The organism is Pseudomonas sp. CFBP13508, from assembly GCF_005233515.1.
GTDB classification, from domain to species: domain Bacteria; phylum Pseudomonadota; class Gammaproteobacteria; order Pseudomonadales; family Pseudomonadaceae; genus Aquipseudomonas; species Aquipseudomonas mercuritolerans.
This window is the reverse complement of record NZ_QFZZ01000001.1, coordinates 393,630-450,142: the sequence shown is the minus strand read 5'-3', so window position 1 is coordinate 450,142 and position 56,513 is coordinate 393,630. Positions and strand designations below refer to the sequence as shown.

Genomic DNA, 56,513 nt, shown 5'->3' with positions numbered 1-56,513 from the left:
CATTCGCCAGCATCTCCTTGAGCTCCACCCGGATTATCTTCGATGGCGCGCACAAAGAGGCGAATGTCACCGTGCGCAACGGCGGACAAACCATTCTGGCGCAATCGTGGCTGGATGCCGGCGACACGGCTGGCAGCGCACCGCCTTTCGCAGTTACTCCACCACTGGCCAAACTTGAGCCCAATCAACAGCAATTACTGAGGATTCTTTATGAAGGCCGCGGCATGCCTGCGGACAAGGAGTCGGTGGTATGGCTGAACGTGCAGGAAATCCCCCAGGCCAGTGCTGCCGATGTCAACACGCTGCAATTGGCGGTACGTCAGCGTATCAAGGTCTTCTTCCGCCCGGACGGACTCACCGGTGATGCCGCAAAGGCACCGGAGCAACTTGCATGGCAATTGGTCACTCAGGCTGGCAAGTCGGTGCTGAAAGTAAAAAACCAAAGCAACTACCACGTGTCGCTGGCGGATCTGAAAGTCGTTGCAGGGAAAAAAGCGGAATTGGTAATTGATTCGACAATGATCGTTCCAGGGGAAGTTCGCTCATTCAATCTGAAAGATCTGCCAGCTGGCACTTCGCATTTGAGTTTTTCAGCAATTAACGATTACGGCGCACAACAACGATTCGATGCACCACTAAGCGTTGCCGAAAGCCATGCCGAGCGCGTGAAAGATGCCTCCGCCCAGTAAATCCCCCGCCCCACCCTGCCAGCTTACAAGCTATTCAAAAGTTCCGGACTCCGGTTGAAGCAACACGGACTGATAAGGCAAATTGCATGTTTTCCTCCCAACACCACACATCTGAAAGTTGTGTTATGCATCATGTTGCGCGCCAGAAAAACAAAGCGGCGTTGGGCTGCCTGCATCCATTGTGCTTTGCTATCAACATGGCCATTTGCGGATTCGCCGTGGGCGCCGAAGCCCCGGCCGCAGTGGCGAGTGAATCTTTCAATACGCTGTTCCTTGAAGGTTCATCGGCGGTCGATCTGCAACCGTTGCTGAATGCCAACAGCGTCTTGCCAGGCCAATACCGCGTCGACGTGTTCAGCAACGGCACGCTGGTCGGGCGTCGCGATATCGATTTCGCGGCCAACCCGGTCAACGGCAAAGTCGAGCCACGCATCACCCTGGAACTGTTGCAGCAGCTGGGTGTGGACATGCGCAAACTGCGTGAGCAGGGTCTTGTTGACGAGCAACACCCTGCCGATCACTACGACCTGCCTGCAATGATCGAGCAAGCGAGTCTCAATTTCGATGCCAACCGCCTGCGCCTCAATATCAGCGTGCCGCAGGTCGCCATGGCGCGTGGCATGCGCGGCTATGTAGATCCAGAGCTTTGGGACCAAGGTGTGGCCGCCGGTTTCATCAACTACCAGCTGAGCAGCACCCGCAGCAAAACCGATTACACCACGCAAATCTCCAATAACCTGGGGCTGCGCAACGGCATCAACTTTGGTGCCTGGCGTCTGCGCAACGAATCCAACCTGAGCAGCTCCACCGGCCGGCCCAACCGTTTTGTCAGCAACCGCACGTTCATCCAGCGCGACCTCACGGCGATCAAGGGGCAACTGAGCGCGGGTGAAATCTTTTCCGACTCGGATCTGTTCGACAGCGTGCGCTACCAAGGCGTCAAGATCGCTTCTGATGAAGGCATGCGTGCGGACAGTGAGCGCGGTTATGCACCGATCATTCGTGGCGTGGCGGAAACCAATGCGAAGATCGAGGTCCGCCAGGACAACTACATTCTCTACACCACCAATGTACCGCCGGGTCCGTTCGAGATCAGTGATATCTACCCATCGGGCTCCAACGGTGACCTGGAGATCACCATTGTCGAAGCGGATGGTCGGCGCAAGGTAACCCGGCAGGCGTTCTCCGCCCTGCCGACGATGGTGCGTGAGGGGCAACTGAAGTACAGCCTGTCGAGCGGCAAGTTCAACAACAACAGCGAGGGCTATGACAAACCGGCTTTCCTTGGGGGCACTTTCGCCTACGGCTTGACCAGCAATCTGACGGGCATTGCCGGCATTCAGGCGAGCAACGGCTTCAAGGCGCTGTCCATCGGTGCGGCGAAGAACACCTCGATTGGCGCGATGTCCCTGGACGTTACGCAATCGTCCAGCAAGGCATTCGGCAAAACTACCCAGGGCAGCAGTGTCCGCGCGCTCTATGCAAAGACCTTCACCGGTACCGATACCAGCTTCACTCTCGCCGCCTATCGTTATTCGACCGAGGGTTACCGCACGCTGACCGACCATGTGCAGGACACCAGCGCTGGCGCTACGCGGCGCGCGGGCAATGCCAAAACCCGTACAGATCTCACGGTCAACCAGACCCTTGGCGAAGCGCGCCAGTTCGGCTCGCTTTATTTGAATGCCAGTGACCAGCGCTATTGGGATCGCGGTGGCTCGCGCAGCTTTTCCGCCGGCTACAACAACAATTGGCGCGACCTGAACTACAACATCAGCCTGAGCAAAACCCAGGAATTCGGCGCACGCGGTGACACCAGCAACGATACGCAATTAAGCGTTTCAATATCGTTCCCGCTCGGATCGACACCACGCGCACCGCGTGCCTACGTTTCCAGTAACCATCAGAACGCCGGTACCAGCACGCAAGCCGGGATCAATGGTTATCTGACCGAGGACAGCGACACCTACTATTCCGTGCAGACCGGGCGCAGCGTCCAGGGCGAGCGCTCTGGCTCGCTCAGTCTGAGTACCCGTACGTCGATGGGCGATATGGGCTTTGGCTACAGCCGAGGCAGCGGCTATGAGTCGCAGAACCTGAGTGCGGCCGGATCGATCGTGGCTCATGCCGGCGGCATCAATATGGGCCAGACCGTCGGTGAAACGTTCGGCCTGGTGGAAGTCCCCGGCATGTCGGGCGTCGAAGTCAGCAGCTATTCGGGTGTGAAAACCGGCCTGAACGGCTATGCGGTTCTGCCTAACGCGCAACCGTATCGCGTCAACTGGGTAACGCTGGACACGCGCAACCTGGGCGGTGAGATCGAGCTGGACAATGCCACCCAGCAACTGGTGCCAAGACGAGGTTCGGTGGTTCTTGCACGCTTCGAAGGCAGCAAAGGCAGACGCGTCCAGTTTGAACTGTACGATGCCAATGGCCAGCCGATTCCATTCGGCGCGGTGCTGTTGGATAGCGACGGCAAACAACTGGCATTGTCAGATCCGACAGGCAAGGCCCTGGCGCTGGTGACCAAAGATCACGGTGTCATCACCATCAAGTGGCAGGGCAAAAGCTGCCCCGTGCCATACAAGCTGCCGGAAAAGGTCGAGGGTTTGAACTACGAGCAATATCGGTTGGCTTGCTCTTCGAGCGCGAAGTAGACCGACCGCGAACTTGTCACTCTGCGCCCCCTCAGCCAGAACTCAGCCCTGATGATTCAGGGCTTTTCAATGCGCACAGTTTGGACATTGCCGTCATCAATAACATCGGAGTTTGCAAAACAGCTGCAATGACCAGGCAATCACTCCCAAGGCGCCGGTGACCACGCTTCCACCAGCCTGTCGATAAACAGCCGAATCTTCGGCGACAGGTGTCGCTTGCTCGGGTAAATCACCCGGATCGGCTCGGCAGCCTCGGCGTACTCTGCGAGCAACTGCACAAGCTTGCCACTGCGCAGGTCATCGTTGACCACATAGGATGGCAACGTCGCGATACCGAGGCCCGCCGCAGTCGCCTGATGCAAGGCTTCGGCGCTGTCCATTTGCAGCCGTCCGGCATGAATGACCGGCACAGGCTGACCATTGACGCGAAAATTCCACGCCAGCAATCGGCCGCCGCTGACGAAGTGCAGGCACGCATGCCCGGCGAGATCTTCGGGTGTCTGCGGTGCCGGATGTTCATTCAGATAATCGGGCGAGGCACAGGTGATCATTTGCTGGTAAGCCACCGTGCGCGTGAGTAGCCCGGAGTCTTCCTTGGGCGGACCGATGCGAATCGCCAGATCGAAACCCTCGTCGATCAGGTCGACCAGCCGATCGGAAAACGTCGCGTCGATGGCGAGCGACGGCCAGTCTCTCAGACAGCGCTCGATGTGCTGCACAACGTGCAGCCGGCCCAGTGCTACCGGCAGGCTCATGCGCAAGCGGCCGCTGGGCGTCGAACGGCGGAACGCCAAAGCCTCTTCGACCTCGTCCAGATCCTGCAAGATGCCCACACATCGCTCATACAGCACCCGACCATCGTCGGTCAGGCTCAGGCTGCGGGTGGTGCGGTTGAGCAGACGGACCTGCAGACGCGATTCGAGCCGCACGATCGATTTACCGACGGCCGAGCGGGTCAGCCCGAGTTGCCTGGCCGCCGCCGTAAAACTTCCAGTATCCACCGAGGCGACGAAGGCGGCGATGTCGTTCAGGTTATGCAGTTCCATGTGGCCTCCGGGTTTGGCATTCAGGCGGCTTGGCACCGGTTATGGGGAAACCTATTCCCCAATCATGAGCATACCATTTCGATTAGTTAAGCCATCACTAACGTCTGATCGAGGTCATATGAACATTGAAGTAAAAGCAGCTGTACAAACCTGGGCCAACAGCCTCAGCGATCTGGTGCCCGTGCTGAAGGGTATCGATACCACCACTAAGATGAGCGACATCCGCGATGCCTACGCAAAAATGCTAGGGCAGAATCAACCACCGGCTGGCGTGAGGTTTGAAGCAGTCGACATGGGCGGCGTGCCCGCTACGCTGGTGACTCCGGATGAACTCAAGACCGACGCGGTGCTGATGTACATCCACGGCGGTGCCTACATCGTCGGTCGACCTGACGGCTACCACGGCATCGGCGGCAACTACGCAAAAATGCTCGGCGCGCGGGTGTACATGCCGGATTACCGCCTCGCACCCGAGCATCAGTTCCCCGCCCCCATCGATGACACTTTGCGCGCCTATGAGTGGTTGCTTGAGCAGAACATCGCCGCCAGCAAGATTGCCTTCGCAGGCGAGTCGGCGGGTGGCGCGATGGTGGTCAGCGTGATGGTCGCGGCAAAATCCAAAGGCTTGCCCTTGCCCGCAGTGGGTTCGTCCATCTCGCCATGGGCCAACCTCGAACACACCGGCGTCTCCATGAGCAATCGTGAAGGCCTTGATCCGCTGAACTCCAAGCCCGTGCTGGATATCCTCGCGCGAGCCTTTCTCGGCGACACCTTGGCCAACCATCCGCTGGCGTCGCCGGTGTTCGCCGACGTCACCGGACTGCCACCGATTCTGGTACAGATCGGCGAAAACGAACTGATGCTCAGTGACGCCATGCGTCTGGCCAATCACCTGGCGGAAAACCGCGTCCGGGTCAATCTCGAAGTGTGGCCCGGCATGTTTCACGCCTGGCATTTCTACGCAGGCATGCTGGCCGAGGGGCAGCAGGCGCTGGAGAGTTCGGTGCGGTTTATCGAGGCGGGGTTGATTGGGGCGGCTTGCTGATCAGACAGCATTCGCTGCTGATCGGCGACACTTCTGGCTGTATAGCTCGGCGCCTTGGCGGTATGGTGGTTTGCCGACCGCCGAGGAACCCTTAATGCCGAAAAAACCACCACCCCCTGACAGCAACCCCAGCGCAGCCGACATCGAACGCGCCATTCTGGCCTTGAACAAAATGGCCGAACGCCTCTGGGGCGATGAGCGTGAAGCCGAGGCCAAGGCGCTGCTCGATGCACTGGACGCGCTGAACCGCGCCCTCGACCGGATCCGCATCGGGGAAAGTCGCAGGGCCGTCACCCTGCACTGAATCAGACCTGGTAAAACTCGCGATACCACTGCACGAACGCTTGCACGCCCTGCTCGATCGGCACCTGCGGGCTGAAGTCAATGCAGCGTGCCAGCGCCGATACGTCGGCCCAGGTCTTCAGCACGTCGCCCTCCTGCATCGGCAAATAACGGCGCTGAGCCTTGATGCCCAGTGCCTGCTCCAGACATTCGACGAAGCTCATCAGCGCCACCGGACTGCCGCGACCGATATTGAACAGGCGATTGGTGCCGCGCTCGGCGCTGATTGCGGGCGGTTTGTCGAGCAGTCGGAAAATCGCTTCGACGATGTCGTCGATAAAGGTGAAGTCCCGCGCCATTTCGCCTTGGTTGTAGAGGTCGATGGCGCGCCCGTTGAGCATCGCTTCGGTGAATTTGAACAGCGCCATGTCCGGTCGCCCCCACGGGCCGTACACGGTAAAGAAGCGCAGGCCGGTGGCCTGCAAGCCGTAGAGATGGCAGTAACTGTGCGCGAGCAGTTCGTTGGCGCGTTTGCTCGCGGCGTACAACGAGACCGGTTGATCGACCGGATCGTCTTCTGCAAACGGCATCTTGGTATTGGCGCCATACACCGAACTGCTCGATGCATAGATCAAGTGCTCTGGAGGGTGACGACGGCACGCTTCCAGAACGTTGAGAAACCCGACCAGATTCGACTGCGCATAGGCATCAGGATTGTCCAGCGAGTAGCGCACTCCGGCCTGCGCAGCGAGGTGAATGACCTGTTTGTAGTGGCCGTGTTCGAACAACGCGGTCAAAGCGCTCTGATCGACAATGTCCAGCCGCTGGAACGTGAAATTGGCCAGCGTCTGCAATCTCTGCAAACGCGCCTGTTTGAGTTTGACGTCGTAATAAGGACTGAGATTGTCGACCGCCACAACCTCTAGCCCTTCGCGACATAAACGCATGACCGTGTGATAACCGATAAAACCTGCGGCACCCGTTACCAGAACACTCATGATTGCCTCGGCTCACCGGTTTGACTTCAAGAAATATGCAGCCCGAACATTTACCTGCGAACGACCGTAACTATTCATAGACGACCTTAGTTACTCGGGCCAGCAGCATCCGACGCGAGGCATCTAAAATCAAAACTTCTTACGAACCGAAACATGTAAGATTGAAACTAATTTGCTATCACGCGCGCCATCTAACCCGCGTGACTTCAACAACTTCGAAAAGTTTAAAAAACCCGACGAATAAAATCCGCCTTGACCAAACAATGACTTACGTGAGATGGCCATCATCAGCGGATGAAAGGTAATGTTTTTGACTGTTAGCAATTGACAGCTTGCAAAGACTGGCCGATAACTAATCACTGCCCGATGAGCTCGCGCCGACGCACACTTTTTGCTCTCAGGCTACTTATGTAATTGGATCCTGAAGGTCGCAACTGCGAACCGTGCGGTAGCTTTGCTTGAACAAAAGCGCGGACTCGTTATAGCCAAGACGGCCACGGATATAACAATAACCCAGCCAAGTTGATTCATTTTTGAAACACTTCTTCTGCCAATAAACATTGATGCATCTGGCTCGGCACTTTGCCTTGATCAGCCTACTACCTACTAGCAAGCATGACGGCTCGTCCCACGCTATCGGCCGCCCTGCTTAAACGATCGCTATGTATGGAGTACTCCAGCATGCTAACGGTTTGCCGCAACGGTTCTAACTGGTATTTATTGCAGTGCAAGCCCCGCCAGGATGAACGGGCACAACTCAATCTGCAGCAACAGAACTATTCGACCTTTCGGCCGCAACTGATGAGCGAGCGCAGTATTCGTGGCAAACGCCAACGAACCCTGGAATCGCTGTTCCCCGGCTACGTGTTCATTCAACTGAGCCGCGACGATAACTGGGCACCGATTCGCTCGACCCGTGGTGTCAGCCGCATCGTCGAATTCAACCATGTGCCCGCCCGCGTCGATGAAGACGTGATCGCGCAATTGCGTGAGCGCAGCCAGGAGTCGCTCGGCTTTCCTGCCGATCCGCAGCTCAAACCCGGCGAACCTCTGCAAATCGTCCAAGGCCCACTCTCCCCGCTTGAAGGCGTTTTTCTGTCGATGCAGGGCGACGAGCGGGTGATGATGCTGCTCAATTTCCTCAACCGCCAACAGCACGTCAGCGTCCCGCTGAGTTACCTCGAACGCCAGCGACAATAGTCCGGATCTGCTTCGCCCTGACCCCGACCCCCTTAATCAGGAGCGTGATCCATGGCTCTGAAGCCTCGCTGTTCCCTGGTTTTAGTCGTCGCCTGCTGTGCCCCCGAAGCTGCCTGGAGCGTTGAGCCGCAAGCGATCAATGTCTACGGCTTCGATTTCACCCCGACCTTTGCTTTGTCAGAAAGCTACGACGACAACTTTCGCGAAGTCGAACACGATGTCGAATCGACCATGGTCACCCGTTTGGCGCCGGCCTTCGAGCTCAAGGCCGAGGATCGCAACAGCGCCACGCGGGTTATCTGGGAGCCGACCCGCTACATCTATCACAGCGCTTCGGACGCTTCGAACACCGCCCAGCGGCTGCGCGCCGACAGCATCATGGAATTCACCGATCGGCACCGGCTGAAGTTTGAAGCCGAGGCGCGTAAATACGAGCGCACCACCTCGACCGCCGTCGACGGCATCAACGACAAGATCGAGAGCCAGCGCGTCGGCGGCGTCTACACCTTCGGCGCGCGCAGTGCGCTGAACCAGATCGACCTCGGCGCCAGCTACGCACAGCTGCGCTACGACAACTCCGATGGCATCAACGATGACAAGGAGCGCAACACCAGCAATCTGACCAGCACCTGGTATCACCGCCTCGGCAGCAAAACCCGTGGCTTGCTCGAATACGACCACACCCGCTTCGACTACCTGCAATCGAACAGCCCGCGGAGCAGCCGCTCCGACGCAGTGCTGGCTGGGGCCGAGTGGGACATGACAGCGAAAACCACCGGCAAATTGCGCGTCGGTTACGAGCGCAAGAATTTCGACCAGAGCGGTTCCGACGACCTGAGCAACCCTACCTGGCAAGTGGATCTGGCGTGGAAACCGCGCACCTACTCGACCTTCACCTTTCTCGCCCGCCAGGCCATGGCCGAAGGCGACGACGGGTCCGACGCGGTGAAAGCCACCTTCACCCAGATCGGTTGGCGTCACGGCTGGACCGAGCGCATCACCACCGTCGCCGAAGCCGGCATGGGCCATTACGTCTACGAAGGCCAGGACCGCAGCGACGACCTGCAGGATTACAAACTCGGCGTGAATTACGAAATGCGCCGCTGGCTGGACGTCGAAGTCGCCTACCGCCACCGCGATAACGACTCCGATGCCGACAACGAAAGCTTCACCCGCAATGTTTTCCAGATCACGTTCGACGTCAGTCTGTAGGAGGGTTGGGCCATGCACACGCGCCTGATTTTATTGTTGTTGCTGCTCTGGACAGTGCCCACAGTCGAGGCGGCGGACACCGACACCAATTACCGCCTGGCCGCTGGCGATGTCTTGCGCATCATCGTGTTCGGCGAGCCGGAACTGAGTTTCAAGAAGATCCGCCTCAACGACGCCGGCACCTTCTCCTACCCGTTTCTCGGCGAAATCGTTGCCAAGGGCCTGACGCCCAATCAGGTCGAACAGAAGATCGTCGACGGCCTCAAGCAAGGCTATCTGGTCGATCCGAAAGTCAGCCTCAGTCAGATCGAATACCGCCCGTTCTACATCAACGGCGAAGTGCAGAAACCCGGCAGTTATCCGTTTCAGCCCGGCCTGACCCTGGAAAAAGCCATCGCCCTGGGTGGCGGCCTGACCGAACGCGCCTCAATGAAACGAGTGACGATTCTGCGCGGCAGTGGTGGCCCGCCGGTCACCGAGAACATCTCGCGCACCACCGTCATCGCCCCCGGCGACACCATTTCCATTGCACAAGGCTTTTTCTGATCATGGACAACAGCCCAAGCACCTACCTCGAACGTCCGCTCCAGGGCCACTTGCCAACGCAAGCCGCCGATGAGTCGGACACCCTTGATCTGCTGCACCTGTGGCGCGTGGTCTGGTCGGCGAAGTGGAACATTGCCTGGCTGGTGCTGCTCAGTTGCGCGCTGGCCGTCGCGGTGTTGTCGTTCATCACGCCGCAGTACGTCGGCAGTGCCACGTTGCTGATCAAGGACAAGACGCCGCCGGTGTTGAGTTTTCAGCAAGCCGCCGAATCCGGCGGCGCCACCACCACTGATTATTTGCAGACCCAGCAGGCGTTGCTGCAATCGCGGGAACTGGCCGAGCGCGCCGTGCGCAAACTTGGCCTGACTACCAATCCGATCACCGATCCCCGCCAGCAGGCGCAGAGCTGGTTCACTCCGCGCCAATGGCTGGCCGACCTCAATCGTGACCAGTGGCTGCCATGGCTGGATCTGCTGCCGCCGCCGAAGCCGCCAGCGACCGAAGAACAGGTGTTCAACGACGTCACGCAAAACCTGATGCTGCACACCAGCGTCAAGTTTGTCGGCAAGAGTCAGTTGCTGGAAATCGACGTCGAACTGCCTGACCCGGCCCTCGCTGCGGCGGTGGCCAACGCCCTCGCCCAAGGCTTTATCGACAGCCAGCAGGACACCAGCCTCAAGTCTTCGCAAAACAACACCAGTTGGATGAACACCCGCCTGGTCGAGTTGCGCGACAACCTGCGCGTTGCCGAAAACAAGTTGCAGGCCTATCGCGAAGAACAGGGTCTGGTCGATGTCGACGGCGTCGCCACCATCAGTGCCAACGAACTGCAGATGACCGGTAACCGCATGATCGATGCGCGCCGCGACCGTGCTGAAGCGGAGAGCCAGTTCCGTCAGGCGCAATCCTTGAGCAACGGCGACATCAGCCGTTTGTCCAGCGTGCCGGCAGTGTTGAGCAATCCGCTGATTCAGCAGTTCCAGGCTGATCTCGCCAAGGCTCAGGCCAAAGTCGAAGAGTTGTCGGGCCGCTACGGGCCGAAGCACCCGGCGCTGATTTCCGCCCGCTCCGAACAACGTACGGCGGCCAACAGCCTGCGCCTGCAAGTGCAGCAAGTGGTTGCCGGTATCGAGCGCCAGTATCAACTGGCAGTAGCCAGCGAAGACGCGTTGCGCAAATCCTTCAACAGCAACAAGGCGCAGATTCAGGACATTTCGCGCAAGGAATTCCAGCTGCGCGAATTTCAGCGTGAAGTCGACAGCACCCGGGCGCTGTACGAAACCTTCGTCACCCGCCTCAAGGAAACCGCCGCCACTTCGGACATGGATTCGGCCAAGGCGCGCATCGTCGACCCGGCGATCGCGCCGCTGGAAGCGAGCAAACCGCGCAAGAATCTGATCCTCGCCATCGTCGCGCTGGTGGCTGCGGTGGTCGGCGTCGCCCTCGCCTTCCTCTTCGATACGTTGAGCAACACGTTCAAGACCGACGACACCGTCGAGAGCCTGCTCAATGTGCCGCTGCTCAGCGTCGTGCCGTTGGTGATGAAAAAGAGCCGGCGGCAGTTGGCGCGTTTGTTCGAGGACAACGACCACCCGCGTTTCTGCGAAACCATCCGCAACCTGCGCACCTGGCTGATGCTGCAAAACAACGAACGCCCGACGCAGGTGGTGCTGGTCACGTCTTCGGTGTCCGGCGAAGGCAAGAGCACCATCGCCAACAACCTCGCCTCGTCGTTGGCGCCGCTGGAGCGAGTGCTGCTGATCGATGCTGACATGCGACAGCCGACGCTGTCGCTGAACTTCGATTTCCCGCCCCAAAGCCCCGGCCTCGCCAACCTCATGGCCGGCACCGCGCGGCTGGAAGACTGCATCCGCAGTGTCGGCAATCTCGACATGCTCCCGGCCGGCTGTCTCACGCCCTCGATGCTGGACCCGTTCGACGCACCACGACTGAAATCCTCGAGCAATTCCAGCAGCGCCGTGGCCCCCGCCCAGGATCTGCTCAGTTCGCCGCGCCTCGGTCGGCTGTTGCAGATTCTCAAGTCGCGCTACCGGCACATCATCATCGATTCACCGCCGGCAGAAATCGTCAGCGACGCACTGTTGCTGGCCCAGCATTCCGATGCGGTGATCTACGTGGTCAAAGCGCAGAGCACGCCGGTCGGCCAGGTGCGCAAAAGCATCGCCGTGTTGCAGCAGAGCCAGGCGCCGGTATTCGGCGTGGTACTCAATCAGGTCGATCTGCGCAAGGCGCGCAAGTACGGCCATGGCCATTCCCGTTCTTTCTACGACTACGACTTCGCCCCGCGCTGATCCTTCGGGCCGTGCCGCCCGGCAACAGCAAATCCTTCCCTGTTCGACGAATCGGAGATCGCGCCGATGACCTCGCAATATTCCGCGCAAATGGCACACCGTCGCGGCCTCACCTTCTGGGTGCAATGGCTGTGCGCAATGACCCTGGTCAACCTGTTGCTGATTGTGCTGGTGCACTGGCGCATCGGCGAGTTGCCCAGTGAATATCGGCTGCTGATCATCCTCACCGTGCTTGGCTCGATGCCGGTCTACGGCCTGGTGCAGGTCTACCACAAGCGCCATGGTCTGCTGGTCGGGCTCGGACGTTTGCTCGCCGGCTGGCTGATTCTGCTCGGGCTGCTGATGAGCATCGCCTTCGTCACCCAGACCAGCGCTTTGTTCTCCCGGCAGGTGGTGATTGTCTGGGCGGTGGTGGGTTTTCTCGCCCAGGCGGCGACGTTTCTGCCGCTGCATCTGTTCGTGCGCATGTACACCAAGATGATCTGCAACGAGCGCCGCGCGGTGATCATCGGCACCTGCCCGACCGCCCATGAGCTGGCGCGCAAACTGCTCGACCCGGATCGCGCGCTGCTGCTCGGGTTTGTCGCGGCGAAAGCCGACAGCGGCCCGGCGCCGAGCATCCTGCCGCTGCTCGGTGAGGTCGAGGACATTCGCGAAATCATTACGCGGTTGCAGGCGCGGCGCGTGTACATCGTGCTGCCGATGGCCGAGGCAGCGACCATCGAAGCGCTGTACATCAACCTGCTCGACATGAACGTCGACGTGGTGTGGATTCCGGATCTGGGCAGCATGGTCCTGCTCAATCATTCGATCTCCGAGATCGAGCGGATGCCGGCGATCTATCTCAACGAAAGCCTGCTCACTTCGCACCCCGGCAGCCTGTTCTGCAAGGACCTGTTCGAACGCAGCGTCGCTGCGGTGGCGCTGATTCTGCTCAGCCCGCTGCTGCTAGGCGTGGCCATCGCGATCAAGCTGACGTCGCCGGGGCCGGTGCTGTTCAAGCAGAACCGCCATGGCTGCGACGGCGAAGTGATCCGCGTGTGGAAGTTTCGCTCAATGCGCGTGCACGACGATCAGCAAGTGCGTCAGGCCACCCGCGACGACGACCGCGTCACACCGCTGGGACGCTTTCTGCGACGCAGCTCGATCGATGAGTTGCCGCAACTGTTCAACGTGCTGTTCGGCCACATGGCGCTGGTCGGCCCGCGCCCCCACGCGGTGACCCACAACATCTATTACACCGGCAAGGTGCGCGCCTACATGGCGCGGCATCGGCTCAAGCCTGGCATCACCGGGCTGGCACAGATCACCGGGCATCGCGGCGAAACCGAGACCGTGGAGAAGATGCAGCGCCGGGTCGCTCAAGACCTCAATTACATCAATCAATGGTCGCTGTGGCTGGACATCAAGATCCTGCTGAAGACGCCCTTCACCCTGTTCTCGAAAAACATCTACTGACAGCGGCCAGCGCTCTGGCCCACCCCGCCACGCATGAGGTTTTCCCATGAATGTGAGTGTATTCGGTATCGGTTATGTCGGACTGGTCCAGGGCGCCGCGCTGGCCGAGGTTGGCCACAACGTGCTGTGTGTGGATGTCGACGCGGCCAAGGTGCAGGCCTTGAATGACGGCAGCCTGCCCATCTACGAACCCGGGCTGAAAAGCCTGGTGCGGGACAATCATCACAGCGGCCGCCTGCAATTCGGCAGCGATCTGGCCGCTGCGGTAAAACACGGCGATGTGTTGCTGATCGCGGTCGGCACGCCGCCGGATGAGGACGGCTCGGCCGATCTCAAGCATGTGCTCAGCGTCGCCCGCACCATCGGCGAGCACCTGCGCGGCGAGCAGATCATCGTCGACAAATCCACGGTGCCGGTGGGCACGGCGGATCGGGTGCGCGAATGCATCAATGCAATCCTCGGCGAAAGCGGCCGCGCTGCGCTGACCTTCGATGTGGTTTCCAACCCGGAATTTCTCAAGGAAGGTTGCGCGGTCGACGACTGCATGCGCCCCGACCGGATCATCATCGGCACCGACAGCCCGCGTGCCGAAGCGCTGATGCGCGAGCTGTACGAACCGTTCAATCGCAACCGCGAAAAAATCATCGTCATGGATGTGCGCAGCGCCGAGCTGACCAAGTACGCGGCCAACTGCATGCTCGCGACGAAGATCAGCTTCATGAACGAAATGGCCGGGCTCGCCGAAAAGCTTGGCGCCGACATCGAAATGGTCCGCCATGGCATCGGCTCGGATCCACGCATCGGCTACCAGTTCATCTATCCCGGCATCGGTTATGGCGGTTCGTGTTTCCCCAAGGATGTGCGGGCGTTGATCCATGCCGCCCACGGCGTCGACATCGATGCGCGCCTGCTCCGCGCGGTGGAGTCACGCAACAACGAGCAGAAAAGCACGCTGTTTCACAAGATCGCCGAGCACTTCAACGGCGCGCTGGAAGGCAAAACCTTCGCGCTGTGGGGCCTGAGCTTCAAGCCCAACACCGACGACATGCGCGAGGCCCCCAGCCGCGTGTTGATGGAAGCGTTGTGGCGAGCCGGCGCCAGCGTGCAGGCATTCGACCCGAAAGCCATGGAACAGGCGCAGCAGCTTTACGGCCCGCGCGACGACCTGACGCTTGCCGGGACCAAAGAGGCGGCGCTGAAAAATGCCGACGCGCTGGTGATCGTCACCGAATGGCAATCGTTTCGCGCGCCGGACTTCGAACTGCTCGCGCGGCAACTGAAAAATCCGCTGATCTTCGATGGCCGCAACCTCTTCGATCCGCAACGCCTCAGTGCACGCGGCTTCACCTACATCAGCGTTGGTCGGCCGACCTGCGCCGCCGAAGCACAGGATCTTGCATCATGATCCGCCTCGAGCTGCTCGACCGTTATTCGCCGGCCCTGCTGGAATCCAACCGGGCGTTTTCCTTTCTCAACTTCGCCTCGATCGGCAGTTTCATCCGCCAGCCGCCGTCGTCGCTGGCGTATTTCTGCGACGGCATGCTGATGTCCGGTTTCATGTCGCGCATCACCGGGCGCGCGGTGCAGCGGGTCAGTTTCGATTTCACCTCGATTGCCGACCCGGTGCTGCGCGAGTCCGAGCAGCGCGGCAAGCGCGTGTATGTGGTCGGCGCGCAGCAGGCGGAGCTTGATCGTTTCGTCGACAAGCTCGGCACGCAGTACCCGCGCCTGCAATTGGTCGGCGCGCGCAACGGTTACTTCGACGCCGAACAAGGTGCGGCAATCCAAGCTGACATCTGCCGGCAGCGGACCAATCTGCTACTGGTCGGCCTTGGCGCCGGTCTGCAAGAGCGCTTTATCCTCGAAGCACTGCGCGGTGGTTTCAGCGGCGTGGCGTTCACCTGCGGCGGTTTCATCCGTCAGGAGGCCAATGCCAGCGAGCGTTACTACCCCGACGCGATCAATCGCCTGCACCTGCGCGCCTTTTACCGCATGTATCGCGAGCCGCACACGATCAAGCGTTACCTGCTCGACTACCCGAGCAATGCCCTACGCCTGACCGAACTGATTCTGCGCCAGCAAGTGGCAATCAATGTCACTGCCCCATGAGGATTGTGCCGATGCATATTCTGTTCACGCTCAAGGATTACCAGACTGGCGGCGGCGTCGAGTGCGTGCAGCAACGCCTCGCCGAGCAGTTTCTGGCGGACGGACGGCGGGTGAGTTTTTTCGTCATGAACGGCGACTCGCCCAACGTTGACGGTGCGCCGAGCATGGCCGGTGGCGGTGGCGGCCTCGCTGGCTGGCTGAAGTCGATCGTGCTGTTGCGCCGGCTGATTCGCCGCGAAAGCGTGACGCACCTGATTGGCGCCAAGGAGCAGGCCAACCTCTGCACCTGGTTCGCCACTCTGGGCAGTGCCTGCAAAGTCATCTACACCCGCCATGCCGCGCTGGATTGTGCCGAGCAGAACACCGGGCGCGCCAGCCTGCGGCTGTTGTACGCGCTGTATCTGTGCGGCAGCGGCAAGGTGGTCGCGGTGTCCCAGGGATTGCGCCAGTCGCTTGCCGGGTTGATGCCTTGGGGCCAACCGCGCATCCGTTATTGCCCGAACGCGGTCATCACCGAGCAACTACTGCGCGCGGCACAAGCGCCGCTGCCCGGTGGCGTGCCCCATCATTACTGGTTGGGGGTCGGCCGGCTGGTGGAAACCAAAGGCTTCGATTTGCTGCTGGAGGCGTACGCGCTGGCGGCGCAACAACGCACGCTGCCCTATCTGGTAATTGCCGGCGACGGCCCTTTGCGCGCGCAGCTTGAAGCGCAGGCACAACGGCTGGGCATCGAACGCTTGGTGCATTTCACCGGGCATCTGCGCAATCCCTATCCGCTGATCCGCCATGCGCAGCTATTGGTGCTCAGCTCATTGCACGAAGGCTTGCCGACGGTACTGGTCGAGGCGCTGGCGCTGGGCACGCCGGTGATTTCCACCGATTGCGGCAGCGGGCCGCGCGAGTTGCTCGACGACGGACGCCTCGGGCGCCTGGTCAACGTTAATGATGCGCAGGCGTTGGCCGAGGCGCTGCTCGACAGCCTGGCCAGCCGCGAATCCGCGCCACCGCCGCGACGCTCAGTCAGCGAAGCGATCCAGCCCTATACCAGCCAGTACGCCGCGCAGGCTTATTACCAGGTGTGGAACCGATGAAAAAGCTGCTGATCATCCTCCAGGACCTCGGCGCCGGTGGCGCGGAGAAAATGATGGTGCGCCTCGCCGGTGCCTTGGTCGAGGCCGGTAATGAAGTGACATTGCTGATGCTCACCGGTGCCGGCATCAATCAACCGGCGCTCGATCCTCGGGTCAGGCAAGTGTTGCTCGACAGCCCGCGCAGCGCCGCCGCCGTGCCGGCGCTGATGCGCTTTTTGCGCAGCAACCGCTACGACGCGCAACTGGCGGTGCTCACTCATGTCAACGTCGTCGCGATTGCCGCCGCCGCGTTGTCCGGTACCTTGGCGCGGCTGCATGTCAGCGAGCGCAATGCCTTTTCGCGGGACAAGCACGTCAACCCGGCGCTGTCGGTAAAGCTCGCCTACTGGCTGGCGCCATGGCTGTACCGGCTGATTCCCAACCCGGTGATCTGCGTGTCGCAAGGCGTCGCCGAGGATCTGGTCGACACCACCATCGCCCGCCCGCGCGATGTGACCACCGCTGACAACCCGGTGCTCGACAACGATTTTCGCGACAAGCCTGCCGCCGCGCCCAGCCATCCCTGGCTGAAGAACAAAACCACCCCGGTGATCGTCGCCGTGGGTCGCCTGGCGCAGCAAAAGGGCTTCGACACTCTGATCGACGCCTTCGCCCGCCTGCCACAAGGCGATGCGCGGCTGATCATCTTCGGCGACGGCGCCTTGCGCGGCGAACTGCTGGCCCAGGCGGCAGCGCTCGGCGTCGCAGAGCGTTGTGATCTGCCGGGGTACGCCAGTGACCCTATCGCCGAGATTGCCCGAGCGGACTGTTTCGTCTTGTCGTCGCGTTTCGAGGGCAGCCCCAATGCCTTGGTCGAAGCCTTGTCGACCGGCACGCCGGTCGTGGCGACCCGCTGCCCGTACGGCCCGCAGGAAATCCTCGCCGATGGCGCCGTGGCGCCCTTGGTCGAGGTTGACGATCCGGCCGCCCTCGCCGCCGCGATCAGTGCACAAATGGCCACGCCGCGAGCCGTGCATCGCCAGCGCCGTATCGAGGCCGCCGCGCGCTTTGTCAACGCTCGCGCGGTGCAGACCTACCTCAAGGCGTTACTCGGGAGGCGCTGAGATGAACCGCCTGCAAGTGCGTTATTCGACGCTGGCCGACGCCTTCACCCTGTTTGGCGTGCTGTTCTATACGCAAGTGATCGGCTTCTTCCTGCGCCTGGGCAATGTCAGCACGCTGGACGATGCCCAGCAGGATCTGGAAGGCAATCTGGCCAATCAGGTCTGCGGCTTGCTGACTTTGCTGGTGCCGCTGTTCTTCTTCATCCGCCACAAGGTTTTCCTTAGCAAGACCTTCTACCGGCAGAATCTGTTTTTGCTGCTGTTTCTGGGCTGCGTGGCGGCGTCGATCAGTTGGTCGAGCGAGCCGATGCTCAGCTTCAAGCGTTTCGTTGCGCTGCTCAGCGTAGTGTTCTTTGCCGGTTTCATCGCCTGGCGCTACAGCATCGAACGGATCGCGTTTCTGTTCGGCTGCGTGATCGGCGCGGCGGCGTTGGTCGGCTTGATCTTCGCTTTGATTCGCCCGGATATCGCCTTTATTTCCGGCGGCATCCGTGACGGTGCCTTTCGCGGGGTGTTCGCGGAAAAGAACGCTGGCGCACGCCTGAACGCGATTGCGATCCTGTTGCTGCTGCCGATGATCCGCCAGCGCAATCCGATGGCCATGCTCTACGGACTGTTCGCGCTGATTGCCATTGGCCTGGCGCAGTCGGCCACGGCGATTACGCTGATCGTCGCCGGCACCGCCAGTTACGCCTACTTCATCACGCTGATCCGCTTGCGCATCAACCGTTCACTGTTGGCGTTCACGGCGGCAACGATTGTGTTCTTCCTTCTGTGTGGTGTGCTCTACGCCAACTACGCGATGCTGCTGGAACTCGTCGGCCGTGATCCGTCGCTGACCGACCGCACGCTGATCTGGGAACTGTTGCAGCCGCTGATTGACGATCAGTTCCTCAAGGGCTACGGCTTCGGTGCGTTCTGGGCGAGTGCCGATGCCGATGCGTTCATTACCCGCTGGGGCTACATCGGCAATGCCCACAGTGGCTACGTCGAAACCCTGCTCAATGGCGGCCTGATTCAGTTGATCGCCCTGCTGCTGATGTTTGCCCAGACCCTGAGCAAGCGCTACCGGGCAATCACCGCCGACCAGTCGGCGCGCTATCAGGCCTGTGCGCTGGTGATCATCGGCCTGTTCGTGGTGACCAATTACGTCGCCTACGTGATCCCCAACTATCGCTCGGGCGAGTTCCTGATTTTCTGCGTGCTCAGCCTGACCTTCCGCCATCACCTCATCGCCCGTCCGCAGCCGCTGCCAGCGGCGAATGCTCGGCCAATGCGCGGCACTTTCCGGGAGCAACGCCCGTGCTGAATGATCCCTCCGCCGTCACCGTGTGCGTGGTGATTCCGCTGTACAACGCCGCCGCCAGCATCCAACGCACACTCGACTCGGTGTGCGCACAGACCCGCCTGCCGGACAAAGTGATTGTCGTCGATGACGGCTCCAGTGATGCCGGGCCGCAGATCGTCAGGCAATACGCCGCGCCCTTCCCCATCGTGCTGTTGCAGCAGCCCAATCAAGGCCCGGCCAGTGCGCGCAATCGCGGCGTGTTCAGCGCCGAAGAAACCTTTATCGCTTTCCTCGATGCCGACGACCGCTGGCATCCGGAAAAACTGCAAAAGCAACTGGCGCTGCACGCCGAACTGAGCCAACAGGGACGCAAAGTCGGTTTGATCGATTGCTTTCAGATGAGTGAATTCAGTGATGGCAAACGTCAATTGGAAGATCGCTGCAAACACGGCGAGCACTTTGCCGATTTCATGCGCGAGAACATCATCAACGGCACCTCCGGCGTACTCGCCCTGCGCGAGATCATCGTCGCCATTGGCGGCTTCGATCAGAGCCTGCGTTTTGCTGAGGATCGCCTGCTGTGGACGCGCATCGCGGAAATCAGCGAGATCCACAGCGTGCCGCAGATTCTGCACTGGCGCGCCGTCAACGCCGCCAACATCACCGCGCAACCGCACAAGTATTACCCGCACAAGCTGCGCTTCATCCAGCTGTACCTGGCGCGTTACGGCACGCGGCTGAACAAACAGCAACGGATCTATTTCGTCCTCGCCAACCACGTGGAATTTCTCAATGCCTTTTCCCGGCGCGGCGATCATCGCCGGGTCATCGAGGTGTTCCAGCAGATGCTCGGGCATTCGTGGCAGACGCTGTTGTTCTCCCGGGGCAAACCGACCCTGCGCTACCTCTACGCCTGCTTTAAAAGCCTGGGCAACAGCCGCTGAATTTCAGGGATCGCGCCATGGCCAACCGTCGCCTGATGACCCTCGTATGGATTTTCACCGAGAAGTTCGGCCTGATCTTTCTGTCGATGATTACCTTTGTCGTCTACGCGCATCTGCTGACGCCGACGGAGCTGGGCATCGGCACGCTGATCATCGCCGTGGTCGAAGTGGTCGGCATTCTGTTCTCGTCGATGCTGGAAGATCCGCTGGTGCGCCTGCAACGTGTGGAAGACAAACACATCAGCAGCGTGTTCTGGTTTTCCGTGCTGGTCAGTCTGTTGTCGATTGCGTTGATTACGCTGGCGGTGGTGCTGTATACGCCGTCCACCGCGCTGCGCTGGATGACCGCCGTGGCCTCGGTGAAAATCCTTTTCACCCTGATGGCGCGGGTGTATGTGGCGCAGATGCGCCGCAGCGGCAATTTCAAGTTGCTGGCCTCGCGCACGTTGCTCGGCAAAGTCGCTGGCGGGGTCGGCGGCGTGGCCGTGGCGCTGTTGGGTTTCGGCCCGTGGGCGGTGGTCGCGCAGGCGCTGATCATGGACGGTATTTCCACGCTGGTGTTGATGCGCAGCGAGCGTCGGCGCATTGCTTTTTTGATCGACCGCCAGGTGCTGGGCGAAGTGCTGCGCGCCGGCCTGCCAGTCTGCGTCAACGCCATGAGTTCGCAGACCCTGCAACGTGGCGTCAACCTGATTCTCGGTCTCACCGCTGGCGCCCATGCGGTGGGCATGTTCAACCTGGCCATGCGCATCATCGACCTGCCACGCTCGGCAATCTACAACGGCTTGATGAGTTATGCCTTGCCGGTGTTCGCCCGGCGCAGTGCCGAACCGGCGCGACTGATCGGCGTGATTGGTGATTCCACGGCGATCAGCGGCTTCGTGCTCACGCCGCTGTTTTTCGGCATCGCCCTGACCGCCAAAGACATCATCCTGCTGATCTTCGGTGCGAAATGGGCCGAAGCGATTCCCTTGCTGCAAGTGCTCGCCTGCACGGCGGCGCTGGGCAATCTGGCGCTGTATGCGACCACCGCGCTGGTGGCGGTCAATCGCACGCACTTGACCCTCAAGGCGGAAGTCGCCACCACCTTGCTCGCGCTGGCGCTGGTGTATCTGCTCGGGGCGACCTACGGCGGCATGGCGGCGGCGCTGGCATTGCTGCTGCGCATGCTGCTGATTACGCCGTTGCAGGTACGCGGCCTGCACGCCGCGATTGGTTATGACTGGCGCTGCTTCTTTCAGTCCAGTTACCGCAGCCTGTTCGCCTCGCTGCTGATGGTCGTCGTGGTGATGTGGGCGTCGCGCCAAACCGGCCTGTCCGGCTACGCGCACCTGGCCAGCGACATTGCCATCGGCACGCTGACCTACGCCTTGGCCTATAGCCTGCTGCACCCGCGCTGGCCGCAAGAATTCAAGCTGGTATTCACCGCCCGCTGAGCCGGATTTCCTCGCAATGGAGCACGTCGTCATGCGCAAAACCACGTTGATCACGGGCGGTGCCGGCTACATCGGTTCGCACACGGCATTGCAACTGATCGAGTCGGGCCGCTCGGTGCTGATCCTCGACAATCTGTGCAACAGCAGCCGTGAGGCCATCGCACGGCTGGAACTGTTGAGTCATTCGCACATCGACTTCATCGAAGGCGATATACGCGACGCAGCTCTGCTGGAGGAGATTTTCAGCACCTACGCGATCGACGCGGTGCTGCATTTCGCCGGGCTCAAAGCGGTTGCGCAAAGCGTGCGCCGCCCCATGGATTACTACGCCAACAATGTGGTCGGCACGCTGAACCTGTGTCAGGCGATGGCCCGCGCGCAGGTGTTCAATCTGGTGTTCAGTTCCTCGGCGACGGTGTACGGCGAGCCCGCCCGCATGCCCATCATCGAAGACCACGGCACCGGCAAACCGGCCAATCCGTACGGGCGCTCGAAGCTGGTGATCGAAGAACTGCTCAGCGACCTCGCCCTTGCCGACTCGCGCTGGAGCATCGCAGTGCTGCGCTACTTCAACCCGATCGGCGCACACGAGAGCGGCCTGATCGGCGAAGCGCCCAATGGTCGACCGAACAACCTGCTGCCGTGCCTGACGGAAGTTGCCAGCGGCCAGCGCGCGGCGTTGACCGTTTATGGCAACGACTATCCAACGGTCGACGGCACCTGTATCCGCGATTACATCCATGTGCTGGATCTGGCCGAAGGTCATCTCAAGGCACTGCAGGTTTTGCAAGGCACTGAGCATGGCCTGCACGTATGGAACCTCGGCACTGGCACCGGCTACAGCGTGTTGCAGATCATCAGCGCCTTCGAAGATGTCAGCGGCCTGCGCATTCCCTATCGCTTCGCCCCGCGCCGCGCCGGTGATATCGCCGAGTGCCGCGCCGACGCGAGCAAGGCCGGGCGCGAATTGGGCTGGCGGGCGCAACGCGAACTGACGCAAATGCTCGTCGACAGCTGGCGCTGGCAGACCAACAACCCATGGGGCTACCGCCCGCAACCGGCGCTGCTGCTGGCGGTGGGCACTTGAACCGGGGCAAATCCACGTTAGGGACGACTCATGAACAGATCACGTTGCTTGCTGTTTGTCTTGCTGCTGCTGAGCGCTGGCGCCAGCGCCAATATTCCAGGACCGGTCACGAATGGACTGGTGTTGTGGCTGGACGGCAATGATCCGGCCTCGATGACACTGGAGGGGCAAAACCAGGTCGTGCGCTGGCTGGATAAATCCGGCAAGGGCAACGACGTAGTCGTCGACAATCGCGCGGCGACGACTTTGCCGACGCGGGTCGACAACGCGCTCAACGGCCACGGCGTGGTGCGTTTCAGCGGCACGGCGGCGTTCATGGGCCAGGCGATCCGCACGAGCAAAGGCCCGGTGACGGTGTTCGTTGTCTCGCGGCGCTTGCCGGAGCAGGCCGGCGGCAAGGCCTGGCAACGACTGTTCAGCTCGCGGCCGCAACTGGCGGATAACGATAACGTCGCACCGAACTTCGGCATCAGCGTGCAGCAAACCACCGCGTACGAACCGGCGCTGGCGTTGCTGGAAACCAGTGACGTGCCGATCGGCCCGTTCGCGGTGGCGCGCAATGTGGTTGGCACCTCGGAGATCCTGCGTGGCGACATCGCCGAAGTGCTGGTTTATGACCGCCCATTCAGCAACCAGGACGAACGCCGTAACGTGTTCGACTACCTCGCGCAAAAATGGGCGGTCACCGTTCCGCAACAGGCCGATGCGTGGACCCGCGTCGGCCCATTAGGCCCGACCCCGACTCACGTTACCCCCGACCTGCCGTTGTCGGATCAGGCCAATGCCGGCGGCTGGAAGCTCGATACGCGTCTGTCCGACGAATTCAACGGCAGCGCGCTCGATGCCCAACGCTGGCACGTCAACAACGCCACCGGCACTGATTCCCTCGGGCGCAAACCGGCGCTGTTTTTGCCGGAGAATGCCAAGGTCGGCAGCGGCAATCTGAACATCACTTTCCGCAAGCAGACTCTGCCGGAGAAATACGTCGCCTTGGGCTACAAGGACTACAGCTCGGCGATGGTGCGCACCAACGAGCGCGGGATGTACGGCTATTACGAAGCGCGGGCGAAACCGATGAATTCCGCCGGTTCCAGTGCGTTCTGGCTGGCGTGGACCGGGCTGCCGGACAACGCCACGGAAATCGACATCTTTGAAATCGGCGGCAAGACCCGCAACGAAGCCTTTGATCGCCTGTACAACATGAACGCGCATGTCTGGGCCAGACCGCAGAATGATCAACACCTGAGTTCCGGCAGTACCTGGATTGCACCGTGGCGGCTGGCCAATACCTTTCATGTCTACGGCTTTGACTGGCAACCCGAGACCTTGCGCTGGTACGTCGACGGCGTGCTGGTCCGGGAGGCGAAGAACAACTACTGGCACTTCCCCATGCAAATCGTCTTCGACAGCGAAGCGATGTGGGACTGGTTCGGCGTGGTCGACGATGCTGACCTGCCGTCGGTGTTCCGCATTGATTACGTCAGGGTCTGGACCCGCTCAGCGCAATAGCAGCGCCTTCAACGGTTGTGCACCATCGCCTGCATCTGCCACAGCGTGCGGAATCGCCCTTGGCTTTCGCGCAGTTCTTCGGGAGTGCCGTCCTGGACGATCTCACCGTCCTCGAGCACCAGCACCCGATCAAAATTGGCGATGGTCGAGAGGCGGTGGGCCACGGCGAGTACCGTGCGGCCGCGCATCAGGTTGCTCAGTGCGCGCTGGATGATCGCTTCGGAATCGGAATCCAGTGCCGAGGTCGCCTCGTCGAGAATCAGGATCGGTGCGTCCTTCAAAAATGCCCGCGCCAGCCCGAGACGCTGGCGCTGCCCACCGGACAAGGTCACCCCGCGCTCACCGACCGGCGTGTGATAACCCTGCGGCAGCGCCTGGACGAACTCGTCGCAAAACGCTTGGTGCGCCGCATCGATGATCTGCTGCTCGGTGGCGTGCGGTTGGCCGTAGCCGATGTTTTCCAAAATGCTGCGATTGAACAGCGTTGGCTCCTGCGGCACTACCGCGATCTGCCGGCGCAGGCTGTCCTGGCTGACGGAGCGGATGTCGCGGTCGTCGATCAGGATCACCCCGCTGCGCACATCATCCAGACGTTGCAGCAAACCGAGCAAGGTCGATTTTCCCGAGCCCGAGGTGCCGGCAATGCCGACGCTTTGCCCGGCCGGAATATCGAGAAAGAAATGCTCGAAGACCTTGCGCCCATCCGGGTAGGCGTAACTGACGTCGAGCATCTTGATATGCCCACGGGTCGGTGCCAGTTCCTCCAAGGCGTCGCTGAGCTCGTGGGGCTGGGCGACGATGCCCAGGGTTTCGCTGATGACGCCCATCTGCTGGCTGGTTTCCACCAGGGCCAGCGCCAGTTCGCGCGATCCGTGCAGGATGCGGAAGGTCAATGCGCTGACCATCACCACATCCCCCGCCGTCACCTGTCCCGCTCGCCAGAGCAGAATCGCCCAGCCGAGCATGCCGCCGGCCATAACGGTCAGGCAGATGTCGTGCAGTACCCGGGCTTTTTCCATGTACATCCAGCTGCTGCGGTGCGAATCGGCCTCGATGCCGATCTCGCGCTCCAGGCGCAGGCGCTCGCGTTCACGCCCGGAAAAAGCCTTGATCGTCCATACGTTGGAAACCAGATCGACAATCTCGCCACCGACCCGCGCCGACTGCGAAGCGAAAGCGATGTGGCGGCTGCGGCCGCGCACGCCGAATAGGGTAATCAGCGCGGCGACAACGATCACGCAACCGACCAACGCCAGCGCCATCGCACCGTGCACCGCCAACAGCAAGGCCACGGCACCGATGAAATCCACGCATGGCGGCACGATACGCCAGGTCAGCCCGCCATACACTTTGTCGGCAGCGGCACCGATCGCCGAGACGCGATTGGCCAGCGAACCGGAGAAATGCCGCCGGAAATAACGCATCGGGTGGCCAGTCAGGTGATGGAACAGGTCGACGCGCAGATCCGCACAACTGCCCACGATGGTGTGGCAACCGACCCAACCGCCGAGGCGCCACAACAGGTTTTCCATTACGATCAACGCCATGAACAGGCCGAACGCGTGCCAGACCTGTTCCGCCGCCGACCCGGCGGCCATGGCATCGATCAGCAGTTTCATGCCGTATTGCACCACTACCGCACAGCAAGCCGCGCCGATCACCAGTGCGACCATGGCGACGAAGTGCGCCGGGCGAATTCTTATGTAGCGCCATAGAAACGCGGCGGCTGACGCCGGCAACGGTTCATCACGCATGCGCTGGAAGTTCATCTCCCTTGCCCCTCAGCGCGCCGGCCATTGACCCGGCGCAGACACGCGTCAATCCGCTCGGGCACTTGCGCCAACTCGACGTGCAACGGGTGAAACGCCGCGCGCTCGCCCTCGCCATCTGGGTAGCCAAACACACCGGTGGGGCAATAACGGCCGTTATCCCAACCGGGATAATCGAGAAACGGGTACCAGCAAATCCCCTGCACCGGCACACCGCGTTCGAGCGCCAGTAGCGTCTGCTCGACAATGTAAGCCAGCCACGGCAGGCGTTCCTCATCTTCGGCACCGGTTTCGGCGATCAGCACTGGCCGTTGATAACGCTGGTGCAGTTCCTTGAGCATGCCAGACAACGGCCGGAAGTCGCGCTCGCCGCGAAGGATCCGTCGGCCGTGGAAATACCACTGGTTATGCGCATAGAAATTGGCGCCGACGATATCCAGGTAATGCTCCTGCCCACCCAGACCCGGCCATTCGCGGCCGGTGAGCAGATCCCACGCCTGGAATTGCGACAATCGATAGGCTTCCGCCGCTTCGATATCGTCGCTGCGCCTGGAGCCAGCGATTACATGGATCAACGGGTCGCACTGGACGAATCGCGCATTCGGCGCCTGTTCGCGAATCGCTTCGATCGCAGCAATGCTCGCCCGCACCAGTTGATGCTTGAGTTCCTGCGCGCGCCCGCGTGCGTTCGGGTTGAAGTACGCCACCTCGCCTCCCGCCCAACTCCAGAAGGAAATCTCGTTGATCGGCGAGTAGAACGGCACGCTTACGCCTTCGTCCATCATCAGCTTCGCTGCAGCAGCGGCGAAACGGGCGAAGCGCTCGACGAACGCGGGGCGCCAGATATCCAGATCATCCGGGTAGCCGTAATGGCACAGATCCCAGACCACCTGCACTTGCTGCGCTTGCGCCGCTTTGAGCATCGGCATAAAACTGCTCCAGTCATAGCGCCCGGGGCTGCGCTCGATCAGGTGCCAGCGCAAGCCGTCGCGGGCGCAACGAATCTTCAACCCGCTCAGTCGCTGGTAGTCCTTGGCGACCCAGCGCGCATGCCCGGTGTCGGCCAGCAGATCCAGGCGCCGACCGTCCTGGCGGCGCTGGCTGGAACATTCGAAACCGGCCATGACGAAGCTGCTGAAGATCGAAGAAGCATCTGCGCCGGGCTCGTCGCCTTTCGGCTGCGCGGTCATGGAATATCGACCTCGGTTTCAGCCGTGGTTTCTGCCTGCGCGGCCTGGATATCCCGATACAAGGCCAGCGCCTGGCCCACCACCTGATCCATGTTGTAATACTTGTAGGTGCCCAGTCGGCCAAGGAATGTGACGTTCGGGATCTGCTCGGCGAGCGCGCGATAGCGTTTGTACAGCTCAGCGTTTTCCGCGCGCGGCACCGGGTAATACGGGTCGCCGTCGTCACACGGATATTCGTAAGTGATGCTGGTGCACGGGTGTGTTTGCCCGGTCAGGTGCTTGTATTCGGTGATGCGCGTGTACGGCACATCCGCGTGCGGATAATTCACCACCGCCACTGGCTGATAGTGTTCCTGCTCGAGGGTCTGGTGTTCGAAGCGCAAGGACCGATACGGCAAACGGCCCAACTGGAAATCGAAGTATTCGTCGATCGGGCCGCAGTAGATCAGATGCGCGTACTGCACCTCGTCGCGCACCGCCTTGAAATCGGTACTGAGCAGCAGATCGATGTTCGGGTGATCGAGCATGCGTTCGAACATTTGCGTGTAGCCGCCCGAGGGCATGATCTGGAAGGTGTCACCGAAATAGCGGTCGTCTTCGCTGGTCCGCGTGGGGATGCGCGACGTCACCGATTTGTCCAGCTGCGAAGGATCCAGCCCCCATTGCTTGCGCGTGTAGCCACGGAAAAATTTCTCGTAGAGTTCACGGCCGATCTGATTGACCACGACGTCTTCGGACGTGCGGATGGTCGCCACCGGTTCGGCGCGTTCGGCGAGGAAAACCTCGGCTTCCGCGGAGGACATCGACAAGCCGTAGAGCTTATTCAATGTGGTCAGATTGATTGGAATCGGCACCAGTTGACCGTCGACCCGAGCGAGGACTCGATGCTCGTAAGGTCGCCATTCGGTGAAGCGCGACAGGTAATCGACAATGCGCTGGGCATTGGTGTGAAAGATGTGCGGGCCATAACGATGCACCAGCACGCCGGCGGCGTCGTAGTGATCGTAGGCATTGCCGGCGATGTGCGGGCGCCGGTCGATCAGCAATACCCGGCGGCCCAATCCTTCGGCCAGTCGCTCGGCGATGACACTGCCGGCGAATCCCGCACCGACGATCAGATAGTCGTAGGATTGGCCGGACTTTGCGTGCTCCAGGCTTATCGTAGGCATTCGATCTGCTCCTGCATGAAGCGGCTGGTGTTGTCCCACGACATGCCCGCGATGGCGGCATCGGCGCACTGCAGAAATTCGATGGTGCCTTTGAGCGGCAAGGCTTTTCCGATGGCCTCGACGAAGGCCTCGGCGGTGTCGGCAATGAACACCGCACCACTCTGGCCGTAGCCGCTGATCACATCGTGAATCGGCGTCGACACCACTGGGCAACCGCCAGCGAGGTATTCGGGAGTCTTGGTCGGGCTGATGTAACGCGTGGAGGCGTTGAGGGCGAACGGCATCAGTGCCACGTCCCAGCCAGCGAGGTAGTCCGGCAGCTCGGCATATTGCTTGCCGCCCAGATAATGAATGTTCGGCCGTTGCGGTAGCGTCTGCGGATCGATCTTCACCACCGGACCGATGAGCACGATTTGCCAGTCGGGACGCATTGCCGCCACGCGATCTATCAGTTCGATATCGAAGCGTTCATCGATCACGCCGAAAAAGCCCAGGCGTGGCCGCGCTATGGATGCTTGATCGGGCGGTTCCGGCAGTGCCTGCCGCGCCGCCGCGAAATGCGCGATGTCGACGCTGCTCGGTACCGGATAAGCATTGCCGTGCTGGCGCTGCTTGACCTCCCACAGACTGAAGCCACCGGTAAACACCACGTCAGCTCGGGCGAGCAGTTGCTGCTCCATGTCGATCAAGCGCGCCGGTGCGCCCATGAACGCCGACAGTTCATCCATGCAGTCATAGACAGTAACCCGAGCGTCGAGGTGCTCGGTAAACAGCAGGCTCATCGGCGTGAAATACCACAGCAAAAGATCGCCCTGAACGCGTCCGGCGAGGTGCTCATCGAGCAATTGTCTCTGCGCCTGCTCGATCGCCTCGCCACTCATGCCGATCGGCAATTGCGGCACCGCCACTTCTATTCCCGCCGCCGGATTCGAAAGCTCGAGTCTGGGCGTGGCGTGTTCGGCAAATACCGGCTCTTCGAAAAACACCACGTCGTAGTGTTTGGCCAATCGCGACATGACGTGCTGCGGCCGTTGATAGACAAATCCCCAGCGCAGATGCGACAGGCACACCAGTGTGGGCCGCACTTGAAGAGATGCGTCGAGAGCATTTTGCGCACTCGCCAGTGCGAGGGCCTCGGGTTGTTCTGCCAGGTTCATAGCCAGCTCCTCATCAAAAAAAACAAGACGACTCAGTGCCGAGCCACCGGGCCGTCACACTTGTCGACACTGCAAGTGCAGGGCATTTCTCGATGAGGCCGTAAGGCTCTTGAAGGTTGGAATCACGGCGTTCACACGACGTTCAGCCCAACCTTGAACACAGCCGATGAACTGCACATACCGGCTGGCAAACAAGGTTGAACTTGCCGATCAATCCAGCCCCTACCGTCCAGAACAACCATGGTTTTTGCCGCCGCACAGGCGCATCGAAACCATCTACGAAGCCATCGCCGATGGCGTCACTTGTGAGGGCGGGCGCATGATCTTGATTACGGGTGGTGCGGGATACATTGGTGCGCATGTCGCACTGCAATGGCTGGGCAACGGCGAGGATGTGGTGATCCTCGACAACTTGTGCAACAGCCAACGCGCGGCGATCGAGCGCATCAGTACGCTGGCCGGAAAACGACCGGAGTTCATCCAGGGCGATGTACGCAATCGACGACTGCTCGACAACCTTTTGCGGGACTATCCGATCGACGCCGTGGTGCATTGCGCCGGGTTGAAAGCGGTCGGCGAAAGCGTGCGTGAACCCCTGCGCTATTTCGACACCAATGTCGGCGGCAGCCTGACTTTGTGCCAGGCCATGGCCCAGGCCGGAGTTTTCCATCTGGTGTTCAGTTCATCGGCCACTGTTTATGGCGACTGCGCTACCCTGCCAATCAACGAAAACTGCGCCACTGGCCAGCCGACCAATCCTTACGGCATGTCGAAACTGATGTCGGAAAACATCATGAAGAGTGTCGTCAGTTCCGACCCGCGCTGGTCGATCGGCTTGCTGCGTTATTTCAATCCGATCGGTGCGCACCCTTCCGGCCTGCTCGGCGAGGCACCCACCAGCACGCCCAACAATCTGCTGCCCTATCTGCTGGAAGTTGCCAGTGGCCAGCGCGCGCAACTGTCAGTGTTCGGCAACGATTACCCGACCCCGGACGGCACCGGCATTCGCGATTATCTGCACGTCGTCGACCTTGCGCTCGGGCACGTCTGCGCGCTCGACGCCTTGCGCGATCGTCATGGCATGAGCATCTGGAACCTTGGCACCGGACGCGGCTATTCGGTGTTGGAGGTAGTCAGCGCCTTCGAGCAAGTGACCGGTATCAAGATCCCTTTGCGGATTGAAGCAAGGCGCCCCGGCGACATCGCGCGATGCTGGGCGGATCCGCAAAAAGCCCTCGAAGAACTGGGCTGGCAGGCGAGCCGTTCACTGCCGTGCATGCTCGCCGATGCCTGGCGCTGGCAGTGCAATCAACTCGGCCAGGTTGAGGTTCGCCAGGCCAATTGAAAGCTGCGCACGGTCACTCGTTCTCGTGGCCGTGCGCGTCGGCACAGGACAATCGTCCGGACTCGCCGCCGGCGATTCGTTCTGCCTGATCGATGCCACGCTTGAGCGCGTCCTCGACTTCCCATTCCACGCCGGGCAATGTCCTGATGCGCTCGTAGGCGCACTCGCCGGTCGCGGTGTAAACGCTGATGAACATTTCGACGTCGCCATCATCGGCTTCCCGTGCCCGTACCTCTATATGACAGCCGTTTTCAACCTCTTCGGTATGGCACTTTTCGGCCTTTTCCGTCGCCTTCCATTTGTTGTAGGTATCGCCGCGTTTGAACATGTCGTACTCCTGAACTCAACTCGCTCACGTCAAAGATCTTTCCTTTGGCGGAATAATTCCACGGATTGCCAAGAGGCATTTTCAGCATAGCGCGTTGATTCGCGCCCGCCGTTTCGCTAGTTCAACCGTTCGTCAGCTTGCGTAACATTCTGTAAAACCAACGCCGGAATGCTCATTCAAAAAGTTCGAGGCCCAGGCGAGCTCAAGTACAACTCGTTATTCAGCCCAGTGTGATTAGCCGGTACAGAAACAGGGTTTTCTGTCCATGGCCAACTGTTGCCCGAAGAAAACAAGGATCGATATAAAGAACAGGAGCATGTATGAAGCGAACAATCAGCTATTGCCTGGTCTATCTCGCTACCAGCGTTCTGCTCGCCGGTTGCAACCTGGTGGTGTTCAACCCCAAGGGCGATGTTGCCCGCGATGAACGCGACCTGATCATTCTCGCCACGGGCCTGATGCTGTTGGTGGTGGTCCCGGTCATCGTCATGACCTTCCTGTTCGCCTATCGCTACCGCGCGACCAACAAGAAGGCCCGTTATTCGCCGCGTTGGGCCAGTTCGCACAAGATCGAAGCGGTGGTCTGGGGCGTGCCGTTCCTGATTATTTGCGTACTCGGCTGGGTGACCTGGGAAACCACCCATGCACTCGATCCCTATCGCCCGTTGGACTCCGACGTGCCGCACCTCAATGTGCAAGTGGTGGCAACGGACTGGAAATGGCTATTCATTTACCCCGATCTGGGCATTGCCTCGGTCAATGAACTGGCGATACCGGTGAACACGCCGGTAAGTTTCACCGTCACTTCCGACGCGGCCATGACTTCATTCTTTATTCCGGCACTCGGTGGGCAGATATATGCCATGGCCGGCATGCAGACCAAGTTGCACTTGATCGCCAATGAAATCGGCCAGTATCGCGGGATTGCTGCGAACTATAACGGCCACGGTTTTTCCGACATGCACTTCAGCACCCTGGCACTCAGCGGCTCTGATTACGAGGCGTGGGTCAACAAAGTCAAAGCGGCGCCCGGGCAACTTGATCAAGCCAGTTACGCCGAGTTGGCCAAGCCTTCAGTGGCGCACAAGATCACTTATTACTCGGCTGTGCAGGAGCGACTGTTTCTCGACATCGTCGACAAGTACGAAGGAATGAACAAAGCACCGCGCAAGAAGGAAACCCAGGTGCAACGCAACGGCGACGATGTGCGCGTCAATCAACAACCGAGTCTGCTGGCCGAGGAGCGTTAAATCATGTTCGGGAAACTTTCATGGGACGCGGTTCCATTGCACGAGCCGATTGTCATGTACACCCTGGCTATCGTCGGCCTGATGGGTTTTGCCCTGGTCGGTACCGTCACCTGGAAGCGCAAGTGGGGCTACCTGTGGCGCGAGTGGTTTACTTCGGTGGATCACAAGAAAATCGGCTGCATGTACATCATCGTCGCGCTGGTCATGCTGCTGCGCGGTTTCTCCGACGCGATCATGATGCGTACCCAACAGGCCATGGCATCCAGTGGCGGCCCGGGTTACCTGCCGCCGGAACATTACGACCAGATCTTCACCGCCCACGGCGTGATCATGATTTTCTTCATGGCCATGCCGTTCGTGGTCGGCCTGATGAACATCGTCGTGCCACTGCAGATCGGCGCTCGCGACGTCGCTTACCCGTTCCTCAACGCGCTGAGTTTCTGGCTGTTCGTGGTTGGCGCGGCACTGGTGAATATTTCCCTGGGCGTCGGTGAATTTGCCCGCACCGGTTGGGTCGCCTACCCGCCCCTGTCCGAACTTGGCTACAGCCCCGGGGTCGGGGTGGATTACTACATCTGGTCATTACAGATATCCGGTATAGGGACGCTGTTAACCGGGGTCAACTTCTTCGTGACCATCCTCAAAATGCGCACCGAAGGCATGACCCTGTTCAAGATGCCGGTGTTCACCTGGAACGCACTGTGCACCTCGATCCTGATTCTTGCTGCGTTCCCGATCCTCACCGCAACCTTGCTGATGCTGACGCTCGACCGTTATCTGGGCATGCACTTCTTCACCAACGAGGCCGGCGGCAACCCGATGATGTACGTCAACCTCATCTGGGCGTGGGGCCATCCGGAGGTGTACATCCTGATCCTTCCTGCGTTCGGGATCTTCTCGGAAATCGCCGCGACCTTCAGCAGCAAACGCCTGTTCGGCTATGTCTCGCTGGTGTGGGCAACGATTGCGATCACGATTCTGTCGTTCATCGTCTGGCTGCACCACTTCTTCACCATGGGCGCGGGGGCCAACGTCAACGCGTTCTTCGGCATCATGACGATGATCATTGCAGTGCCGACCGGGGTGAAGATCTTCACTTGGCTGTTCACCATGTATCGCGGCCGCGTGCGCTTCGAAACGCCGATGCTGTGGACGCTGGGCTTTATCGTCACGTTCAGTATCGGCGGCATGACCGGCGTGCTGCTGGCGGTGCCCGGGGCCGACTTCCTGCTGCACAACAGCCTGTTCCTGATCGCCCACTTCCATAATGTGATCATCGGTGGCGCGGTGTTCGGCTACATGGCCGGGCTGACTTACTGGTTCCCCAAGGCGTTCGGTTTCCGCCTCAACGACCGCCTCGGGCGCATTGCGTTCTGGTGCTGGCTGGTCGGTTTCTACTTCGCGTTCATGCCGTCTTACGTGCTCGGTTTCATGGGCATGACCCGGCGCCTGAACCATTTCGACAACCCGGCCTGGCAACCGTGGCTGCTGCTGGAACTGTTTGGCGTCGGCATCATTCTTTGTGGCGTGTCGGCGCAGGCGTTGCAGCTCTACGTAAGCATCCGCAACCGCGCGAAACTGCGCGACCTCACCGGCGACCCGTGGGACGGCCGTACGCTGGAATGGGCCACGGCCTCGCCGCCACCGTTCTACAACTTCGCCGAGCAACCGAAAGTCAACGACCTCGACGCCTATTGGGGCATGAAGGAGCGCGGCGTCAGCACCCTCAGCCACACCGACTACCGCGCCATCCATATGCCGCGCAACACCTCCGCCGGCCTGGTGATCAGTGTCTTCGCGCTGATCTGCAGCTTCGCCCTGGTCTGGCATATCTGGTGGCTGGCGATCTTCGGCCTGGTCGCTTCGGTAGTGGCAATGATTGTGCGCAGCTATGACGAAGACATCGACTATTTCGTCCCTGCGCAGGAAGTGGCGCGGATTGAAAAAGCACGTCTCAAAGACTTGGCGGAGGCCTGATCATGTCCAATATCGTTCTGGATAAAGACATCGCCCACAGCCATGAACATGGCCATGAAGACGCGGGCTCGATGCGCATTTTCGGTTTCTGGATCTACCTGATGACCGACTGCATCCTGTTTGCGACGCTGTTCGCAGGCTATGCCGTGTTGCGAGACAGCGTGGCTGGCGGGCCTTCGACCGTCGACATTTTCGAACTGCCCTATGTCCTTGCCGAAACCGCGTTGCTGCTGCTCAGCAGCATCACTTACGGCTACGCGATGCTGGCGATGAACCGTAATGACAAAGCCCATGTGCTGCGCTGGCTCGGCGTCACCTTCGTACTGGGTTGCGGCTTCATCGCCATGGAGATCAACGAATTCCATCATCTGATCGCAGAAGGCTACGGGCCGGATCGCAGCGGTTTCCTCACCGCGTTCTTCACCCTCGTCGGCACCCACGGCGCGCACGTGCTCAGTGGTCTGGTGTGGATGGCGGTGTTGATGCTGCAAGTAAGCAGCCGGGGCCTGACCAATACCAACACCACGCGGCTGAGCTGCCTGAGTCTGTTCTGGCACTTCCTCGATGTGGTGTGGATCTGCGTGTTTACCGTGGTTTATCTGCTGGGGGTGGTGTGACATGTATAACCAGAGTCCGATTCACAGCAGTGCCGGCACCAGCCATGGCACCAGTCGTTCATACATGGTCGGTTTCATCATTTCGGTGATCCTGACGGTGATTCCCTTTGGCCTGGTCATGTACCCGACGTTGCCGCGTAGCGTCACTGCCTGGGTGGTGGTCGCGCTCGGCGTGGTACAGGTTTTCGCCCACCTCAAATACTTCCTGCATCTGGACACTGCCAAGGAGCAGCGCTGGAACCTCAGAGCGCTGATTTTTTCAGTGGTGATCATTCTTCTGCTGGTTGGGCTTTCGTTATGGATCATGGACAGCATTCACCACAACATGCTGGCGCACTGAAGCAATGGCGGCTGTCGCTGAATGTCGGGCTGGAACTGACCAAGCCCGGCATCATCGTCGGCAATCTGGCTTCGGTGTTCGGTGGCTATCTGCTTGCTGCGGACGGGCGTCCGGTCTCCCTGGCGCACCTGTTGGCCGCGCTGCTCGGCACCGCACTGGTCATCGCTTGCGGATGCGTGATCAATAACTGCGTCGACCGCGATATCGACCGGCGCATGGTGCGCACCTGTCATCGGGCGCTGGCCGTTCGCGCTGTGTCGTTGCCCAGTGCGTTTTGCTACGCGGCGGTGCTGGGTGTGATCGGCTTCGGTTTGCTGTGGGTCGGCACCACAGCACTGGCCTGCGCCATGGCCGCAGTCGGTCTGATCGTTTATGCGGGCGTTTACACCTGCCTGATGAAACGCCGTTCGCACTGGGGCACGCTGGTCGGCAGCCTGTCCGGGGCCATGCCGCCGGTGGTCGGTTATTGCGCCGTGACCGGCAGCTTCGATGCCACGGCGCTGATGCTGATCGTGGTGTTTTGCTGCTGGCAGATGCCCCACTCCCACGCGATCACCGTCATGCGCCATGAAGACTTTCGTGCCGCCGGATTGCCGACGTTGACGCTCAGCGAGGCGAAACGAGAGATCAATATCTACATGGTCGCCTTCCTGGTCAGCGCGGCGATATTGGGCTGGGTGGCGGATATCAATGCTTCCTATCCGCTGGTGATTGTCGGGTTGGGCGGGTACTGGTTTTATCTGGCATTGCGCCCGGTGCGAAACGCTACCTCGAAGCCTTGGGCGCGGCGCTTGTTCAGCGTGTCGATCGTCCTGATCCTGGCGCTGAATCTCTCTCTGTCGTTGAACGCTGTGTTGCCCTCGCCCTCCGCGTTCTACCGCTCATCGGGCGCCGGGGAGAATCATCAAACGCAGGTGCGGGGCGGGTTATCAGAATCGGTAACGACTGCACCTACAGACTACTTGGAGCAAACCCATGGCTAACGATCTTTCAACAGCCGATTGCGCCTGCCCCGGCTGCACCTGCAAATGCAGCGGCGAGCAAACCTTCGAGCGTGACGGCAAGCAGTTTTGCAGCCAGGCCTGCGCGGATCTTCACCCAAAAGGCCAGCCCTGCCCCTCGTCCTCCTGTCATTGCGAGCAAAACCTTGGGGCTGATGAGCGCAATGTGAGTGACTCGAAACTGGATCAAGCGGTTGAGGAAACGTTTCCCGCCAGCGATCCGATTTCGCCTTGACCCTTTGCCCGAAGGCACTGATTTTTTCATCTGCAGGAGAAAATGAAATGGACGAGGAAACCATCCGCAAAATCGCCTATCGGCTCTGGGAAGAGCAAGGCCGGCCGCACGGTAATGATTTCGAGCACTGGTTGCAGGCGCGCGCCGAGCTCGATGCGTTCGATTCCGATGGCTTGCCCGGTTCGGTAGCCAGCAGCGTAGCGCCGCCGGCACCACGCAAAAAGGCCAAGGCTGCGACCACTGCTCCTACCACCAGAACCCGCAAGAAAAACACCTCCGCGGCCAAATGACCGGTCTTGAAAGCCGCGTGACTGCCGGAGCAAAGGTCTCGTGAGGCGCGGCATAAACCTGGTACTGGCGGCCTTCGCGCTGACGGCGCTGTCCTATGGACTGGCGCGCTTCGCCTATGGATTGCTGCTGCCACAGATTCGTCAGGATCTGGCACTGAGTGTGTCCGCTGCGGGATGGATCGGTGGCAGTGCTTTTGCGGCTTATTGTCTGGGCATCGTTGCGACATTCGTGCTCGGCGCAAAGGTCAGCCCGCGCGGGTTGACAGTGATGGCCGGAGCCGCCGCTTCGCTCGGGATGGCGTTGATTGTCATCGCTTCATCCGGTTTGGCGTTGGGTTGCGGCGTGGCGCTCGCGGGATTGAGCACGGGACTGACCTCGCCGCCGTTGGCCAGCGCGGTTGCGGCGCGTCTTGATGATACCGACCGTCCGCGCGCCAATGGCTTTATCAATGCCGGGACGGCGGCGGGTATCGTTTTTTCCGGCCTGGCGGCGATATTGGCGGCCGGGCAGTGGCGGCAACTCTACGCGCTGTTCGGCTTGATCGGCATCGGCGTCACGTTCTGGCTTTGGTTTGCGCTACCGCGCCGGGTCGTACATGACGTCGGGCAGAATTTTTCTCTGGCAATGTTGCGTCGACCGGGCGTACTGCCGTTGTGCGCCAGTGCTTTTTTGATGGGGTTGGCGAGCACGGCGATCTGGACATTTGGTGCCGACATTCTGCGCAGCGAGGCTGGGTTCTCCGATCGGTCGATTGCAGGGGCGTGGATAGTGTTGGGGGCCGCGGGCATTAGTGGTTGCGCAACCGGAGTACTGACCGACCGGTTTGGTGTCGTACGCATGCAGCATCTGGCGCTTGCAGGGATCGCCGTCGGCACGCTGGGACTTGCCGCCACCGGCGCTTCTGCCATTTACGGCCTCGCCGCGATGAGCCTGTTTGGCGCGGCCTATATCGTCTCTTCAGGCGTTTATCTGTTGCAAGGCATCCGCCTGTTTGCGGATCGCCCGGACTTGGGATTGGGCATACCGTTTCTGCTTCTGGCACTCGGCCAAACCGCCGGCACGCCGATTTTCGGCGCAGTGCTGGAGGCAACGGGCGTGACCTTTGCCCTGAGTGTTTTCGCGGCGGCCGCTTGCGCCGCCATGGTGATGTGCCCAAGAGATGGTGAAAGTCCGCGCAGACAGATGTGCCAATCCACCGAAGGCTTGGGTCGCTAATGATTTTTATCGTCAGGAGTACAAACCATGGCCGTAAACATCAGCAATCTCACCCTTTCCACCCCGGTACCCGTTTCGGCAACCAATCCGGTCGCACTTGAGCTCAACGGCGCCGAGGCCATTGCGCAGTTCCCCAGCATCGTCACGGTGCTACCGGACGGTTCGCTGCAACTGTCCGCGCCGACCAAAGGCGCCTCGAGCAAGAGCACTCACCGCACCCGCTGCGAATGGAAGGAATCGTTCTACTGGTCGCTGGGCAGCGCCGCTGACCACCTCAACTATCAGGAAATGACCGTGACCAAGGTCAACTCTGCGCAGAAAGTCGTTATCTCGCAGATGCATGTGAAAAACGACGACGGCCCGGTCATCAAAGTGTTCTGGCAGAAAGGCAACATCACCATGGGCTTCCGCCAGAGCTTCAACCAGCCCACCCCGGTCAACACCACGGTGCTCAAGGGCGTACCGCTGGGGGCGAAGTTCAAGATCACCATTCGCGCCAACTCTGCCGGCGTGGCCCGAGTCACCGTCGATTACAACGGCGTTGTCGGCACATCAGGTGATCTGCAGCTCGATTCAACCTGGAACTCGCAGGTGTTCAATTTCCACGGCGGGGTCTACAACCAGATCGACTACACCGACGCCACGCCGCCCGAGGATGGCTCGATCTGCATCATCAGTGATTTGTTGATTTCGCATACCTAGGCGCTGAAACGAGCAAGGGCCTGCGTCAGCTTCGCTGGCAGGCCCTTGTCAGAGCTGAGCTCGATGGTGGGTTTTCAGCCTCCTCTTCGACTTCAAAATTGCCTGCGTCCTAACGTCGCAGCCTTCGGCTATTGGCAAATCCTGCGCAAACCGTAGAATCCCGCGCGCTCTTGCAAGCGCGCGTCTGGTCACAGACGCGAACTTGCAGGGCTGGCCATGTCGTCCGACGCCACCGCCCTGCCCGATCGGCAGACATTTGCACAACACCTGTTCCAGCCTGGCAACCGCATGCGCAGAGGCGCACGTTGCGCTGTACGATTCCTTGAGGTTTTTATGTCTCCGCGTTTGCTGGCCATGGCGCTGGCGCCCCTGCTCGGGCTGTTCATTATTGCTCTGGGCAATGGTTTTCTGTCTTCCCTGACCACCCTTCGCCTGGACGCCGCCGGCGCCTCGGCGACGATGATCGGAATTGTTTCGTCGGCCTACTTCATCGGCCTGACGCTGGGAGCGGTGTTCAACGACCGGTTGATTCTGCGCATCGGCCATATACGCGCCTACGGCAGCTTCGCCTCGCTGATTGCGGTGACGATTCTGTTGCAGGGTTTGTTCTATGACACTTGGGGCTGGCTGGTCCTGCGCCTGATCAACGGCTGGGCCACGGTCGGTGTGTTTCTGGTGATCGAAAGCTGGCTGCTGCTGGCGGGTGACGAGAAGATTCGCGGGCGCTTGCTCGCGCTGTATATGATCGTCCTTTATGGCGCTGGCGTTCTGGGCCAGGCGACGCTCGGGACCATCACCGGCATGAGCGACAGCGCGCCGTTCATGGTCGCCGGGATGCTCGCCGCCTTGTCGGTGCTGCCGATCGTGATCCTGCCGCGGGTGTCGCCGCTGCTCGATCAGGTCGAGCCGCTCAAGCCCCGGCAACTGCTGGGCGTGACGCCGACCGGGCTGGTCGGCTGTTTCGGTTCGGGGGTGACCATCGCGGCGATCTACACCTTGTTGCCGCTGTATCTGCAACGCAGAGGTCTGGACGTCGGTGAAGTCGGCAGCATGATGGCCTGGACGATTCTCGGCGCGATGCTGCTGCAGTATCCGGTCGGACGCTGGTCCGATCGCACTGATCGCTTGCAGGTGCTGACGCTGCTGACGGTGGCGTGCACCGCTTTGTCGCTGGTGATTGTTCTGCTGCCGCTGTCCTCGGACATGCTCGCGGCAATGCTGTTTCTGCTCGGTGGCGGCGTCTTCGCGCTGTACCCGGTGGCCGTCAGCCACGCGGCCGACCGCGCCCCGGCCGAAGCGCTGGTGCCGATGATTCAGGGTTTGCTGCTGATCAACTCGCTGGGCTCGGCCATCAGCCCGATGATGATCTCGCCGGTGATGAATTCGTTCGGCGCCAACGGCCTGTTCTGGGTCTTCGCAGTGGTCAATTTGAGCATGGTCAGCTTTTTCTTCTGGCGCCGTGGCAAACGCCCGGTGCCGGCCAACCCCGCACCGTTCACGGCGGCAGCCACCTATTCGCCGACGGGTGCGGAGTTGCGGGTCACCGAGGATTTGCGCGTCGCCGCTGAGGAGCATCCGGCAATGATGGATGCGATCAGCGGGGAACTGGTGACGCAGCCACGGTGACCGCTGATCAGCAACTGCCCGGCGGGATGCCGTCCTTGTTGAAGTCCTTCAAGCGCTCGCGCTCTTCTTCGGTGGAATGCGCCGGGGTTGTTTGATCCGGTACTTCTTGCGGCACTTCGGTTTTTTCTTCAGTCATGGCTTTGCCCTCGTTGTCGATGCTATTTCGGCATCGGCGAGGGCTGGCAGTTCCGGATTTTCAGCTCCACCGCAGCCATGCGCTTGCGGCGAGCATTACTTTCGACGAACAGCGCAAGATGCTTGCCTCAAGAGCGGGCACGCTCAATCAACATCCTCTGCAACGTGTTGTCCTTCACCCAGTAATGGTGGAACAGCCCCGCCAGCGCGTGCAGGCCGATCAGCCAGTAGCCGGCACTGCCAATCCATTCGTGCCAGTACTTGAGTTGTTTGGCCAAGTCCGGGTCAATAGCCACCGGCGCCGGCACATGGAAGCCGAAGTACGGAAACGGCTTATCGCCCGCCGCGAGCATCAGCCAGGCCAGGACAGGCGTGACAATCATCAATCCATACAGCGCCAGGTGTGTCAGGTGCGCGATTGCGGTCTGCCACGCCGGTGGCTTGGGGATGATCGGCGGACGCGGGGTCAGGCGGCCGATCAGGCGAATCCACACTAACGCGAAGATGCTTGCGCCGAACAGGCCATGCAGGCCCATCAGCAGGCCGCGTCCCTCACTGCCCTTGGGCAGGTAGCCCTTGATTTCGACGCACGCATACACCCCGACGAACAACGCCAGCATCAGCCAGTGCAGGATGATTGAGAGTTTTCCATAACGGGTTACAGCGGTGTCGCGGATCATAGGAAACGCCTCGTGATTGTTTCGCTCGAAATTATCCATGAACAGAAGCGCAAGGGTTATCACCTCAGCCCATCAAAGGCGAGTAAGTTTCGAGCAGCTGCCCCTTGTCGACGAGTCGGCAAGGGGCTGTTCGGCAAGGCGCACCGTTGTTCGTTCTAGACCGCCAGTACGCTGCAGGGAACCTGGTACAGAATATGTTCGGTGGTACTTCCCAGCAGTTTTTCCAGCCCGTGACGTTGAACCCTGCCCATCACAATCACGTCCACATCGTGCTCTTCGGCAAACTCACTGATCGCCGCCACGGGATGTCCCTCCCTGCTATGCCTGTGCTCGGCCGTCACACCGAATTTCCCCGCCAAAGCGCAGTAATGCGCTTGCAGTTCCTTGCGCCGGGCATTCATCAGTTCCGAAACCGTCCAGTTGTTCACCAGGGGAATGGCGCAGGGCCGGGTTGATGATCAGCAACAAGTGTTGATATTGGCTCATGTTTGTCTCCAGAGAGATGGACATCTGCGCTCATGTCACTCGCAGCTGACCCGGGCCGAAAGAATCAGACAACAACGCCAATCGAGGTTGCGCCATAGCCCGGCGACTTCCTTGATAAATGTCATATGCAAGGCCCCTGGTGCGCGTCCTCTCCCTGAAAAACCTGAATATCGAGGCTTGTCCACCACCCTTGCGCAAGCGCCTGGAAAACCGACAAAGCGGCGATGAAACTGGCGAGCGACATTGATCTGGATCAATCGCTGCGACGACAAACTGGATCGAAATAGAGTCATGACTCGGCTGCGCCCGCATCTCGGATCAGGGACAGTCACAAGCTGCTCGAACGCGTGAAAGTTACAGATGCGGCCACAGGGTGACAGGTCCGCAACCCACCCTCATTCTTGCTTTGCGAGGTTCACGATATGGTCATCAATGATCCAGCCATGACAACTGCCAATGTCCCCGACGCGATCGATGACAGTGGCGCACTGTTTCACGAAGCCGATCGGCTCAGCGAACGGGCCTATGCCGTCCTTGAAGAGCCGTTTTCTCCAGACACCATGCACAAGTTCACTGAAGCGAGGAAACGCGCCGATGAGAAATATCGGCACGCCTGGCAACAATGGCAATACGCACACGGCGGGCGCAGTCACTGATGGATTACCCCCAACCGATTACCATCAACTGCTGCGATGACCGGTCAGGCTGTGGCAGGCATTGCCTTGACCATCAACAAGCTGCATGGAGCCCGGTTCATCAGGCATTCGGCCGTGCCGCCGATAAAGCCGTCCAGCGCTTGATGGTGACAGATGCCGAGCACCAGCAGATCGAACGCGTGCTGCCGGGCGAAGTCTTCGATCACCCGGTAAGGGACACCTGAGAGCATGTGGCTGTGCTGTTCATCGAGACCATAGCGCTCGGCCAGCGTATCGAAGGCTTCCTGCTGAGTGTCGTTGATCGCATCGCACAAGCTGTGGTCCAGGCTCAAGTTCGGCACGCTCATCGCCGCATCACCCACCACTGACCAATTGGCGACGTTCAACAAGTGCAACGATGCATCGCATTTCGACGCCAATGTCGATGCAACGCCGAGTATCCGGTCGTTGAGCCCTTGGGTCAGATCCTCGAGATGCGACAGGTCAATGGCCGCCAGTATCTTCAAGGGTTTCGGATGTGCGGCCTCGGTGACCAGATGCACGCAGGCGGGACAATCTCGTACCAATAGCCAGTCCAATGGCGTATGAAACGTTTGAGTGAGCGCTGGAACATGGTGAGCATCCTTGATCACCAGATCGACATGAAAGTCATTGATGTACTCAAGTACATGCGCCGGCGTGGCCCTGGCCCAGACCACTTCGGTGCTGACTTGCACGCCAGCGCCACGTTGAAACCGGGCCTGCTGCTCCAGCCACTGGCGATGCATCTGCAAATAGCCTTCACGCGCTTGCGCCATGGCGTCGTGGTCGATCAGGCCGGCCAACGCCAGGGACTGGACATGATCGAACGCCACGATGTGCAATAACGCGCCACTGGCCCGAGCGAGCGCCTGGGCGCGATCAAACGCCGGGGTGCGGGTCATTTCGGCGGGTGCGATCAAAAGAATGCGTTTGAGCCTGAACATCACGTGTATTTCCAGTCAGCGCCATTGGACGATTCTGCAACTCTGCCAACCGCCACGCTTGATATGCATCAAGTCTCCCCATTAACCCTGCAATACAAGAGCGGCGAATAGCCCGACGCCTCTGTGATTCCCCTCCCCGCCGTTCGTCCGTAATCACGCCGACACCCCAAACGAAAGGCACGTGCGCTGCGAAGACTTCTATGCTTATCACACTCATTGGAGGCTGCTAATCCATGCTTGAAGCCCACTCGCCCCCGCCGATTCTCAAAACTGCCTGTTCCAACTGCAGTGTGGTCGAGTTATGCCTGCCGCTCGGTTTGACGGGCGCGGAGGTCGAGCGGCTCGACACGCTGATCGTGCAGCGATACAAGGTGAAGAAAGGTGCCGCGCTCTACCGGACCGGGGACCCGCTGCGCTCGCTGTACGCTGTTCGGATAGGTTCGTTCAAGACCAGCGTGGTCTCCGTCGATGGGCGCGAGCAAGTGACCGGTTTTCATATTCCCGGCGAAATGCTCGGGCTGGACGCCATCAGCATCGATCAACACGCGTGTACTGCGTATGCGCTGGAAGACAGCGAAGTCTGTCCGATTCACTTCGCACAACTGGAAAAACTCGCGCAAAGCCTTCCCTCCCTGCAGCACAACCTCAACAAGTTGCTGAGCCGGGAAATCGTGCGCGATCACAGCATGTTGATGCTCATGGGCAACATGAACTCCGATGAGCGCCTGGCGGCTTTCCTGCTCAACCTCTCGCAACGCCTGAGCTCCCGTGGCTATTCCTCGAAAGAGTTCGTGCTGAAAATGCGCCGCGAAGAAATCGGCTCCTACCTTGGGCTGCGTCTGGAAACCATTTGCCGCGGCATTGCCCACTTGCGCGATCAGGGCTTGGTGGAAATCACCGCGCGCGACGTGAGAATCCACAACATGGACGGCCTCAAGCAGATGGTGTCGGGCTGCAACCGCCAGAGTCATTGAGCCCGTCCAAGCTCGCCTGAGAAGGCCCGTACTGCCATGGCTGTGGCAGCCATCACAACAGGCAAGCGGTCATGTATCAGAACCTCGCCCTGCTTGCCGCTTTCCTTCTGACCTACAGCATATTTGCCGGGCGCTTCGAGTCACGTCTGCTCAATGGACCACTGATGTTCATGCTGGCGGGGCTGATTCTCGGCCCGGCGTTTCTGGGTATTCTGCAACCTCGGATCGGTAGTCATGGGCTCAGGATTCTTGCAGAACTGACATTGGCGATCGTCCTGTTCAGTGATGCAGCCAATGCTGATCTCAAGGTGCTCAAGGCGCACGAGGGATTACCGCTGCGCTTGCTGTTGATCGGTCTGCCGCTGACCATGCTGAGTGGCTGGCTGCTGGGCATCTGGCTGTTCCCGCAGGCGCCCTTGATCGAGTTGGCATTACTGGCAATCCTTCTGGCCCCCACAGACGCAGCGCTGGGCAAGGCTGTCGTGAGCAATCCCAAGGTTGCGGCGCCCGTGCGCGAGGGATTGAACGTGGAAAGCGGGCTCAACGACGGCATTTGTGTTCCGGTGTTGTTGATGTTCCTGGCCTTGTTGATCGAAGAGCACACGCAGTCCCCCCTCTCGCTGGCGATAGAGCTGTTTTTCGAGGAGCTCGGTATCGGCGCGCTCATCGGCGGCACCCTGACTTTCATGGCCTGGCTGATGCAGCGCTACTCTGGAAAACATCACTGGCAGACACCGATGTGGTCGCAGCTGACGCTGCCCGGATTGGCTGTGCTTTGCTTTGCCACCGCCCAAACATTGGGTGGTAGCGGGTTTATCGCCGCGTTCGTCGGCGGGCTGCTCGCCAGCTATCTGTTTGCTGAACAAAAACATGACCTGCTCAAGGCCAGTGAAGAGTTCGCCAGCCTGCTGTCGATCATCACCTGGGTCGTGTTCGGCGCGTTGGTGATCCCTTCGGTCTGGAGCAGTTTCACGGTCGATGTCTGGCTGTATGCGTTGCTCAGTCTGACCGTGATTCGCATCGTGCCGGTACTTGTCAGCCTGGCGGGAACCGGCTTCGATTTCGAAACCCGCCTGTTCATCGGCTGGTTCGGCCCGCGAGGTTTGGCCAGCATCGTCTTCGCCATAATGATTTTGGACTACCCTCTGCAAACCGGTCGGACGTTGGTAGCCGTGGCGGCCTGTACCGTTTTACTCAGCGTGCTGCTCCATGGCTTGAGTGCCAATCCATGGGTGTCACGGCTGGCAAATCGGATTAATTGATAATTGTCAGAAATGCCACCGTCTGCCGCGACTAGGGTTGTGACGGGACGTGATCAAGCTTCTGCCCGAACAACCCTCACAGCGCAAGGAATGGGCAGGCGCATGAGCCTTTTCAGGCAGTTGCTCAGATAGTCCGTCGCCGTTTTCGTCGGCAGCCTGAGCCTGTCTCCCAGTGCGTTCGATGGCTGAGCGGTGACGCGTTGCGCAAATCGAGGGAACTCCGATGGCCGACTCAAGCAAGAAAATGAGCCTCATGGGGCTCACCACACTGGTGACGGTGAACATGATGGGCTCAGGCATCATCATGCTGCCGACGAGCATGGCCCAACTCGGGGCTGTTTCATTGCTGTCATGGATCGTCACCGCTGTCGGCTCGATGGCTATCGCGTACTGCTTTTCCCAATGCGGCATCTTCTGCCTGCGCTCAGGCGGGCTATCCGCCTACACCGAAGAGGCGCATGCAAAGTCAGGCTTTTTTCTGTGCTCTTACCTGTACTTCCTGTCGCTGGCCATCGCCAACGTGGCGGTGGCCATTTCGGCAGTGGGCTACATGACGTCGTTCATGCCCTGGCTGGGAAGCGGCGCCATTCCTTTATTCGTTGGAACGGTCGGCCTGCTCTGGCTGACCACCGTGGCGAATTTCGGCGGCCCAGGCATCACCGGCAGGATTGGCGCGGTTACGGTGTGGGGGGTGATCATTCCTGTAGCGGGCTTGAGCATCATCGGTTGGTTCTGGTTCAAACCGGAGCTGATCATCGCCGCCTGGAACCCGAATCAGCTACCGATATCCGAGGCCATCAGCAAAGCGATTCCCCTCACGCTCTGGGCGTTTCTCGGCATGGAGTCGGCAGCCCAGGCCTCAGATGCGGTGGAAAACCCCAAGCGCACCGTACCGCTGGCCTGTCTGTTCGGCACATTGGGCGCAGCGGTGGTCTATGTGCTATCGACGACGGTCATTCAGGGCATTATTCCCAACGCCGAACTGGCCAACTCGTCAGCGCCTTTCGCGCTCGTTTATGCGCACATGTTCAATCCCCTGGTCGGCAACATCATCATGGCGCTCGCGGTGATGGCCTGTGTCGGCTCGCTCCTGGGCTGGCAGTTCACCTTGGCGCAAACTGCCAAAGTGACCGCTGATCAGGGCATGTTTCCAAAGTTTTTCTGCAAGGTCAGCGCACGCAACGCCCCCATCGTCGGGATGCTGGTCTGCGGCGTCCTGCAGACCTGTATGGCGCTGTCGACCATTTCGCCGAACGCGAGCGCGCAGTTTGGAAAACTCGTCAGCCTCGCGGCGGTGACCAACCTGATTCCCTATGTGACGGCAGCCACCGGGCTGCTGGTGATGATGTACAAAGCCAGAGTCAGCGCCGCCGTATACACGCGCAATACCCTGCTGTTAGTGGTTGCCGTGGCCTATTCGTTGTATGCGCTGTATGCCTGCGGCAAGGACGCGGTGTTCGGCGGCATCCTGGTCTTGGTGTTCGGCTACCTGCTTTACGGTTTCCTTGCCAAACGTTTTGTCGATGCCCCTGCGCCTGTCGGCCCCCGGCCTGATAACCCTTGATCGAAGTCTTCGGTACAGCACAGATATCTGAATTCGAGGAACCGCGCGCATGAACGTGAAACTGATCAGAGCCCACCACCTGCTGCTCGCCTGCGTCCTTGCGCTGCTACCGGTAGTGACCCATGGCAACACGCTGGAGCGCATCCGTGCCAGTCAAGCGATCATCCTTGGCTACGTGCCTGACTTCATGCCGTTCAGTGATCAGGACGCCGATAAAGCCAGCGGTTATGCCATCGATCTCTGTCTGAAAATAGCCGACAAGGTCAGGATCGATCTGAATCTGCCGGCGTTGAAAATCCAGTACCAAGCGGTCTCGCTCAACGACGAGATGAACGCCGTCAGTTCCGGCAAGATCGACATTCTTTGTACGCCGACCCCACCCACGCTGGCGCGGCGCAGGATCGTCAGCTACTCGGTGCCGATTTACACCGCTGGCCTCTCGGCTGTGGTGCGCCAGGATGCGTCCGAAACCTTGCTCAATGTGCTGAATGGCAAAGTGGCCCATACCGGGCCAACATGGCGAGCCACGGTGAACCGTGGTCTGGCCAATCAGACCTATGCCGCCATTGCTGGTGGTGTCACCGAGACGTGGATACAACAGCAGATGCGATTGCTGGGTGTAGTAGCCACGCTGGTCACCGTAGAAAACGCAGAAGCCGGTCTGAATCTGGTTGCCAATGGCAAAGCCGATGCCTTCTTCGCTGAACGCATGCTGCTCAAACATCTGCTGACCAGAAATTATCCATCGGGCAACCTGGTGCTGCTGGAGCGGATTTTCGAGTACGCACCGACGGCGATGGCAGTGGATCGAGAGGATGAGGACTTTCGTCTGCTGGTCGACACTGCGCTGAGTGACATGTACCGATCCGGCGAAATTGAACAGGCATTCGACAAACATCTGGGCGGCGCCAGCAGTGCCGCCAAAAAGCTCTTCAGGATCTATGCAATACCCTAGCGAGCCAGCGAACAGGCCGGCTCGCTACGCTGCGATCATGCTCACCGCACAGGCTCTTTCCTCACCGCCAGAATGCTCCCCGGCACCGAATACAAGGCGCGCTCGGTGGTGCTGCCGATCACGCGTTCGATGCCCACGCGATGAACCGTGCCCATCACCACCACGTCGGCCAGGTACTGCTCGACGAACTCATTGATGACCTGCACTGGATGGCCCATGACGAAGTGTCGACGCTCAGGGGGCACGCCGTGGCGATCGGCAAGGGCGACAAAAGCCTGATGCAGTGTCTGACGCAGTTCGTTGGCCAAATCTTCGTTCCAGCCACCGTTGATCATTGGTGCATCGCCGTTGAAAGCGGCGGACAAATCGTAGGCGCAGAGCAGGTGCAACGGCACGTCGCATTGCACCGCCAAAGCGTTCGCCGACCGTATGATCACGTCGTTCAAGCCACTGATTTGGGTATCCGGATCGAACGGGTCCACGGCTGCCACGACACGATGCGGCAACGCATAGCGAATCTGATTGACCAGATGCACCGGGATCGGACACTCACGCAGCAGGTGGCAATCGAGCGGCGTGATGAACACGCGTTTGAGCGCCGGTTCCAGTCGCACGTCCTTGATCAACAGGTCGGGCTTGAGCACATGGACGGTCTTGAGGATGTCCAGCAGCGGATGGCTGGAGAAGACCACGTCAACGGTGCCGTCCAGCCCCTGGTTGCTGAGCTGCTCGAGCTCATCGGCCACCCAGCGCCGGTAGCGCCGCTGATAGCGCTGAGCATCCACGTCATCGATTTTTTCCTCCCACAGATGGGTGATCGGCACCGGCGAAACAAAGGCCCGCACATCCAGCGCCGCCCCGCTCGCCTTGGCCAGCGCGATGGCACGCAGCATCGCCGCCGATTGATGCAGCGTCTGGTCGGCGACCAGCAACAGACGTTCATATTGGCCCATCACACACCTCCGCTCGGCACCGGCGCGGTGGGCCGGCAGGCTTCAAGACTGCGCCCGCTCGCCCTTGCCCGGCGTTGATTTACATCAAGCCCGGGTCAATGAAAGAGGCGTCTGATGTAGATCAGATGTCGCCGTGGGCAACCGCGTAGAAGGAAGGCAAGCGGACGCTTTTTCACCGTCCGCCAGCCTTTCGAACCGGATGGAGAATGACCATGCTCACCGTCAAAGACCACAACGATCAGGCCGTGGCCGCTTATGCGGCGGTCGCCGGACAATACTGGATTGAGGCGCTCAAGGACGGCCGCCATGTATTGATCCGGCCCCTCACGGAGAAGGATCGCCTGCGCGAATACGACTTCATCAAGCGCCTGTCGCCCGAATCCAGGCACATGCGTTTTCTCGCCCAGATCAGCGAACCCGGCACCGCTCTGCTAGACCAGTTGATGGACACCGATAACAAACAGCGCACCGCCTTCATTGCACTGGTTCACGAGAACGGCAAGTTGATCGAAATCGGCATCAGCCGCTATGCCGGCACAGGCGCCCATCAATGCGAGTGCGCGGTGACGGTCGCCGATGAATGGCAGCACTTGGGGCTGGGCACGTTGCTGATGGAGCATCTGATCAAGGCAGCCCGCCGCAACGGATTCCGCCAGATGTACTCGGTCGATGCCGCCAGTAACGCGGCGATGCGCGATCTGGCCAAAAGCCTGGGCTGCGAAACCCACAATGATCCGGACGACGCACGCCAGGTCATTCATCGTCTTGACCTGTAAATGAATCGCCCCGAGGTGGGTCGGCCAACGACGCACCTCGGGGCGATCGTGTTTCAGGATTGCAGTGTGGGTTGCGGCTTGATCGCCAACACACTGCAAGGTGCCCGATGCAGCAGCTGTTCGGCGGTGGTGCCTAACAACTTGCTCAAGCCGTGGTGCTGCACTGTGCCCATGACAATGACGTCAATCTGCTTGTCGATGGCGAACCCGCAGATACTGCGCACTGGTGCGCCCTCGATGAAGTGCCGGCATGAGACCGGCACGCCGTGGCGCTCGGCCAAGGCCGTAAATGCCTCATGCTGCGCAGTGCCCAGCGCTTCATGAATCCCGGTGGCCAGCGGCAATGCGCCGAACCCCATGTCCGTGGCGTAAACCGCCGTCCAGTCGTAAACATGCACCACATCTAGACTGGCATCGCACTGCGCGGCGAGTTGGGCGGCGGCATCGATGATCTGATCGTTGAACACGCAGTCCTGCTCTTCGCTGCGCAAGACATCGACGATGGCCAGCACACGGCGTGGGCGCGGATGGGTGTCGTCGGTCACCAGATGCACCGGCACCGGGCAATCGCGCAACAGTTGCCAGTCCAGCGGGGTGTAGAAAATACGCTCCAGCACGGACTCGTGCTGCACATCCTTGATGATCAATAGCAACGGCATTTCGTTGATGAACTGCAGGATCTCGGCGAAGGGATCCTGGACCCACATCACTTCGCTGGTGACCATGATCTGATGCCTCGCCAGCAATGAAGCCTGCTCTGCGAGCCACTGCCGGTGAGTGCGCAGATAACCATCGCGGGCGAGGCGGATCTGCTCGGGGGCAAACAGCCCTGCCACGGCCAGCGCCTGCAAGTAGTCGAAGGCCACGATGTGCAGCGGCAACTGCATGGCCTGGGCCAGTGCAGCCGCGCGCTCGAACGCCGGCGTGCGCTCCATGGCTGAAGGAGCGATCAACAGTAAACGCGGAGTCTGTGACATGGGATACCTCGGCGGCCAGCCAGGAGAAACAGACTTCAGGGTGAGTGCTGTGGCCATTGGCAGCTTGATCTTTATCAGCAAGAGCACCGATTGTGCTCAAAACAGCACAGTGCCCGCCCACATGGCCAAGGTCAGCAATATCTGGCCCGGGATCACGCAGGCAGAGAAACGCCTGCCGCCGCTGACCCACGCCACCACGCATTTGCTCACCGAGTTACTGCTGACGGCAATCAGCGCTGGCACCGCTATCGAGTCATAAGGCACCTGGCCCGCCTTGGCCAGGCTGGCGATGGACGCTGTTGCAGAGTGCGCATCGGCAAAGCCCGAAAGCATTGCGGTCAGCCACAAGCCTGCCTGACCAAAGTGGCTGAGCATGGCCGAGGAGACGAATGTGATGCCGGTAAGGGTCAGTGTCACGATGACCGCGAGTTTCAGATTGAACGCTCCTGCCGTGTCGACCGGCTTGCTGCGGCTCCCTCGCGTGGGGTCGGGGAACATCAGGCAGGCGCCGTACAACATCGTAGCGATCAAGCCGAAGAGCAGTGGCGCCCATAAACTGTTCAGCAGATCCGCATCAACCATCGTCAGGATCAGGCCGATCTGTATCACCGTCGCGAGATTGGAAAAAATCGCCGCCGCGCTGAGGATGCGGATGTTGTCCGGCTCATGGGCAAGGCGTTGGCCCATGGTCGCGATCGTCACGGTACTGGAGGCGAAGCCGGATGCAATCGCGCTGATGACGTAGCCATAGCGCGAGCCCAGGGCGCGGACGGCAATGTGGCCGAACGCGCCGACCAGCATCAGCAACACCGTCACGGTACAAATGGTGCGCAGATTGATCGCGGCGTACGGGCCGATATATCGGTCCGGTGCCAAAGGCAGTATCACCAGCGCTGCGATCAGCAGGATCAGGCCATCACGCATTTCCGTTTCGGACAACTGGCTGTTGGCAAAGTGATGCAGCGCCTGGCGATACGCCAGAAGGCCCGCAATCACCACGCCAAGGGCAATGGCCAGCGCCGGCGCAGTTGCGCACAACGCGCCCAGGACCAGCACCGCGATCAACGCCACCTCGCTGGTCACCCCGGGATCGTCGCTCTGACTGCGCCAGTACGCGACGCTGGTCAGCAACGTGACACAGCCGGCGATGATCCCCAGCAGCAGGCCGCCGCCGACTAGTAACGCGACATATCCCAGCAGCGCGGTAATGGCGAACGTGCGCAAGCCGGCGCAGTGTCGCGCATCGCCAGTACCCTTGTGCCGTTCACGCTCAAGACCGATGAGCATGCCGATCCCCAACGCCGCAGCGGCGCCGGACAGATCAAAAACCTCATTCATGGGTAGCGTCCCGCAGGGTTTGCGCACCCTGCTCGGCTTATGGCGAGCATTCAACGCTTGCGCTGATGCGGCGAGCCGTTGCCGGCCTTGCTGGCAACGACTGGGCAAACGCATTCGGCCACTCGTGAGGGGCGTTGATACGGGCCTCAAGCACCTCGACAAATTCCTGCGCAGCCTTGAGGCTCCTGAAGCCCACATCCCAGTCATCCATGTGCACGACCCAGCCGTGGGGAGCGTGTTTTTCAGTGATCTTGATGTTCATGGAAACCCCGGTTTCAGCGGCACGCCAAGGTGCTTTCATGGAGTGATTGCGACTTTCATGACTCCGTCGCGTTGATGAGCGAACAACTCATACGCCTGCTCGATGTCGTCCAGTCTGAAACGGTGAGTCACCAGCGGTGACAGATCGACGGCGCCGCTCTGCACCACGGCCATCAGTCGACGCATGCGTTCCTTGCCGCCCGGGCACAGGGTGGAAACGATGCTGTAATCGCCCAATCCGGCGGCAAACGCGCCGAGCGGGATGTGCAGATCGCTGGAATACACCCCGAGGCTGGACAAGCGCCCGCCCGGGCGCAGCACCCGCAATGCCGACTCGAACGTGCCTTGGGTGCCCAGCGCTTCGATGGACACATCCACGCCACGGCCATCGGTCAATGCCATGATCTGCTCTACCACATTGCCGTCCTTGAAATTGACGGTATGGGTCGCGCCCAGTCGGTGCGCCATGGCCATGCGTTCGGCCACCGCGTCGACACCGATAATCGTGGTGGCGCCCTTCAGGCGTGCTCCGGCCACGGCGCAGAGCCCGATCGGGCCCAATGCAAATACCGCGACAGCGTCGCCGATGGCGATCTCGCCGCGCTCGGCCCCCGAGAACCCGGTGGACATGATGTCCGGGCACATCAGCACCTGTTCATCGCTCAACTGATCGGGGATCGGGCACAGGTTGGCCTGTGCATCCGGTACCAACACGTACTCGGCCTGGCAACCGTCGATCGTGTTGCCAAACTTCCAGCCGCCGATGGCCTTGAAGCCGTGCCGGGTGTCGGGGCCGTCCTGCGAGCCGCAGCCACACAGGCACGCGTAACTGTGCCCGCTGGGGGTGATGGCCCCGGCGATCACCCGCTGCCCTTCGACAAAACCGAGTACTTGCGAGCCCAATCGCTCAATGATGCCGACCGGTTCGTGGCCGATGGTCAGTCCTCTGGCCACTGGGTATTCGCCGCGCAGGATATGCACGTCGGTGCCGCAAATGGTGGTGGTGGTCACGCGGATCAACGCATCCAGCGGCCCGACCTCGGGAATCGGCTTGTCATCGAGCACGATGCGGTTTTTTTCAACGAATATTGCGGCTTTCATGGTGGCCATGATGGCTTTCCCTCCGCCGACAGGTGAGTGCAGAGCAGAGCTTGAGCCGCGGCGGCAGGGTCGTAGTTGATAATGGTCAACTATCCGAGGATCAGTGGTCTTGCTCGACCGTACATCCGCTCACGACCACGCGCTGATGTATGGTTGATAAATATCAACCCCGTCCTGCTGGCTCGCTCCAGGATAAGCGCATGCGCCACTATTCATTCCAGGCATGCACGCAATGCCTGGGTGACTACCTCGGGAGTTCTGTCATGTCTGAGCAATCGCGTTTCATGCTGGTCGTGTCGCCGCTGATGAAAAACAGTCCGGCGTTCGACCGCGCCGCCGCACTGGCCAAAGCGTCGGATGCCGCACTGCATATTGTCGCGTTTGATTATCTGGAGGGCCTGGCGACCGCAGGAATGGTCAACGAGCAAGCCCTGGAGCAGATGCGCCTGGGCTATGTCGAACGCCATCATCAATGGCTCGAAGACCAGGCCCGGCCGCTGCGCAAGATCGGGGTGACCGTCACCACCGAGGTAGTCTGGGTGGACAATCCTTTGAAGGAAATCCTCATTCATTTGAAGGAACAGCCGATGGCTGTCCTTATAAAGGCTCTGGAGCACGAATCAGTTCTGTCGCGACTGATGTTCACCCCGCTGGACATCCATCTGTTGCGCGAATGCCCGGTGCCGCTGCATTTTGTCAGCCAGGTTCAACACGCTCTGCCACGCCGAATCGTCGCGGCGGTCGACCCCTTCCATCGTGATGGCCAATACCAGGGCCTCAACGATCGCATCCTGCGCGAAGCAGCAAGACTGGCCAGTATCTGCAATGGCAGCCTGGACGTGATTTATGCCCACGACCTATCATCGATCAGCGCTGCCGAGTTCGGCTTCAATAACGCGTCCGCGATCTTTTCTTCCAGCGCAGCCAAAAAACTGTTCGAGGCCCAAGGCGAAGCCTTCCAGGCGTTGGCTGAACGTAACAACATTCCAGCAGAGAACCAGCACATGATTGTGGGCGATCCCGCCAAGGTGCTTTCCAGCTATGCCGATGCTTACGACATCGATGTGATCGTAATGGGCCGCGTCACCCATCGAGGAATCGCCCGACTGGTTGGCAGTACGGTCGAGCATCTGTTGTACAAAATGCCTTGTAGTGTGTGGGTGGTGGCGCCGGAAACGCTTACTCGCTGATGGATGCAGTCGACGCTGAAGAAAGGAGTGGATTTCCAAACACCAGACGGTGACGGAGTGGCCAGTCAGGAGCGTGGAAAACATTTCCATTGCACAATAAATAAGGGCTTGCATGACATATGTCATGCAAGCCCTTGATATTTATGGTGCCCGAAGCCGGAATCGAACCGGCACGCCCTTACGAGCGGGGGATTTTAAGTCCGTAATTTTTTTCTTTTAAATCATCCGCTTAGGGACATGATTTTTCCGCATCGCACACATTTCTTATCCGTTCCAAGACAGCAAAATCAGTACCTCAAAATAAATTGCGGAAAGAAACCGGGCTGTAGAGAGGCCTGGCCGTCACCGTGCGCCGGTCGACTGGATCTCAGATCAGTTGAGCCATACTCATGGAAAGATGATCAGTCAGCAGTACGGAGCGTGGACCAAGGACGACGGACCGGACGTGGTAGATAGGCTACAGATCGACATGAATCTATCACTGGTAACTGTCGCCCCATCTAGCTAGGCAGAAAGGATCGGTGTACCCAGCTTACAAGGGCCCGGTTTCCGAGGTGGCAAGAAAGGGTGCCCACGCTTGGGCTAGGTGTAGGGGCCAATTGACATAGGCAGGAATTCCACCTGTCAGTCTTCAAGGGCCGCTATCGGCCATTAGCGGACGGTCTACTAGAGCTCGTGCGGTCAAAAAATAGTCGTCGGCTACCCAGGAAGTCCGAGGAGAATCGTTGAGTTTCGTCTTGGAAGGACAATATTTAGCTTCGCTCAACAAGATCGACAAGGCGTAGATAACGCGAGTCTGATTTCAGGTCAGGTTTGGTTTCCGCGATCAGAGCTAGTACCTTCGGCAACTCGTATGGAGGACGTATGAGAACCAAGGGTGTAACTCTGTTAATTAAATCCAGCGTTGTCTCAGGAAACAAAACGGTGATCGGCTTTTCATCGTTTAAATCTCGAGTGAACCGGTAGAACGGATGGTCATTTGTCTCCACCGCTACCAAAAACTTCTTTACCGCTTCGTAAACTGCGGGAAAGTTATCCCCGGTGTCATCAAGCAAGCCTATCCATGCTCTCATCGATTTTGAGGTTCTGTATCGGCGTTCTCTGGGCCAGTCTTTGTTGATTACAGGAATGACGTGCTTGATCCAGCCGTTTTCGTTTTTCTGCCCAACTTGACCCAACCAAAAAATGAATCGGTTTCGAGTGTCATCGGACATAGCTCGTAAGACTAAACGAAGTTCTCCCTCGGAGAGCCCGCTAGGCTCACTTGTGTCAAATATGCGCATGTGGCCTAGCCAGTGCGCGGCTCCGACTGAGAGATCTCGATCCCATGAAAATCCTTCAACCCACGGGAATAGGTTGAGCAGGAGCGGTTTGATGATCTCTCGCAACGATCGTCTAGGCACTTGGTTACTGTAGAGAAATCCGTTCCATGCGGGCTCAGACGCTGGATGTTCGAACGCCAACATTGGAACAAATCGTTCCTCAGCCCATTCCGGGTCTATAAACGCGAGCCAGTTCAGCATCCTGCTTACTATTGATACGGCATGATCCGAGCCTTCACCGGGCGCAGCTAAAAGACGTTCAATTCGAGACTTGATGTGGTCTGGAATTAGTGAACCCGCTACCTCCTGCAGCTCTCTAGGCACTGCGTTTAAAAGGGCCTCAGTACACATGCCGACCGGGCCATTGATTGCATGGCCATATGTGCGCGTAGACTGTTCAATCAGTTTTCCACCTTGATGGGTTTTACCAAGACCACTCTTCGCTGCCTCTGCTCCACCGCTCAAGATACCTTCGACGATATGATCGTATACTCGCCAACTGAGATCAGCATCAAACTCAAGCATTGTCACCAGGTTCTGCTGGAGCCATCGGCCCAAGGTATGGTTCAGTTTGGCGATAAATGCTTGTGGGAGCTGTGCAACTCGGGTCAGGAATACCCGCCTCAGTCTGGGAGTGGTTTCTGCCGGGAATTCATTGATCATGGAAGACCAGAGTGCCTCTGGATAGTCGCCA

At 60.0% G+C, this 56,513-nt stretch carries 52 protein-coding genes and 1 pseudogene (2 of these 53 cut by a window edge); 36 read left to right on the top strand and 17 right to left on the bottom strand.

What is annotated here, in order from left to right; all coding sequences use genetic code 11:
* Both PspCFBP13508_RS02025 and PspCFBP13508_RS02020 read left to right on the top strand, forming a co-directional pair.
* A protein-coding gene (locus PspCFBP13508_RS02025; protein WP_041478776.1) for a molecular chaperone crosses the window boundary here: on the top strand, positions 1-689 show its 3' portion. Its footprint begins 61 nt before the window's first position; the window shows 689 of its 750 coding nt (coding positions 62-750); its start codon lies beyond the left edge, outside the window; its stop codon occupies positions 687-689.
* A gap of 197 nt (positions 690-886) precedes the next feature.
* Entirely contained in the window at positions 887-3,346 is a 2,460-nt protein-coding gene (locus PspCFBP13508_RS02020) for a fimbria/pilus outer membrane usher protein (protein WP_241662842.1), read from the top strand.
* A 140-nt stretch (positions 3,347-3,486) separates the two neighbouring features.
* Here the strand turns inward: PspCFBP13508_RS02020 and PspCFBP13508_RS02015 are convergent, their stop codons facing one another.
* Positions 3,487-4,392, bottom strand: a complete 906-nt coding sequence (locus tag PspCFBP13508_RS02015; RefSeq protein WP_130909794.1) for a LysR family transcriptional regulator — start codon at positions 4,390-4,392, stop codon at positions 3,487-3,489.
* 118 nt (positions 4,393-4,510) lie between these two features.
* Here PspCFBP13508_RS02015 and PspCFBP13508_RS02010 point away from each other — a divergent pair, with 118 nt between their 5' ends.
* Together PspCFBP13508_RS02010 and PspCFBP13508_RS02005 are read left to right on the top strand one after the other, a co-directional pair.
* Complete coding sequence (locus PspCFBP13508_RS02010; RefSeq protein WP_161984064.1) at positions 4,511-5,437, top strand: alpha/beta hydrolase; 927 nt, start codon at positions 4,511-4,513, stop codon at positions 5,435-5,437.
* A 94-nt stretch (positions 5,438-5,531) separates the two neighbouring features.
* Positions 5,532-5,741, top strand: coding sequence for a hypothetical protein (locus tag PspCFBP13508_RS02005; protein ID WP_137213487.1), 210 nt, complete (start codon positions 5,532-5,534; stop codon positions 5,739-5,741).
* A 1-nt stretch (position 5,742) separates the two neighbouring features.
* On the opposite strand, the gene PspCFBP13508_RS02000 is transcribed toward PspCFBP13508_RS02005, so the two are convergent.
* Complete coding sequence (locus PspCFBP13508_RS02000) at positions 5,743-6,717, bottom strand: SDR family NAD(P)-dependent oxidoreductase (protein ID WP_137213486.1); 975 nt, start codon at positions 6,715-6,717, stop codon at positions 5,743-5,745.
* Between the two features lie 681 nt (positions 6,718-7,398).
* Between PspCFBP13508_RS02000 and rfaH the strand changes: the two genes are divergently transcribed.
* From rfaH to PspCFBP13508_RS01930, 14 genes are all read left to right on the top strand, one after another.
* Positions 7,399-7,917, top strand: coding sequence for a transcription/translation regulatory transformer protein RfaH (rfaH, locus tag PspCFBP13508_RS01995; protein ID WP_130909792.1), 519 nt, complete (start codon positions 7,399-7,401; stop codon positions 7,915-7,917).
* A 51-nt stretch (positions 7,918-7,968) separates the two neighbouring features.
* Positions 7,969-9,129: an outer membrane beta-barrel protein gene (locus PspCFBP13508_RS01990; RefSeq protein WP_137213485.1), complete on the top strand. Its 1,161-nt coding sequence runs from the start codon at positions 7,969-7,971 to the stop codon at positions 9,127-9,129.
* 12 nt (positions 9,130-9,141) lie between these two features.
* Positions 9,142-9,675, top strand: coding sequence for a polysaccharide biosynthesis/export family protein (locus PspCFBP13508_RS01985; protein ID WP_130909790.1), 534 nt, complete (start codon positions 9,142-9,144; stop codon positions 9,673-9,675).
* A 2-nt stretch (positions 9,676-9,677) separates the two neighbouring features.
* Positions 9,678-11,987 (top strand): polysaccharide biosynthesis tyrosine autokinase, encoded by a 2,310-nt coding sequence (locus PspCFBP13508_RS01980; protein WP_137213484.1) that lies wholly within the window; start codon positions 9,678-9,680, stop codon positions 11,985-11,987.
* 66 nt (positions 11,988-12,053) lie between these two features.
* Positions 12,054-13,445, top strand: a complete 1,392-nt coding sequence (locus tag PspCFBP13508_RS01975; protein ID WP_122507234.1) for an undecaprenyl-phosphate glucose phosphotransferase — start codon at positions 12,054-12,056, stop codon at positions 13,443-13,445.
* Between the two features lie 46 nt (positions 13,446-13,491).
* Complete coding sequence (locus PspCFBP13508_RS01970; RefSeq protein ID WP_137213483.1) at positions 13,492-14,850, top strand: UDP-glucose/GDP-mannose dehydrogenase family protein; 1,359 nt, start codon at positions 13,492-13,494, stop codon at positions 14,848-14,850.
* Complete coding sequence (locus PspCFBP13508_RS01965) at positions 14,847-15,554, top strand: WecB/TagA/CpsF family glycosyltransferase (protein ID WP_137213482.1); 708 nt, start codon at positions 14,847-14,849, stop codon at positions 15,552-15,554. Before PspCFBP13508_RS01970 ends, PspCFBP13508_RS01965 begins: the two co-directional genes overlap by 4 nt.
* 11 nt (positions 15,555-15,565) lie before the next feature.
* Positions 15,566-16,645, top strand: a complete 1,080-nt coding sequence (locus tag PspCFBP13508_RS01960) for a glycosyltransferase (RefSeq protein WP_137213481.1) — start codon at positions 15,566-15,568, stop codon at positions 16,643-16,645.
* Positions 16,642-17,748: a glycosyltransferase gene (locus tag PspCFBP13508_RS01955; RefSeq protein ID WP_137213480.1), complete on the top strand. Its 1,107-nt coding sequence runs from the start codon at positions 16,642-16,644 to the stop codon at positions 17,746-17,748. The genes PspCFBP13508_RS01960 and PspCFBP13508_RS01955 overlap by 4 nt, the downstream gene beginning before the upstream one ends.
* 1 nt (position 17,749) lies before the next feature.
* Positions 17,750-19,057, top strand: a complete 1,308-nt coding sequence (locus PspCFBP13508_RS01950; protein WP_137213479.1) for an O-antigen ligase family protein — start codon at positions 17,750-17,752, stop codon at positions 19,055-19,057.
* Positions 19,051-19,980, top strand: coding sequence for a glycosyltransferase family 2 protein (locus PspCFBP13508_RS01945; RefSeq protein WP_137213478.1), 930 nt, complete (start codon positions 19,051-19,053; stop codon positions 19,978-19,980). The genes PspCFBP13508_RS01950 and PspCFBP13508_RS01945 overlap by 7 nt, the downstream gene beginning before the upstream one ends.
* A 17-nt stretch (positions 19,981-19,997) precedes the next feature.
* The gene (locus tag PspCFBP13508_RS01940) at positions 19,998-21,416 is read left to right on the top strand and encodes an oligosaccharide flippase family protein (RefSeq protein WP_137213477.1); all 1,419 of its coding nucleotides are present in this window, start codon (positions 19,998-20,000) and stop codon (positions 21,414-21,416) included.
* A gap of 31 nt (positions 21,417-21,447) precedes the next feature.
* Entirely contained in the window at positions 21,448-22,503 is a 1,056-nt protein-coding gene (galE, locus tag PspCFBP13508_RS01935) for a UDP-glucose 4-epimerase GalE (protein ID WP_130909781.1), read from the top strand.
* A 30-nt stretch (positions 22,504-22,533) separates the two neighbouring features.
* Complete coding sequence (locus PspCFBP13508_RS01930; RefSeq protein ID WP_137213476.1) at positions 22,534-24,012, top strand: family 16 glycosylhydrolase; 1,479 nt, start codon at positions 22,534-22,536, stop codon at positions 24,010-24,012.
* Positions 24,013-24,020: 8 nt separating this feature from the next.
* Here the strand turns inward: PspCFBP13508_RS01930 and PspCFBP13508_RS01925 are convergent, their stop codons facing one another.
* Genes PspCFBP13508_RS01925 through PspCFBP13508_RS01910 form a run of 4 tightly spaced genes read right to left on the bottom strand, consistent with a single transcriptional unit; the run spans position 24,021 to position 29,297 of the window.
* Entirely contained in the window at positions 24,021-25,781 is a 1,761-nt protein-coding gene (locus PspCFBP13508_RS01925) for an ABC transporter ATP-binding protein (RefSeq protein WP_137213475.1), read from the bottom strand.
* Positions 25,778-26,971 carry a beta-glucosidase gene (locus PspCFBP13508_RS01920; RefSeq protein WP_137213474.1) on the bottom strand — a complete coding sequence of 398 codons (1,194 nt, stop codon included), beginning with the start codon at positions 26,969-26,971 and terminating at the stop codon, positions 25,778-25,780. Before PspCFBP13508_RS01920 ends, PspCFBP13508_RS01925 begins: the two co-directional genes overlap by 4 nt.
* On the bottom strand, positions 26,968-28,140 hold the full coding sequence (gene glf, locus PspCFBP13508_RS01915) for a UDP-galactopyranose mutase (protein ID WP_137213473.1): 1,173 nt from the start codon (positions 28,138-28,140) through the stop codon (positions 26,968-26,970). The genes PspCFBP13508_RS01920 and glf overlap by 4 nt, the downstream gene beginning before the upstream one ends.
* On the bottom strand, positions 28,128-29,297 hold the full coding sequence (locus PspCFBP13508_RS01910; protein WP_137213472.1) for a glycosyltransferase family 1 protein: 1,170 nt from the start codon (positions 29,295-29,297) through the stop codon (positions 28,128-28,130). Before PspCFBP13508_RS01910 ends, glf begins: the two co-directional genes overlap by 13 nt.
* Positions 29,298-29,616: 319 nt before the next feature.
* Here PspCFBP13508_RS01910 and galE (PspCFBP13508_RS01905) point away from each other — a divergent pair, with 319 nt between their 5' ends.
* Positions 29,617-30,642 (top strand): UDP-glucose 4-epimerase GalE, encoded by a 1,026-nt coding sequence (gene galE / locus PspCFBP13508_RS01905; RefSeq protein ID WP_137213797.1) that lies wholly within the window; start codon positions 29,617-29,619, stop codon positions 30,640-30,642.
* 13 nt (positions 30,643-30,655) lie between these two features.
* Here galE (PspCFBP13508_RS01905) and PspCFBP13508_RS01900 read toward each other — a convergent pair whose 3' ends face one another.
* Positions 30,656-30,970, bottom strand: coding sequence for a hypothetical protein (locus tag PspCFBP13508_RS01900; protein WP_137213471.1), 315 nt, complete (start codon positions 30,968-30,970; stop codon positions 30,656-30,658).
* Between the two features lie 320 nt (positions 30,971-31,290).
* On the opposite strand from PspCFBP13508_RS01900, the gene cyoA reads away from it, so the two are divergent.
* The 10 genes from cyoA (at position 31,291) to PspCFBP13508_RS01845 (ending at position 40,224) form a co-directional block, all read left to right on the top strand.
* Positions 31,291-32,220, top strand: a complete 930-nt coding sequence (gene cyoA, locus PspCFBP13508_RS01890; protein WP_137213469.1) for a ubiquinol oxidase subunit II — start codon at positions 31,291-31,293, stop codon at positions 32,218-32,220.
* 3 nt (positions 32,221-32,223) lie between these two features.
* The gene (gene cyoB, locus PspCFBP13508_RS01885; RefSeq protein ID WP_039760284.1) at positions 32,224-34,197 is read left to right on the top strand and encodes a cytochrome o ubiquinol oxidase subunit I; all 1,974 of its coding nucleotides are present in this window, start codon (positions 32,224-32,226) and stop codon (positions 34,195-34,197) included.
* Positions 34,198-34,199: 2 nt separating this feature from the next.
* A complete protein-coding gene (locus PspCFBP13508_RS01880) occupies positions 34,200-34,814 on the top strand; it encodes a cytochrome o ubiquinol oxidase subunit III (protein ID WP_110599448.1) in 615 nt (204 codons plus the stop codon).
* Between the two features lies 1 nt (position 34,815).
* Positions 34,816-35,154 carry a cytochrome o ubiquinol oxidase subunit IV gene (gene cyoD, locus PspCFBP13508_RS01875; protein ID WP_016774550.1) on the top strand — a complete coding sequence of 113 codons (339 nt, stop codon included), beginning with the start codon at positions 34,816-34,818 and terminating at the stop codon, positions 35,152-35,154.
* Between the two features lie 11 nt (positions 35,155-35,165).
* Entirely contained in the window at positions 35,166-36,137 is a 972-nt protein-coding gene (cyoE, locus tag PspCFBP13508_RS01870) for a heme o synthase (RefSeq protein ID WP_206665445.1), read from the top strand.
* Positions 36,130-36,390, top strand: coding sequence for a metallothionein (locus PspCFBP13508_RS01865; RefSeq protein ID WP_130909773.1), 261 nt, complete (start codon positions 36,130-36,132; stop codon positions 36,388-36,390). The genes cyoE and PspCFBP13508_RS01865 overlap by 8 nt, the downstream gene beginning before the upstream one ends.
* Positions 36,391-36,437: 47 nt before the next feature.
* Positions 36,438-36,680 carry a DUF2934 domain-containing protein gene (locus tag PspCFBP13508_RS01860; protein ID WP_130909772.1) on the top strand — a complete coding sequence of 81 codons (243 nt, stop codon included), beginning with the start codon at positions 36,438-36,440 and terminating at the stop codon, positions 36,678-36,680.
* A 40-nt stretch (positions 36,681-36,720) separates the two neighbouring features.
* Positions 36,721-37,896: an MFS transporter gene (locus PspCFBP13508_RS01855; RefSeq protein ID WP_137213467.1), complete on the top strand. Its 1,176-nt coding sequence runs from the start codon at positions 36,721-36,723 to the stop codon at positions 37,894-37,896.
* A gap of 27 nt (positions 37,897-37,923) precedes the next feature.
* Positions 37,924-38,598 carry a polysaccharide lyase family 7 protein gene (locus PspCFBP13508_RS01850; protein ID WP_122507221.1) on the top strand — a complete coding sequence of 225 codons (675 nt, stop codon included), beginning with the start codon at positions 37,924-37,926 and terminating at the stop codon, positions 38,596-38,598.
* A 288-nt stretch (positions 38,599-38,886) separates the two neighbouring features.
* A complete protein-coding gene (locus PspCFBP13508_RS01845; RefSeq protein ID WP_343287057.1) occupies positions 38,887-40,224 on the top strand; it encodes an MFS transporter in 1,338 nt (445 codons plus the stop codon).
* 7 nt (positions 40,225-40,231) lie between these two features.
* Here PspCFBP13508_RS01845 and PspCFBP13508_RS27750 read toward each other — a convergent pair whose 3' ends face one another.
* From PspCFBP13508_RS27750 to PspCFBP13508_RS01835, 3 genes and pseudogenes are all read right to left on the bottom strand, one after another.
* On the bottom strand, positions 40,232-40,360 hold the full coding sequence (locus tag PspCFBP13508_RS27750; RefSeq protein WP_024012797.1) for a hypothetical protein: 129 nt from the start codon (positions 40,358-40,360) through the stop codon (positions 40,232-40,234).
* A gap of 127 nt (positions 40,361-40,487) precedes the next feature.
* The gene (locus tag PspCFBP13508_RS01840) at positions 40,488-41,039 is read right to left on the bottom strand and encodes a cytochrome b (RefSeq protein WP_137213466.1); all 552 of its coding nucleotides are present in this window, start codon (positions 41,037-41,039) and stop codon (positions 40,488-40,490) included.
* A 155-nt stretch (positions 41,040-41,194) separates the two neighbouring features.
* Positions 41,195-41,455: pseudogene (locus tag PspCFBP13508_RS01835) on the bottom strand (universal stress protein); the annotation flags it as partial.
* Between the two features lie 513 nt (positions 41,456-41,968).
* Between PspCFBP13508_RS01835 and PspCFBP13508_RS01830 the strand changes: the two are divergent.
* Positions 41,969-42,181 carry a hypothetical protein gene (locus tag PspCFBP13508_RS01830; RefSeq protein WP_241149620.1) on the top strand — a complete coding sequence of 71 codons (213 nt, stop codon included), beginning with the start codon at positions 41,969-41,971 and terminating at the stop codon, positions 42,179-42,181.
* Between the two features lie 44 nt (positions 42,182-42,225).
* Here PspCFBP13508_RS01830 and PspCFBP13508_RS01825 read toward each other — a convergent pair whose 3' ends face one another.
* Entirely contained in the window at positions 42,226-43,146 is a 921-nt protein-coding gene (locus tag PspCFBP13508_RS01825; RefSeq protein WP_137213465.1) for a universal stress protein, read from the bottom strand.
* Positions 43,147-43,379: 233 nt separating this feature from the next.
* Here PspCFBP13508_RS01825 and fnr point away from each other — a divergent pair, with 233 nt between their 5' ends.
* The 4 genes from fnr (at position 43,380) to PspCFBP13508_RS01805 (ending at position 47,901) form a co-directional block, all read left to right on the top strand.
* The gene (gene fnr / locus PspCFBP13508_RS01820; protein WP_137213464.1) at positions 43,380-44,120 is read left to right on the top strand and encodes a fumarate/nitrate reduction transcriptional regulator Fnr; all 741 of its coding nucleotides are present in this window, start codon (positions 43,380-43,382) and stop codon (positions 44,118-44,120) included.
* Positions 44,121-44,191: 71 nt separating this feature from the next.
* Positions 44,192-45,382, top strand: coding sequence for a cation:proton antiporter (locus tag PspCFBP13508_RS01815; RefSeq protein WP_137213463.1), 1,191 nt, complete (start codon positions 44,192-44,194; stop codon positions 45,380-45,382).
* A 223-nt stretch (positions 45,383-45,605) separates the two neighbouring features.
* Entirely contained in the window at positions 45,606-46,946 is a 1,341-nt protein-coding gene (gene potE, locus PspCFBP13508_RS01810; RefSeq protein ID WP_122880791.1) for a putrescine-ornithine antiporter, read from the top strand.
* Positions 46,947-46,995: 49 nt separating this feature from the next.
* Entirely contained in the window at positions 46,996-47,901 is a 906-nt protein-coding gene (locus tag PspCFBP13508_RS01805) for an amino acid ABC transporter substrate-binding protein (RefSeq protein WP_137213462.1), read from the top strand.
* A gap of 41 nt (positions 47,902-47,942) precedes the next feature.
* On the opposite strand, the gene PspCFBP13508_RS01800 is transcribed toward PspCFBP13508_RS01805, so the two are convergent.
* The gene (locus PspCFBP13508_RS01800) at positions 47,943-48,854 is read right to left on the bottom strand and encodes a universal stress protein (RefSeq protein ID WP_137213461.1); all 912 of its coding nucleotides are present in this window, start codon (positions 48,852-48,854) and stop codon (positions 47,943-47,945) included.
* Positions 48,855-49,066: 212 nt separating this feature from the next.
* On the opposite strand from PspCFBP13508_RS01800, the gene PspCFBP13508_RS01795 reads away from it, so the two are divergent.
* On the top strand, positions 49,067-49,630 hold the full coding sequence (locus tag PspCFBP13508_RS01795) for a GNAT family N-acetyltransferase (RefSeq protein ID WP_137213460.1): 564 nt from the start codon (positions 49,067-49,069) through the stop codon (positions 49,628-49,630).
* A 53-nt stretch (positions 49,631-49,683) separates the two neighbouring features.
* Here PspCFBP13508_RS01795 and PspCFBP13508_RS01790 read toward each other — a convergent pair whose 3' ends face one another.
* The 4 genes from PspCFBP13508_RS01790 to PspCFBP13508_RS01775 all read right to left on the bottom strand — a co-directional run bounded on the left by PspCFBP13508_RS01790 (position 49,684) and on the right by PspCFBP13508_RS01775 (position 53,316).
* Positions 49,684-50,607: a universal stress protein gene (locus PspCFBP13508_RS01790; protein ID WP_038861627.1), complete on the bottom strand. Its 924-nt coding sequence runs from the start codon at positions 50,605-50,607 to the stop codon at positions 49,684-49,686.
* A gap of 96 nt (positions 50,608-50,703) precedes the next feature.
* Positions 50,704-51,945: a DUF4010 domain-containing protein gene (locus tag PspCFBP13508_RS01785; RefSeq protein WP_137213459.1), complete on the bottom strand. Its 1,242-nt coding sequence runs from the start codon at positions 51,943-51,945 to the stop codon at positions 50,704-50,706.
* 37 nt (positions 51,946-51,982) lie between these two features.
* Complete coding sequence (locus PspCFBP13508_RS01780; protein WP_136493466.1) at positions 51,983-52,207, bottom strand: hypothetical protein; 225 nt, start codon at positions 52,205-52,207, stop codon at positions 51,983-51,985.
* A 35-nt stretch (positions 52,208-52,242) separates the two neighbouring features.
* Entirely contained in the window at positions 52,243-53,316 is a 1,074-nt protein-coding gene (locus PspCFBP13508_RS01775) for an NAD(P)-dependent alcohol dehydrogenase (RefSeq protein WP_137213458.1), read from the bottom strand.
* Positions 53,317-53,570: 254 nt separating this feature from the next.
* Between PspCFBP13508_RS01775 and PspCFBP13508_RS01770 the strand changes: the two genes are divergently transcribed.
* A complete protein-coding gene (locus tag PspCFBP13508_RS01770) occupies positions 53,571-54,497 on the top strand; it encodes a universal stress protein (protein ID WP_137213795.1) in 927 nt (308 codons plus the stop codon).
* A 752-nt stretch (positions 54,498-55,249) separates the two neighbouring features.
* On the opposite strand, the gene PspCFBP13508_RS01765 is transcribed toward PspCFBP13508_RS01770, so the two are convergent.
* Positions 55,250-56,513 carry the 3' portion of an SIR2 family protein gene (locus tag PspCFBP13508_RS01765; protein ID WP_241669483.1) on the bottom strand. 2,441 nt of this gene lie beyond the right edge of the window, so the window shows 1,264 of its 3,705 coding nt (coding positions 2,442-3,705); the start codon falls outside the window, past its right edge — the gene reads right to left on this strand; its stop codon occupies positions 55,250-55,252.

Coding starts and splice junctions, on each gene's coding strand:
- PspCFBP13508_RS02020 (WP_241662842.1), top strand. CDS start 887: ATGGCCATTTGCGGATTCGCCGTGGGCGCCGAAGCCCCGGCCGCAGTG.
- PspCFBP13508_RS02015 (WP_130909794.1), bottom strand. CDS start 4,392: ATGGAACTGCATAACCTGAACGACATCGCCGCCTTCGTCGCCTCGGTG.
- PspCFBP13508_RS02010 (WP_161984064.1), top strand. CDS start 4,511: ATGAACATTGAAGTAAAAGCAGCTGTACAAACCTGGGCCAACAGCCTC.
- PspCFBP13508_RS02005 (WP_137213487.1), top strand. CDS start 5,532: ATGCCGAAAAAACCACCACCCCCTGACAGCAACCCCAGCGCAGCCGAC.
- PspCFBP13508_RS02000 (WP_137213486.1), bottom strand. CDS start 6,717: ATGAGTGTTCTGGTAACGGGTGCCGCAGGTTTTATCGGTTATCACACG.
- rfaH (WP_130909792.1), top strand. CDS start 7,399: ATGCTAACGGTTTGCCGCAACGGTTCTAACTGGTATTTATTGCAGTGC.
- PspCFBP13508_RS01990 (WP_137213485.1), top strand. CDS start 7,969: ATGGCTCTGAAGCCTCGCTGTTCCCTGGTTTTAGTCGTCGCCTGCTGT.
- PspCFBP13508_RS01985 (WP_130909790.1), top strand. CDS start 9,142: ATGCACACGCGCCTGATTTTATTGTTGTTGCTGCTCTGGACAGTGCCC.
- PspCFBP13508_RS01980 (WP_137213484.1), top strand. CDS start 9,678: ATGGACAACAGCCCAAGCACCTACCTCGAACGTCCGCTCCAGGGCCAC.
- PspCFBP13508_RS01975 (WP_122507234.1), top strand. CDS start 12,054: ATGACCTCGCAATATTCCGCGCAAATGGCACACCGTCGCGGCCTCACC.
- PspCFBP13508_RS01970 (WP_137213483.1), top strand. CDS start 13,492: ATGAATGTGAGTGTATTCGGTATCGGTTATGTCGGACTGGTCCAGGGC.
- PspCFBP13508_RS01965 (WP_137213482.1), top strand. CDS start 14,847: ATGATCCGCCTCGAGCTGCTCGACCGTTATTCGCCGGCCCTGCTGGAA.
- PspCFBP13508_RS01960 (WP_137213481.1), top strand. CDS start 15,566: ATGCATATTCTGTTCACGCTCAAGGATTACCAGACTGGCGGCGGCGTC.
- PspCFBP13508_RS01955 (WP_137213480.1), top strand. CDS start 16,642: ATGAAAAAGCTGCTGATCATCCTCCAGGACCTCGGCGCCGGTGGCGCG.
- PspCFBP13508_RS01950 (WP_137213479.1), top strand. CDS start 17,750: ATGAACCGCCTGCAAGTGCGTTATTCGACGCTGGCCGACGCCTTCACC.
- PspCFBP13508_RS01940 (WP_137213477.1), top strand. CDS start 19,998: ATGGCCAACCGTCGCCTGATGACCCTCGTATGGATTTTCACCGAGAAG.
- galE (WP_130909781.1), top strand. CDS start 21,448: ATGCGCAAAACCACGTTGATCACGGGCGGTGCCGGCTACATCGGTTCG.
- PspCFBP13508_RS01930 (WP_137213476.1), top strand. CDS start 22,534: ATGAACAGATCACGTTGCTTGCTGTTTGTCTTGCTGCTGCTGAGCGCT.
- PspCFBP13508_RS01925 (WP_137213475.1), bottom strand. CDS start 25,781: ATGAACTTCCAGCGCATGCGTGATGAACCGTTGCCGGCGTCAGCCGCC.
- PspCFBP13508_RS01920 (WP_137213474.1), bottom strand. CDS start 26,971: ATGACCGCGCAGCCGAAAGGCGACGAGCCCGGCGCAGATGCTTCTTCG.
- glf (WP_137213473.1), bottom strand. CDS start 28,140: ATGCCTACGATAAGCCTGGAGCACGCAAAGTCCGGCCAATCCTACGAC.
- PspCFBP13508_RS01910 (WP_137213472.1), bottom strand. CDS start 29,297: ATGAACCTGGCAGAACAACCCGAGGCCCTCGCACTGGCGAGTGCGCAA.
- galE (WP_137213797.1), top strand. CDS start 29,617: ATGATCTTGATTACGGGTGGTGCGGGATACATTGGTGCGCATGTCGCA.
- PspCFBP13508_RS01900 (WP_137213471.1), bottom strand. CDS start 30,970: ATGTTCAAACGCGGCGATACCTACAACAAATGGAAGGCGACGGAAAAG.
- cyoA (WP_137213469.1), top strand. CDS start 31,291: ATGAAGCGAACAATCAGCTATTGCCTGGTCTATCTCGCTACCAGCGTT.
- cyoB (WP_039760284.1), top strand. CDS start 32,224: ATGTTCGGGAAACTTTCATGGGACGCGGTTCCATTGCACGAGCCGATT.
- PspCFBP13508_RS01880 (WP_110599448.1), top strand. CDS start 34,200: ATGTCCAATATCGTTCTGGATAAAGACATCGCCCACAGCCATGAACAT.
- cyoD (WP_016774550.1), top strand. CDS start 34,816: ATGTATAACCAGAGTCCGATTCACAGCAGTGCCGGCACCAGCCATGGC.
- PspCFBP13508_RS01865 (WP_130909773.1), top strand. CDS start 36,130: ATGGCTAACGATCTTTCAACAGCCGATTGCGCCTGCCCCGGCTGCACC.
- PspCFBP13508_RS01860 (WP_130909772.1), top strand. CDS start 36,438: ATGGACGAGGAAACCATCCGCAAAATCGCCTATCGGCTCTGGGAAGAG.
- PspCFBP13508_RS01850 (WP_122507221.1), top strand. CDS start 37,924: ATGGCCGTAAACATCAGCAATCTCACCCTTTCCACCCCGGTACCCGTT.
- PspCFBP13508_RS01845 (WP_343287057.1), top strand. CDS start 38,887: ATGCGCAGAGGCGCACGTTGCGCTGTACGATTCCTTGAGGTTTTTATG.
- PspCFBP13508_RS27750 (WP_024012797.1), bottom strand. CDS start 40,360: ATGACTGAAGAAAAAACCGAAGTGCCGCAAGAAGTACCGGATCAAACA.
- PspCFBP13508_RS01840 (WP_137213466.1), bottom strand. CDS start 41,039: ATGATCCGCGACACCGCTGTAACCCGTTATGGAAAACTCTCAATCATC.
- PspCFBP13508_RS01830 (WP_241149620.1), top strand. CDS start 41,969: ATGACAACTGCCAATGTCCCCGACGCGATCGATGACAGTGGCGCACTG.
- PspCFBP13508_RS01825 (WP_137213465.1), bottom strand. CDS start 43,146: ATGTTCAGGCTCAAACGCATTCTTTTGATCGCACCCGCCGAAATGACC.
- fnr (WP_137213464.1), top strand. CDS start 43,380: ATGCTTGAAGCCCACTCGCCCCCGCCGATTCTCAAAACTGCCTGTTCC.
- PspCFBP13508_RS01815 (WP_137213463.1), top strand. CDS start 44,192: ATGTATCAGAACCTCGCCCTGCTTGCCGCTTTCCTTCTGACCTACAGC.
- potE (WP_122880791.1), top strand. CDS start 45,606: ATGGCCGACTCAAGCAAGAAAATGAGCCTCATGGGGCTCACCACACTG.
- PspCFBP13508_RS01805 (WP_137213462.1), top strand. CDS start 46,996: ATGAACGTGAAACTGATCAGAGCCCACCACCTGCTGCTCGCCTGCGTC.
- PspCFBP13508_RS01800 (WP_137213461.1), bottom strand. CDS start 48,854: ATGGGCCAATATGAACGTCTGTTGCTGGTCGCCGACCAGACGCTGCAT.
- PspCFBP13508_RS01795 (WP_137213460.1), top strand. CDS start 49,067: ATGCTCACCGTCAAAGACCACAACGATCAGGCCGTGGCCGCTTATGCG.
- PspCFBP13508_RS01790 (WP_038861627.1), bottom strand. CDS start 50,607: ATGTCACAGACTCCGCGTTTACTGTTGATCGCTCCTTCAGCCATGGAG.
- PspCFBP13508_RS01785 (WP_137213459.1), bottom strand. CDS start 51,945: ATGAATGAGGTTTTTGATCTGTCCGGCGCCGCTGCGGCGTTGGGGATC.
- PspCFBP13508_RS01780 (WP_136493466.1), bottom strand. CDS start 52,207: ATGAACATCAAGATCACTGAAAAACACGCTCCCCACGGCTGGGTCGTG.
- PspCFBP13508_RS01775 (WP_137213458.1), bottom strand. CDS start 53,316: ATGGCCACCATGAAAGCCGCAATATTCGTTGAAAAAAACCGCATCGTG.
- PspCFBP13508_RS01770 (WP_137213795.1), top strand. CDS start 53,571: ATGTCTGAGCAATCGCGTTTCATGCTGGTCGTGTCGCCGCTGATGAAA.